The organism is Methylobacterium sp. 391_Methyba4 (assembly GCF_029691625.1).
GTDB lineage: Bacteria > Pseudomonadota > Alphaproteobacteria > Rhizobiales > Beijerinckiaceae > Methylobacterium > Methylobacterium fujisawaense.
Genome location: NZ_CP121475.1, coordinates 2,534,630 through 2,589,767, shown reverse-complemented (window position 1 = coordinate 2,589,767; position 55,138 = coordinate 2,534,630). Strand labels below are relative to the sequence as shown.

General features: G+C 72.0%; 53 protein-coding genes and 1 pseudogene (2 of these 54 cut by a window edge). 27 read left to right on the top strand and 27 right to left on the bottom strand.

Annotated features, from left to right (window positions below):
• Positions 1-3,087: the 3' portion of a DNA polymerase III subunit alpha gene (gene dnaE, locus P9K36_RS12005; protein WP_043757240.1), read on the top strand. 432 nt of this gene lie to the left of the window's left edge; 3,087 of the gene's 3,519 nt are visible here — the last part of the coding sequence; the start codon falls outside the window, past its left edge; the stop codon is at positions 3,085-3,087.
• On the opposite strand, the gene P9K36_RS12000 is transcribed toward dnaE, so the two are convergent.
• A complete protein-coding gene (locus P9K36_RS12000) occupies positions 3,084-3,707 on the bottom strand; it encodes a hypothetical protein (RefSeq protein WP_043761129.1) in 624 nt (207 codons plus the stop codon). The genes dnaE and P9K36_RS12000 overlap by 4 nt on opposite strands.
• Before the next feature lie 175 nt (positions 3,708-3,882).
• On the opposite strand from P9K36_RS12000, the gene P9K36_RS11995 reads away from it, so the two are divergent.
• Positions 3,883-4,026 carry a hypothetical protein gene (locus P9K36_RS11995; protein WP_164706385.1) on the top strand — a complete coding sequence of 48 codons (144 nt, stop codon included), beginning with the start codon at positions 3,883-3,885 and terminating at the stop codon, positions 4,024-4,026.
• A 3-nt stretch (positions 4,027-4,029) separates the two neighbouring features.
• On the opposite strand, the gene P9K36_RS11990 is transcribed toward P9K36_RS11995, so the two are convergent.
• Together P9K36_RS11990 and P9K36_RS11985 are read right to left on the bottom strand one after the other, a co-directional pair.
• Positions 4,030-4,725 (bottom strand): gamma-glutamylcyclotransferase, encoded by a 696-nt coding sequence (locus P9K36_RS11990; RefSeq protein ID WP_043757238.1) that lies wholly within the window; start codon positions 4,723-4,725, stop codon positions 4,030-4,032.
• A 19-nt stretch (positions 4,726-4,744) separates the two neighbouring features.
• Positions 4,745-5,146 (bottom strand): hypothetical protein, encoded by a 402-nt coding sequence (locus tag P9K36_RS11985; RefSeq protein WP_043757237.1) that lies wholly within the window; start codon positions 5,144-5,146, stop codon positions 4,745-4,747.
• Positions 5,147-5,277: 131 nt separating this feature from the next.
• Between P9K36_RS11985 and recO the strand changes: the two genes are divergently transcribed.
• Both recO and parC read left to right on the top strand, forming a co-directional pair.
• On the top strand, positions 5,278-5,997 hold the full coding sequence (recO, locus tag P9K36_RS11980; protein WP_278307112.1) for a DNA repair protein RecO: 720 nt from the start codon (positions 5,278-5,280) through the stop codon (positions 5,995-5,997).
• Between the two features lie 248 nt (positions 5,998-6,245).
• Complete coding sequence (gene parC, locus P9K36_RS11975) at positions 6,246-8,492, top strand: DNA topoisomerase IV subunit A (RefSeq protein ID WP_043381925.1); 2,247 nt, start codon at positions 6,246-6,248, stop codon at positions 8,490-8,492.
• Between the two features lie 415 nt (positions 8,493-8,907).
• On the opposite strand, the gene P9K36_RS11970 is transcribed toward parC, so the two are convergent.
• The 3 genes from P9K36_RS11970 to gltX form a co-directional block, all read right to left on the bottom strand.
• The gene (locus P9K36_RS11970; RefSeq protein ID WP_043757231.1) at positions 8,908-9,801 is read right to left on the bottom strand and encodes an AlkA N-terminal domain-containing protein; all 894 of its coding nucleotides are present in this window, start codon (positions 9,799-9,801) and stop codon (positions 8,908-8,910) included.
• A gap of 56 nt (positions 9,802-9,857) precedes the next feature.
• Positions 9,858-11,147, bottom strand: a complete 1,290-nt coding sequence (gene gltA / locus P9K36_RS11965) for a citrate synthase (RefSeq protein ID WP_012319002.1) — start codon at positions 11,145-11,147, stop codon at positions 9,858-9,860.
• 230 nt (positions 11,148-11,377) lie between these two features.
• Complete coding sequence (gltX, locus tag P9K36_RS11960) at positions 11,378-12,805, bottom strand: glutamate--tRNA ligase (RefSeq protein WP_043757228.1); 1,428 nt, start codon at positions 12,803-12,805, stop codon at positions 11,378-11,380.
• A gap of 192 nt (positions 12,806-12,997) precedes the next feature.
• Here gltX and P9K36_RS11955 point away from each other — a divergent pair, with 192 nt between their 5' ends.
• Positions 12,998-15,289: a ComEC/Rec2 family competence protein gene (locus P9K36_RS11955; RefSeq protein ID WP_043757225.1), complete on the top strand. Its 2,292-nt coding sequence runs from the start codon at positions 12,998-13,000 to the stop codon at positions 15,287-15,289.
• Here P9K36_RS11955 and lexA read toward each other — a convergent pair.
• Positions 15,283-16,020, bottom strand: a complete 738-nt coding sequence (gene lexA / locus P9K36_RS11950; protein WP_043757222.1) for a transcriptional repressor LexA — start codon at positions 16,018-16,020, stop codon at positions 15,283-15,285. The two genes, P9K36_RS11955 and lexA, sit on opposite strands and share 7 nt — an antisense overlap.
• A gap of 250 nt (positions 16,021-16,270) precedes the next feature.
• Here lexA and P9K36_RS11945 point away from each other — a divergent pair, with 250 nt between their 5' ends.
• Entirely contained in the window at positions 16,271-16,717 is a 447-nt protein-coding gene (locus P9K36_RS11945; protein WP_043757221.1) for a hypothetical protein, read from the top strand.
• Positions 16,718-16,735: 18 nt separating this feature from the next.
• On the opposite strand, the gene P9K36_RS11940 is transcribed toward P9K36_RS11945, so the two are convergent.
• Positions 16,736-16,951: a hypothetical protein gene (locus P9K36_RS11940; protein WP_043349581.1), complete on the bottom strand. Its 216-nt coding sequence runs from the start codon at positions 16,949-16,951 to the stop codon at positions 16,736-16,738.
• Between the two features lie 80 nt (positions 16,952-17,031).
• Between P9K36_RS11940 and P9K36_RS11935 the strand changes: the two genes are divergently transcribed.
• Both P9K36_RS11935 and fae read left to right on the top strand, forming a co-directional pair.
• Positions 17,032-18,273: a divalent metal cation transporter gene (locus tag P9K36_RS11935; RefSeq protein WP_043757220.1), complete on the top strand. Its 1,242-nt coding sequence runs from the start codon at positions 17,032-17,034 to the stop codon at positions 18,271-18,273.
• A gap of 62 nt (positions 18,274-18,335) precedes the next feature.
• The gene (gene fae, locus P9K36_RS11930; RefSeq protein ID WP_020092273.1) at positions 18,336-18,875 is read left to right on the top strand and encodes a formaldehyde-activating enzyme; all 540 of its coding nucleotides are present in this window, start codon (positions 18,336-18,338) and stop codon (positions 18,873-18,875) included.
• A 40-nt stretch (positions 18,876-18,915) separates the two neighbouring features.
• Here fae and P9K36_RS11925 read toward each other — a convergent pair whose 3' ends face one another.
• From P9K36_RS11925 to P9K36_RS11910, 4 genes are read right to left on the bottom strand one after another with little or no spacing between them, the layout of a single operon-like run.
• Complete coding sequence (locus P9K36_RS11925; RefSeq protein WP_043757218.1) at positions 18,916-19,380, bottom strand: hypothetical protein; 465 nt, start codon at positions 19,378-19,380, stop codon at positions 18,916-18,918.
• Positions 19,381-19,424: 44 nt separating this feature from the next.
• The gene (locus P9K36_RS11920; protein WP_278307111.1) at positions 19,425-22,715 is read right to left on the bottom strand and encodes an error-prone DNA polymerase; all 3,291 of its coding nucleotides are present in this window, start codon (positions 22,713-22,715) and stop codon (positions 19,425-19,427) included.
• Positions 22,712-24,505 carry a DNA polymerase Y family protein gene (locus P9K36_RS11915; RefSeq protein ID WP_043757213.1) on the bottom strand — a complete coding sequence of 598 codons (1,794 nt, stop codon included), beginning with the start codon at positions 24,503-24,505 and terminating at the stop codon, positions 22,712-22,714. Before P9K36_RS11915 ends, P9K36_RS11920 begins: the two co-directional genes overlap by 4 nt.
• Complete coding sequence (locus tag P9K36_RS11910; protein WP_051976036.1) at positions 24,432-25,223, bottom strand: ImuA protein; 792 nt, start codon at positions 25,221-25,223, stop codon at positions 24,432-24,434. The genes P9K36_RS11915 and P9K36_RS11910 overlap by 74 nt, the downstream gene beginning before the upstream one ends.
• Before the next feature lie 231 nt (positions 25,224-25,454).
• Between P9K36_RS11910 and P9K36_RS11905 the strand changes: the two genes are divergently transcribed.
• A complete protein-coding gene (locus P9K36_RS11905; RefSeq protein ID WP_043357140.1) occupies positions 25,455-26,345 on the top strand; it encodes a collagen-like protein in 891 nt (296 codons plus the stop codon).
• A 10-nt stretch (positions 26,346-26,355) separates the two neighbouring features.
• On the opposite strand, the gene P9K36_RS11900 is transcribed toward P9K36_RS11905, so the two are convergent.
• Positions 26,356-27,573, bottom strand: a complete 1,218-nt coding sequence (locus tag P9K36_RS11900) for a TIGR03862 family flavoprotein (RefSeq protein WP_043382052.1) — start codon at positions 27,571-27,573, stop codon at positions 26,356-26,358.
• Between the two features lie 251 nt (positions 27,574-27,824).
• Here P9K36_RS11900 and P9K36_RS11895 point away from each other — a divergent pair, with 251 nt between their 5' ends.
• Positions 27,825-29,372, top strand: coding sequence for an MDR family MFS transporter (locus P9K36_RS11895; protein WP_043757209.1), 1,548 nt, complete (start codon positions 27,825-27,827; stop codon positions 29,370-29,372).
• A 173-nt stretch (positions 29,373-29,545) separates the two neighbouring features.
• Here the strand turns inward: P9K36_RS11895 and P9K36_RS11890 are convergent.
• Positions 29,546-29,659: pseudogene (locus P9K36_RS11890) on the bottom strand (methyl-accepting chemotaxis protein); the annotation flags it as partial.
• Positions 29,660-29,927: 268 nt separating this feature from the next.
• On the opposite strand from P9K36_RS11890, the gene P9K36_RS11885 reads away from it, so the two are divergent.
• Positions 29,928-30,962, top strand: a complete 1,035-nt coding sequence (locus tag P9K36_RS11885) for a TerC family protein (RefSeq protein WP_043761125.1) — start codon at positions 29,928-29,930, stop codon at positions 30,960-30,962.
• A 17-nt stretch (positions 30,963-30,979) separates the two neighbouring features.
• On the opposite strand, the gene P9K36_RS11880 is transcribed toward P9K36_RS11885, so the two are convergent.
• The 3 genes from P9K36_RS11880 to P9K36_RS11870 form a co-directional block, all read right to left on the bottom strand.
• Positions 30,980-31,735, bottom strand: a complete 756-nt coding sequence (locus P9K36_RS11880) for an N-acetylmuramoyl-L-alanine amidase (protein ID WP_043757206.1) — start codon at positions 31,733-31,735, stop codon at positions 30,980-30,982.
• Entirely contained in the window at positions 31,732-32,472 is a 741-nt protein-coding gene (locus P9K36_RS11875; RefSeq protein ID WP_043757203.1) for a TerB family tellurite resistance protein, read from the bottom strand. The genes P9K36_RS11880 and P9K36_RS11875 overlap by 4 nt, the downstream gene beginning before the upstream one ends.
• Positions 32,473-32,628: 156 nt before the next feature.
• The gene (locus P9K36_RS11870; RefSeq protein WP_043347377.1) at positions 32,629-32,898 is read right to left on the bottom strand and encodes a hypothetical protein; all 270 of its coding nucleotides are present in this window, start codon (positions 32,896-32,898) and stop codon (positions 32,629-32,631) included.
• Positions 32,899-33,142: 244 nt separating this feature from the next.
• Between P9K36_RS11870 and P9K36_RS11865 the strand changes: the two genes are divergently transcribed.
• Positions 33,143-33,808: an urease accessory protein UreE gene (locus P9K36_RS11865; protein ID WP_278307110.1), complete on the top strand. Its 666-nt coding sequence runs from the start codon at positions 33,143-33,145 to the stop codon at positions 33,806-33,808.
• A gap of 106 nt (positions 33,809-33,914) precedes the next feature.
• On the opposite strand, the gene P9K36_RS11860 is transcribed toward P9K36_RS11865, so the two are convergent.
• The 3 genes from P9K36_RS11860 to P9K36_RS11850 all read right to left on the bottom strand — a co-directional run bounded on the left by P9K36_RS11860 (position 33,915) and on the right by P9K36_RS11850 (position 34,904).
• The gene (locus P9K36_RS11860) at positions 33,915-34,340 is read right to left on the bottom strand and encodes a GFA family protein (protein WP_043757197.1); all 426 of its coding nucleotides are present in this window, start codon (positions 34,338-34,340) and stop codon (positions 33,915-33,917) included.
• 164 nt (positions 34,341-34,504) lie between these two features.
• Positions 34,505-34,720 carry a hypothetical protein gene (locus tag P9K36_RS11855; protein WP_043757194.1) on the bottom strand — a complete coding sequence of 72 codons (216 nt, stop codon included), beginning with the start codon at positions 34,718-34,720 and terminating at the stop codon, positions 34,505-34,507.
• A gap of 13 nt (positions 34,721-34,733) precedes the next feature.
• Positions 34,734-34,904 (bottom strand): hypothetical protein, encoded by a 171-nt coding sequence (locus P9K36_RS11850; RefSeq protein ID WP_278307109.1) that lies wholly within the window; start codon positions 34,902-34,904, stop codon positions 34,734-34,736.
• 295 nt (positions 34,905-35,199) lie between these two features.
• Here P9K36_RS11850 and P9K36_RS11845 point away from each other — a divergent pair, with 295 nt between their 5' ends.
• Positions 35,200-36,075 (top strand): SDR family oxidoreductase, encoded by an 876-nt coding sequence (locus tag P9K36_RS11845; RefSeq protein ID WP_043757189.1) that lies wholly within the window; start codon positions 35,200-35,202, stop codon positions 36,073-36,075.
• A 57-nt stretch (positions 36,076-36,132) separates the two neighbouring features.
• On the opposite strand, the gene P9K36_RS11840 is transcribed toward P9K36_RS11845, so the two are convergent.
• The gene (locus P9K36_RS11840) at positions 36,133-37,764 is read right to left on the bottom strand and encodes a cache domain-containing protein (RefSeq protein WP_083683417.1); all 1,632 of its coding nucleotides are present in this window, start codon (positions 37,762-37,764) and stop codon (positions 36,133-36,135) included.
• 499 nt (positions 37,765-38,263) lie between these two features.
• On the opposite strand from P9K36_RS11840, the gene dusA reads away from it, so the two are divergent.
• Complete coding sequence (gene dusA, locus P9K36_RS11835) at positions 38,264-39,226, top strand: tRNA dihydrouridine(20/20a) synthase DusA (RefSeq protein ID WP_043381972.1); 963 nt, start codon at positions 38,264-38,266, stop codon at positions 39,224-39,226.
• A 12-nt stretch (positions 39,227-39,238) separates the two neighbouring features.
• Here the strand turns inward: dusA and P9K36_RS11830 are convergent, their stop codons facing one another.
• Genes P9K36_RS11830 through cobS form a run of 3 tightly spaced genes read right to left on the bottom strand, consistent with a single transcriptional unit; the run spans position 39,239 to position 41,016 of the window.
• Entirely contained in the window at positions 39,239-39,931 is a 693-nt protein-coding gene (locus tag P9K36_RS11830; protein ID WP_043355874.1) for a TIGR02281 family clan AA aspartic protease, read from the bottom strand.
• Positions 39,928-40,140: a DUF1289 domain-containing protein gene (locus P9K36_RS11825; RefSeq protein WP_043381978.1), complete on the bottom strand. Its 213-nt coding sequence runs from the start codon at positions 40,138-40,140 to the stop codon at positions 39,928-39,930. Before P9K36_RS11825 ends, P9K36_RS11830 begins: the two co-directional genes overlap by 4 nt.
• Before the next feature lie 51 nt (positions 40,141-40,191).
• Entirely contained in the window at positions 40,192-41,016 is an 825-nt protein-coding gene (gene cobS, locus P9K36_RS11820; RefSeq protein WP_043757185.1) for an adenosylcobinamide-GDP ribazoletransferase, read from the bottom strand.
• An 86-nt stretch (positions 41,017-41,102) separates the two neighbouring features.
• Between cobS and cobT the strand changes: the two genes are divergently transcribed.
• On the top strand, positions 41,103-42,143 hold the full coding sequence (gene cobT, locus P9K36_RS11815) for a nicotinate-nucleotide--dimethylbenzimidazole phosphoribosyltransferase (RefSeq protein ID WP_170861808.1): 1,041 nt from the start codon (positions 41,103-41,105) through the stop codon (positions 42,141-42,143).
• 32 nt (positions 42,144-42,175) lie between these two features.
• Here cobT and P9K36_RS11810 read toward each other — a convergent pair whose 3' ends face one another.
• Entirely contained in the window at positions 42,176-43,768 is a 1,593-nt protein-coding gene (locus P9K36_RS11810) for an ABC transporter substrate-binding protein (RefSeq protein WP_043757181.1), read from the bottom strand.
• A gap of 117 nt (positions 43,769-43,885) precedes the next feature.
• Here P9K36_RS11810 and P9K36_RS11805 point away from each other — a divergent pair, with 117 nt between their 5' ends.
• From P9K36_RS11805 to queC, 4 genes are all read left to right on the top strand, one after another.
• A complete protein-coding gene (locus P9K36_RS11805) occupies positions 43,886-44,563 on the top strand; it encodes a GntR family transcriptional regulator (RefSeq protein ID WP_043381987.1) in 678 nt (225 codons plus the stop codon).
• 103 nt (positions 44,564-44,666) lie between these two features.
• The gene (locus tag P9K36_RS11800; RefSeq protein ID WP_043355863.1) at positions 44,667-45,632 is read left to right on the top strand and encodes a dihydrodipicolinate synthase family protein; all 966 of its coding nucleotides are present in this window, start codon (positions 44,667-44,669) and stop codon (positions 45,630-45,632) included.
• Positions 45,633-45,768: 136 nt separating this feature from the next.
• Entirely contained in the window at positions 45,769-46,125 is a 357-nt protein-coding gene (gene queD, locus P9K36_RS11795) for a 6-carboxytetrahydropterin synthase QueD (protein WP_278307108.1), read from the top strand.
• Entirely contained in the window at positions 46,115-46,834 is a 720-nt protein-coding gene (gene queC / locus P9K36_RS11790) for a 7-cyano-7-deazaguanine synthase QueC (RefSeq protein WP_043355856.1), read from the top strand. The genes queD and queC overlap by 11 nt, the downstream gene beginning before the upstream one ends.
• Here queC and P9K36_RS11785 read toward each other — a convergent pair.
• Complete coding sequence (locus P9K36_RS11785; protein WP_043381993.1) at positions 46,821-47,387, bottom strand: TetR/AcrR family transcriptional regulator; 567 nt, start codon at positions 47,385-47,387, stop codon at positions 46,821-46,823. The two genes, queC and P9K36_RS11785, sit on opposite strands and share 14 nt — an antisense overlap.
• Positions 47,388-47,513: 126 nt before the next feature.
• Here P9K36_RS11785 and P9K36_RS11780 point away from each other — a divergent pair, with 126 nt between their 5' ends.
• From P9K36_RS11780 to P9K36_RS11760, 5 genes are all read left to right on the top strand, one after another.
• A complete protein-coding gene (locus P9K36_RS11780; RefSeq protein ID WP_051976037.1) occupies positions 47,514-48,482 on the top strand; it encodes a quinoprotein relay system zinc metallohydrolase 2 in 969 nt (322 codons plus the stop codon).
• A 42-nt stretch (positions 48,483-48,524) separates the two neighbouring features.
• Positions 48,525-49,364 (top strand): quinoprotein dehydrogenase-associated SoxYZ-like carrier, encoded by an 840-nt coding sequence (locus tag P9K36_RS11775; RefSeq protein WP_051976038.1) that lies wholly within the window; start codon positions 48,525-48,527, stop codon positions 49,362-49,364.
• 2 nt (positions 49,365-49,366) lie between these two features.
• On the top strand, positions 49,367-49,963 hold the full coding sequence (locus P9K36_RS11770) for a rhodanese-like domain-containing protein (protein ID WP_043355854.1): 597 nt from the start codon (positions 49,367-49,369) through the stop codon (positions 49,961-49,963).
• Positions 49,964-50,143: 180 nt separating this feature from the next.
• Complete coding sequence (panB, locus tag P9K36_RS11765) at positions 50,144-50,962, top strand: 3-methyl-2-oxobutanoate hydroxymethyltransferase (RefSeq protein WP_043355852.1); 819 nt, start codon at positions 50,144-50,146, stop codon at positions 50,960-50,962.
• Between the two features lie 14 nt (positions 50,963-50,976).
• Positions 50,977-51,258, top strand: coding sequence for a DUF333 domain-containing protein (locus P9K36_RS11760; RefSeq protein ID WP_051976039.1), 282 nt, complete (start codon positions 50,977-50,979; stop codon positions 51,256-51,258).
• 424 nt (positions 51,259-51,682) lie between these two features.
• On the opposite strand, the gene P9K36_RS11755 is transcribed toward P9K36_RS11760, so the two are convergent.
• The gene (locus tag P9K36_RS11755; protein WP_043757173.1) at positions 51,683-52,678 is read right to left on the bottom strand and encodes a membrane protein; all 996 of its coding nucleotides are present in this window, start codon (positions 52,676-52,678) and stop codon (positions 51,683-51,685) included.
• 199 nt (positions 52,679-52,877) lie between these two features.
• Here P9K36_RS11755 and P9K36_RS11750 point away from each other — a divergent pair, with 199 nt between their 5' ends.
• The 3 genes from P9K36_RS11750 to P9K36_RS11740 all read left to right on the top strand — a co-directional run.
• Positions 52,878-53,588, top strand: a complete 711-nt coding sequence (locus P9K36_RS11750; RefSeq protein WP_278307107.1) for a thiamine phosphate synthase — start codon at positions 52,878-52,880, stop codon at positions 53,586-53,588.
• Complete coding sequence (thiD, locus tag P9K36_RS11745) at positions 53,585-54,400, top strand: bifunctional hydroxymethylpyrimidine kinase/phosphomethylpyrimidine kinase (protein ID WP_043757169.1); 816 nt, start codon at positions 53,585-53,587, stop codon at positions 54,398-54,400. The genes P9K36_RS11750 and thiD overlap by 4 nt, the downstream gene beginning before the upstream one ends.
• 124 nt (positions 54,401-54,524) lie before the next feature.
• A protein-coding gene (locus tag P9K36_RS11740; RefSeq protein ID WP_043355842.1) for an XRE family transcriptional regulator crosses the window boundary here: on the top strand, positions 54,525-55,138 show its 5' portion. Its footprint extends 13 nt past the window's final position; only the first 614 of its 627 coding nucleotides appear in the window; the start codon lies at positions 54,525-54,527; its stop codon lies off the right edge, out of view.

Genomic DNA, 55,138 nt, shown 5'->3' with positions numbered 1-55,138 from the left:
CTGTCGGGGCCCCTCGATGCCGCCTTCCGGGCCGGGCGGCCGGAACTGGCCCTCGGCCGCCTGCAGCGGCTCAAGGAGGCATTCGGCGAGGACCGGCTCTACGTCGAGTTGCAGCGCCACGGCCTGCCCGAAGAGGGACGGGTCGAGACCGCACTTCTCGACCTTGCCGGCCGCCACGGCCTCGGGATCGTCGCCACCAACGAGCCCTACTTCGCCAAGCCCGACGATTACGACGCCCACGATGCCCTGCTGGCCATCGCGGAGGGTCGCGTCGTCTCCGACGAGCGCCGCCGCCGGCTGACGCCGAGCCACGCCTTCAAGACCCGCGCCGAGATGGCCGCGCTGTTCCGCGACCTGCCGGACGCGCTCCAGGCCACCGTCGAGATCGCCATGCGCTGCGCCGTGCGGGCGCGCACCCGCAAGCCGATCCTGCCGAATTTCGGCGCCGTGGCGGCGGGCGAGACGCCCCCCATGGCGGAGGCCCTGGCGGAGGCGGCGGACACGGGCGTCCAGGCGGTCTCGGCCGACGAGCCGACCGAGCTGCGCCGGCAGGCCGAGGCCGGGCTGGAGCTGCGCCTGAAGCAGCACGGCACGGCGCCGGGCTTCTCGGAGGAGGATTACCGCAAGCGCCTCGCCTTCGAACTCGACGTCATCGTGTCGATGAAGTTCCCGGGCTACTTCCTGATCGTCTCGGACTTCATCAAGTGGGCCAAGGACCACGACATCCCCGTCGGTCCGGGCCGCGGCTCCGGCGCCGGCTCGCTGGTGGCGTGGTCGCTGCTGATCACCGACCTCGACCCGCTGCGCTTCGGCCTGCTGTTCGAGCGCTTCCTCAACCCCGAGCGCGTCTCGATGCCGGATTTCGACATCGACTTCTGCGTCGAGGGCCGCGAGCGGGTGATCCGCTACGTGCAGCAGCGCTACGGCGAGGGGCAGGTCGGGCAGATCATCACCTTCGGCACCCTGCTCGCCCGCGGCGTGCTGCGCGATGTCGGCCGCGTGCTGGAGATGCCCTACGGGCAGGTCGACAAGCTGACCAAGCTGGTGCCCCAGAACCCGGCCAACCCCGTGACGCTCGCCCAGGCGATCGAGGGCGAGCCGAAGCTCCAGCAGGCCATGGAGGAGGAGCCCATCGTCGGCCGGCTCATCGACATCGCCAAGAAGCTGGAGGGCCTGCACCGGCACGCCTCGACCCACGCGGCCGGCGTGGTGATCGGCGACCGGCCGCTGGAGGAGCTGGTCCCGCTCTACCGCGACCCGAAGACCGGCATGCGGGTGACCCAGTTCAACATGAAGTGGGTCGAGCAGGCCGGGCTGGTGAAGTTCGACTTCCTGGGCCTCAAAACCCTGACCATGCTGCGCTGCTGCACCGATCTCCTGAAGCAGCGCGGCATCGAGATCGACCTCGCGTCGCTGCCGCTCGACGATCCGAACACCTACGGGCCGATGGGCCGGGGTGAGACGGTCGGCGTGTTCCAGGTGGAATCGGCTGGCATGCGCAAGGCGCTCTGCGAAATGCAGGCCGACCGGCTGGAGGACATCATCGCGCTGGTGGCCCTCTACCGCCCGGGCCCAATGGCCAACATCCCGGTCTATTGCGAGCGCAAGCTCGGCCGCGACGCCGGAAACGAGGCGTCCTGGTACCCGGATCCGAAGCTGGAGCCGATGCTGAAGGAGACCTTCGGCATCATCGTCTACCAGGAACAGGTGATGGAGATCGCCAAGGTCCTGGCAGGCTACTCGCTCGGCGAGGCCGACATGCTCCGGCGCGCCATGGGCAAGAAGATCCGCGCCGAGATGGACGCGCAGCGCGACCGGTTCCTGAAGGGCTGCACCGAGCGCGGGCTGACCAAGGCCAAGGCCAACGAGATCTTCGACCTTCTGGCGAAGTTCGCCGATTACGGCTTCAACAAGAGCCACGCGGCGGCCTACGCGCTGCTGACCTACCAGACCGCCTATCTCAAGGCGAACTTCCCGGTCGAGTTCCTGGCCGCCGCCATGACCCTCGACATCGACAACACCGACAAGCTCGCTGAATTCCGCCAGGACGCCCAGCGCCTCAAGATCACGGTGGAGCCGCCCTCGATCAACACCTCCGGCGAGGTGTTCGAGGTGCGCGACGGCAAGATCTTCTACGCGCTCGCCGCCATCAAGGGCGTCGGCCGGGAGGCGGTGCGGGCGCTGGTGGAGGCCCGCGGCGACCGGCCGTTCAAGGACCTGGCCTGCCTCGCCCGCCGCCTCAACCCGCGGCAGATCAACAAGCGCACCCTGGAGAGCCTCGTCCAGGCCGGGGCGCTCGACTGCATCGAGCCGGACCGGGCGCGCGCCTTCGCGGCGGTGGAGCCGATGATGAAGCTCGCCGCCAGCGCGGCGGAGGCGGAATCGGCCGGCGTCACCGACATGTTCGGCGGCGTGGTGGCGGACGACGTGTCCCTGCGAATCCCGCCCCACGAGATCTGGCCGATGGCCGACACGTTGAAGCGGGAATACGCGGCGATCGGGTTCTTCATCTCCGGTCATCCGCTGGATGAGTACGGCGACCTGCTCGACAAGCTGCGGGTGCAGAGCTGGACCGATTTCTGCCGCGCGGTGCGGGCTGGGACCTCCAGCGTCGGCCGGGTGGCGGCCTCCGTGCTCGACCGGGCGGAGCGGCGCACCAAGACCGGCAACAAGATGGGCATCGTCACGCTCTCGGACCGGACCGCGCATTTCGAGGCGATCATCTTCTCCGAGGGGCTCGGCCAGTACCGCGACATCCTGGAGCCGGGCCGCCCGCTGGTGCTGCAGCTCCAGGCGAATTTGGAGGGCGAGGATGTCCGCGCCCGGATCCTCACCGCGGAGCCCCTCGACCAGGCGGTGGCCCGCCACCAGAAGGGGATCCGCATCCACCTGAGCGACCCGCGCGGCGTCGCCCCCGTGCAGCAGCGCCTGTCGATGCGCGGCGAGAGCGAGGTGTCGCTGATCCTCAAGCTCGATGGCGGCAGCCGCGAGGTGGAGATCCGGCTGCCCGGCAAATTCCAGGCGACGCCGACGCTCGCTGGCCAGCTCCGGACCGTGCCGGGGGTGGTGCAGGTGGAGGTGAGCTAGAACGGGGCCGCCAGGCAGCCGGTGAGGGCGCCCTTCAGCGCGGTGGCGTCGCTCTCCGCCACCGTGAACACCGCCGTCAGGGCCGGATCGCCGGAGCGCGGGCTCGCCTGCGTCCAGGTGAGCTTGGTGCCGGGCTGGGTGAGCGCCACGGCGAGGCCGCGCAGCGGATCCTCGCCGCGGCGGGCGCCCGTCACCGTCAGGGTGAAGCCCGAATCCGCCCCGGTCGCCGCGCCCTGCACGGGCATCCGCATGGAGCGCACGCTGCCGGCACTGGAGACGAGGATGCCGGTGAGCGGCGTCGCGCTGCCGGAGCCTTCGAGCCCGGCGAAGTCGAAGCGCGGCGCCAGCTCGGCGAAGCGCGGCACCGTCAGCGCCGCCGACAGGCCGGTCCCCCCCGGATCGCAGGCGAGGTAAAGGGTCGCCGGACGCTGATCCGTCCCCAGGTCGGCGGTGCCGGTGAGGTTCGCGCCGCCACCGGGCGCCCGGGTGCCGCCGGCGAGCAGCGGCGTCCGCCCGGTGAGGATGTCGGACAGCCTGTCGCCGCGGCTCAGCGGCCCCGCCAGGAGAGCCACGGCGGCGATGCCGACGACCGCCAGGGCTACGCCGATCCGGAGCCGCATCTCATCCTCCACCTGTGGACATCCCGGGCCGGCGGCATAGACGATCGCGGCCGGCCCGCAACCCTTCCTTCACCACGTCCGCAGGAACCGGGCCGCGATCCCGTCCGTGTGCACCGCAGCAACTCCTTAAAAAGCGATCGATCCTATGCACCGGCGCTCAAGCTTGAGCGTCGCCATGCGCACGAAGATCCTGCTCGCCCTCACCCTGCTGGTCTACGTCACCACCGGCCGCGCCCCCGGGATCCGGGAGCCGCGCAACCCGGATGCCGAGCATGCGGGCGGACGTGTCGCCGTGGTGATGAAGCGGGCCTGGACCTGAACCTCACGCCCCCGGAGCGCAGGCCCTCAGCCGCGCGGCCACGAGGGCCTGGAGATTCCAGAGATGGCGGTCGCGGATGCCGAGGCGCTCGCAGGCGTCCACGGTCCGGAACAGGTATTCGGCGCTCGGTCCCTTGTGCCCGCAGGCGGCGGCGATCTTTTCCGCGATTTCGGCGTCCGAGAGGCGGCCGGCGTAGCGGTCGCTGGCGCGGTTGGCCAGGAAGGTCAGCGCCGACACGGTCCCGGTCTCGGTGGCGACCGGCAGCCAGCGGGCGACGTAGCCGCGGCCCCGCATCTCCCGGCGCCAGACCGGCATCAGCGCCTCGCGGATCTCCATCCCGGGCAGGCGGAACACGACGCCCCGGCAGAGGCCGCCGCGGTCCAGCGCCAGGACGAAGCCCGGCCGCTCCGGCGTGCCGCGGAACCGGCGCTGCAGCAGGCAGAACCGGCGGTGGAAGCCGCGCACCGTCCCGATCCGGCGCTCGGCGACCTCGAATTCCGGATTCCACATCAGCGAGCCGTAGGCGAAGACCCAGAGATCGCAGCCCTCGCGCCCGGCGACGATCGCCTCCAGGCCCGGGCGCAACTCCGAATCCGACAGCACGTCGAGGGCGCTCGGGTCGTCGGGGACCGGGACGGAATGCGCGCGGGCGATCAGGTCGAGGCTGAGGTCGAGGGTGCGGGCGGGCGCGCAGGGCATGGCCCTCAACGCAGCGGCCTCACGGCTTGTTGCCCAGCGCGTCGAGTTCGGGGAAGGGCCGGGTGCGATGGCCGGTGCAGACCTCGTCGTCGTCGAGCACCGTGAGCCGGTCGGCCTCGTAGAGCAACGTCACCTTCGGGCGCTCGGGCTTGCCGAAGGTCCGGCCGTACATCCGGCCCGACACGCAGTAGATCACCCGGCCGCCATCCGCGATCGGCCCGGCGATCCGGCTGCCCTCGAACCGCACCGGCAGCAGCGAGACCGAACCGAAGGCGACCTGCTTCAGCGCCAGGGCGGCGATCCGCTGGAGGATGGCCGGGGAGGGCACGTCCTCGACCACGGGCTTCGGTTTGCGCGGCCCGGCCTGCGCGCCGGCGGAGGCGAGGGCGAAGATGATGGCAAGAGTGGCGCGGGGCGGCATCGGCCCTCGCTATCCGGCCAAGGCTGCCTGAGGCTGGACAGCGCCGAAGGCTGCGGGTCCCTATATGAGGAGAACGAGCGGCACGCGCCCGTCGCGCGCCGCGCCCCTTTCACCTCACGACGCGACGTTCGATGCAATGGACCGACGACGCCCTGGTGCTCGGCCTGCGCCGGCACGGGGAGACCGGCGTCATCCTGGAGGCGATGACCGAGGCCCATGGACGCCATCTCGGCCTCGTCCATGGCGGACGCTCGCGGCGGATGCAGCCGGTGCTCCAGCCCGGCAACCGGGTCCGGCTGACCTGGCGGGCGCGCCTCGACGAGGGCCTCGGCGCCTACGCGGTGGAGCCCCTCGAGTCGCAGGTCTCCCGGCTGATCGGATCGAGCCTGGCCCTATACGGCATCGGACACCTCGCGGCGCTGCTGCGGCTCCTCCCCGAGCGCGACCCGCATCCGGCGCTCTACGCGGCGGCGGGGATCCTCATCGAGCACCTCGACGACCCCGCCATCGCGCCGCCCCTGATGGTGCGGTTCGAGTTGGCCATCCTGTCGGAGCTCGGTTTCGGCCTGGACCTGACAGCCTGCGCCGCCACCGGCGGCAACGACGCCCTCGCCTACGTCTCGCCGAAGAGCGGCCGAGCGGTCAGCGCCTCGGCGGGCGAGCCCTATCGGGACCGTCTTCTCGCGCTTCCAACCTTCCTGCTCGCCGGCGGATCCCCGGGTCCGGACGGCGTTGCCCAAGGGTTTACCTTGACGGGGTACTTCCTCGACCGGCACGTCTGGGGCCGTCGGGGCCTCGCGCCGTCCGAGGAGCGGGCGCGATTCGTTGCGCTCGGCCGAGAGGCCGGGTAATGTTCGCGCTATGTTCTAATCGAGCCCGGGTCTGAGCGCGGCTCAACCCAGGCTGTGTCATCCCGTCGTTTCGGGGCCGCGAAGCGGGGCCCGGAATCCAGAATCGCACGGCCCGCAAGGTTCGTCCGCCTCCTCGGACAGGGTCGGTGGTTCTGGATTCCGGGCTCGCCTTCGGTGCCCCGGACTGACGAACCATCCGGAAAGGCGGCGCTGCCGGTCGGCGGCCCCGCCCTGAGACAGGAGCCGTCATGGGCCAGCCCTTCGAGCCGCCGTCCGGCGACGGGATCGAGAGCGTCGAGCTGAAATCCGCGCTGGAAGAGCGCTACCTCGCCTATGCGCTGTCCACGATCATGCACCGGGCGCTGCCGGATGCCCGCGACGGGCTGAAGCCCGTGCATCGGCGCATCCTCTACGGGATGCGGCTGCTGCGCCTCGACCCCAACACCGCGCACAAGAAATGCGCCAAGATCGTCGGCGACGTGATGGGCGACTTCCACCCGCACGGCGACCAGGCGATCTACGACGCCCTGGTGCGGCTTTCCCAGGACTTCGCCCAGCGCTACCCGCTGGTCGACGGGCAGGGCAATTTCGGCAACATCGACGGCGACGGTCCGGCCGCCTACCGCTACACCGAGGCGCGGCTCACCGAGGTCGCCCGCCTCCTGCTCGACGGGATCGACGAGGACACCGTCGATTTCCGGCCGTCCTACAACGGCGAGAAGGAGGAGCCGATCGTCCTGCCGGCGGCCTTCCCGAACCTGCTCGCCAACGGCAGCCAGGGCATCGCGGTCGGCATGGCGACCTCGATCCCGCCGCACAACGCCGCCGAGCTGTGCGACGCGGCGCTCTACCTGATCAACCATCCCGAGGCGACGTCCGGGCAGCTCGCGAAGTTCGTGCAGGGGCCGGACTTCCCGACCGGCGGCATCCTGGTGGATTCGGCCGAGTCGATCGCCGAGGCCTACCGCACCGGCCGCGGTGCCTTCCGGGTCCGCGCCCGCTGGACCAAGGAGGATCTCGGCCGCGGCACCTGGAACATCGTCGTCACCGAGATCCCCTACGGCATCCCGAAGGGCCGGCTGATCGAGAAGATGGCCGAGCTGCTGCAGGAGAAGAAGCTGCCGCTGCTCGCCGACGTGCGGGATGAATCCGCCGAGGACGTGCGTGTCGTGCTGGAGCCGCGCTCGCGCACGGTGGATCCGGTGATCCTGATGGAATCGCTGTTCCGGCTCACCGAGCTGGAGGCGCGGATCCCGCTCAACCTCAACGTCCTGGTCGGCGGCCTCGTGCCGAAGGTGATCGGGCTCGCCGAGTGCCTGCGGGAATGGGTCGACCACCGCCGCGTCGTCCTGCAGCGCCGCTCGCGCTACCGCCTCGGCCAGATCGACCGCCGCCTGGAGATCCTGGGCGGGTTGCTCATCGTCTATCTCGACCTCGACGAGGTGATCCGCATCATCCGCGAGGAGGACGAGCCGAAGGCCGCCCTGATGGCCCGTTTCGAGCTGACCGAGATCCAGGCCAACGCCATCCTCGACACCCGCCTGCGCAGCTTGCGCAAGCTGGAGGAGATGGAGTTGAAGCGCGAGTTCGACGCGCTCACCGCCGAGAAGGCCGAGATCGACGCCCTGCTCGCCTCCGAGCCGGCGCAGTGGAAGACGATCCAGGCGCAGATCCGCGCCGTGAAGAAGACCTTCGGGCCCGAGACCAAGCTCGGCAAGCGCCGCACGACGCTGGCGAGCCCCCCGGATGTCGGCGGCATCGACTTCACCGCGGCCCTGGTCGAGCGCGAGCCGATCACCGTGATCGTCTCCACCAAGGGCTGGATCCGGGCGCTCAAAGGCCACGTCGCCGACCTCTCGGGCGTTGCGTTCAAGGGCGACGACACCCTGAAGATCGCCTTCCCCACCGAGACCACCCAGAAGATCCTGCTGCTCGCCACGAACGGCAAGGTGTTCACGCTGGAAGCCTCGAAGCTACCGGGCGGGCGCGGCTTCGGCGACCCGGTGCGGCTGATGGCCGACCTCGACGACGGCACCGAGATCGTGGCGGCGCTGCCCTACCGGCCCGAGACCAAGCTGCTGATCGCGGGCTCGGACGGGCGCGGCTTCGTGGCGCCCGCCGACGCGCTGGTGGCCAACACCCGCAAGGGCAAGAACGTTCTGGGCCTCGACGGCGACGCCACCGCGGCGGTGCTGGTGCCGGCCGAGGGCGACCACGTCGCGGTGGTCAATACGGAAAAACTGCTGCTGATCTTCCCGATCTCCGAGGTGGCCGAACTCGCCCGCGGCAAGGGCGTGCGCCTCCAGCGCTGCCGCAGCGGCGGGCTGCTCGACGCGCACGTGTTCAAGCTGGCGGACGGCCTGCCCTGGCAGGACGGCTCACCGGAGGGCCGGCTCGCCAACGCGTCGGTGCTGGAGAAGTGGCTCGGCCACCGCGCCGAGGTCGGGCTGATGATGGCGCGCAGCTTCCCGAAATTCGAGCGGTTCGGGCGCTGAAGCGGGGCCGACTGAAAGAGGACGGCCATACGCACGTCCGTTCATGTAGGCGCGACAGGCTCCCTCTCCCGTTCGGGAGAGGGGACCCGCACCTCGTTCGGAGACGGTCTGAGCGCGAACGCTGATCGAGCCAGAGCGCGCCAGGGGCCACCACGCCGCCGATCGGAACCGCCAGAAGAAAGAGCTGGGCTGTCGTCACGGGCAAAGGGTCCGTGGTGCGTGCCACCCGCCCCCTGTAGGGCGCCATCCATGGCCCCACAACGACCATGGGGGCACCGGGTCGACCAGCCCCTCCGTCATCGCGAGCACAGCGAAGTGACTCAGGGCCAGCGGCATACGTTAGCGTGGTGCCGACTGGATTGCTTCGCTCCGCTCGCAAGGACGGCGGCGCCGAAGCGACGGGTTAGCACCCCTATCACCGCGCCTTCACAGCCGCCTCGTCCGCCGCCCAGAGGTGCTGCGCCGCGTAGGCCCGGAACGGGCGCCACGCCTCAGCCCGGGCCAGGAGCGCCGCCGGGCTTGGACGCCCGGTGCGGCTCTCCAGCGCCCGCAGCAGGCCGACATCGCCCACCGGCAGGGCGTCGGGCAGCTTGAGCGCCCGCATGGCGATGTACTGCGCCGTCCAGGGACCGATCCCGCGGATCGCCGTGAAGCGGAGCACCGCGGCCTCCAACGACTCCGCCGGGGCGAACAGGTCCGGATCGGCCAAAGCCGCCGCGGCCAGCGCCCGGATCGCCGCGCCGCGGGCCCGCGGCATGTTGAGCGCCAGGGCGATATCCGCCTCGGCCAGATCCGCCGGCGTGGGAAAGACGTGGGTCAGCCCGTCCATCGGCTCCGCGAGGGGCGTCCCGAACGCCGCCACCAGCTTGCCCGCGAGCCCGATCGCGGCCGCCACAGAGACCTGCTGACCGAGGATCGCCCGGCAGCCGGTCTCGAACGGGTCCCAGGCCCCGGGGAGGCGCAACCCCGGCCGCGCGGCGACGAGCGGGGCCAGGACCGGATCGCCGACAAGGCAGGCCGCGATGGCGCCGGGATCGGCGTCGCAGTCGAAGAGGCGGCGCAGGCGCCCCGCGACCGCCTCGGCGTGCCCGGCCTCGACACCGCGCAGCGCGACGTGCAGGCAATCCGCGCCGGGCGCCACCGTCAGGAGCCCGTGCCGCCCCGCGATGCTGATCGTGCGGGCGTAGGCCGCCGCGGGATCGGCCGCCTCGACGCCCGGGATCGCCCGCTTGGCGAGGAACGCGCGGATCGCCGCCCAGTCGTAGGGCGGCCGGACGGGCAGGCGACGTTCGATCGCCCCCGCAAACACGAAGGGCGGCCTCTCGGCCGCCCCGTCGCTCGCGTCACAGGACAGGTGGTCCTGCCTCAGCCGCGCTGGTCGACCGGCACGTAGTCGCGCTGGGTCGGACCGACGTAGAGCTGGCGGGGACGGCCGATCTTCTGCGACGGATCCTCGATCATCTCGGCCCACTGGGCGATCCAGCCGACCGTGCGGGCCACGGCGAACAGCACCGTGAACATGTCGGTCGGGAAGCCCATCGCCTTGAGGGTGATGCCCGAGTAGAAATCGATGTTCGGGTAGAGCTTCTTCTCGATGAAGTACTCGTCCTTGAGGGCGATCTGCTCCAGCTCCATGGCGACGTGGAGCAGCGGATCGTCGGTCTTGCCGAGCTCCTTCAGCACCTGATGGGTGGTGCTCTGCATGATCCGGGCGCGCGGGTCGTAGTTCTTGTAGACCCGGTGGCCGAAGCCCATCAGGCGGAACGGGTCGTTCTTGTCCTTGGCCTTGGCGACGTACTTGCCGACGTTCTCCGGGGTGCCGATCTCCATCAGCATCTTGAGCGCCGCCTCGTTGGCGCCGCCATGGGCCGGGCCCCACAGGCAGGCGATGCCGGCCGCGATGCAGGCGAAGGGGTTGGCGCCCGAGGAGCCGGCGAGCCGCACGGTCGAGGTCGAGGCGTTCTGCTCGTGGTCGGCGTGCAGGATGAAGATCTTGTCGAGCGCCCGGGCGAAGACCGGGTTCACCTCGTATTCCTCGCACGGCACCGCGTAGCACATGCGCAGGAAGTTCGAGGTATAGTCGAGGTCGTTCTTCGGGTACACGAACGGCTGGCCGATCGAGTACTTGTAGGCCATCGCGGCGAGCGTCGGCATCTTGGCGATCATGCGGATCGACGCGATCAGCCGCTGGCTCTCGTCCGTGATGTCGGTCGAGTCGTGGTAGAAGGCCGAGAGGGCGCCCACCGAGGCGACCATCACGGCCATCGGGTGCGCGTCGCGGCGGAAGCCGGTGAAGAACCGGTTCATCTGGTCGTGCACCATGGTGTGGCGCGTGACCCGATACTCGAAATCGGCCCGCTGGGCGGCGGTCGGCAGGGCGCCGAACAGCATCAGGTAGCAGGTCTCGAGGAAGTCGCCCTTCTCGGCGAGCTGCTCGATCGGGTAGCCGCGATAGAGCAGCACGCCCTCGTCGCCGTCGATATAGGTGATCTTCGATTCGCAGGACGCCGTCGAGGTGAAGCCCGGGTCGAAGGTGAAGGCGCCGGTCTGGGCGTAGAGCTTGCCGATATCGATCACGTCCGGCCCGATCGTGCCGGATTTCACCGGCAGCTCGATCGACTTGCCGTCCACGGTGATGGTGCTGGGTGCGCTCATGGATCGTGGACCCTTCTCTGGCGACGTGGCGGATGCCGGGCTCGGGCTGCCCGAGTCGGTCCCGGGGGCCTGAGCACACGCATTATGCTGCGGGTGCTCACAGGCATGGGTTACCCAAACGGCACTGCAGCAGCAACGGGGTCGGTGACAACCCGACCCCGACGCCAAGCAAATTCCACCAAGCGCAATTCGAGCCGGGGCCGGCAGTTCCCCGGCTACGCCCGGTGGCTTCAGACCTGCGGCACCTGATCGCCCAGGCGGGCAAGGGTTTCCGCCCGGCCGAGCACCGCCATCACGTCGAACAGGGGCGGGGAGGTGGTGCGGCCGGTCAGCGCCGCGCGCAGGGGCTGGGCCACCTGCCCGAGCTTGCAGCCGGCGTCCTCCGCGTACTGGCGAACCGCACCCTCGGTCGAGGCCGCATTCCAGTCCGGCAGCGCCTCGAGCACCGGCCGCACCCCGGCGAGGCGGGCGCGGCCCTCGTCGGAGAGGAGGGCGCGGGCCTTGTCGTCCAGCGCCAGCGGCCGCTGGGCGTAGAGGTAATAGGCGCTGTCGAGGAGCTCGATCAGCGTCTTGGCCCGCTCCTTCAGGCCCGGCATGGCCTGGGTGAGCTTGTCCTTGAGGTCGGGCTGCAGCGGCGCCGACAGGCCGCGCCCGGGACCGACATTTGGCAGGATCGTCTCGATCGCCGCGACGAGATCGGCATCGGCGCTGGTGCGGATGTAGAGGCCGTTGAGGTTGGCGAGCTTGGCGAAGTCGAACCGCGCCGCGGAGCGCCCCACCGCGCCGAGGTCGAAGGCCGCGACCATCTCCTCGGTGGAGAAGACCTCCTGGTCGCCGTGGCTCCAGCCGAGCCGCACGAGGTAGTTGCGCAGGGCCGCCGGCAGGTAGCCGAGATCGCGATAGGCCTCGACGCCGAGCGCCCCGTGGCGCTTCGAGAGCTTGGCTCCGTCCGCCCCGTGGATCAGCGGGATATGGGCCATCCGGGGAATGTCCCAGCCCAAGGCGGAAAAGATCTGGCTCTGGCGCGCCGCGTTGGTGAGGTGGTCGTCGCCGCGGATGATCTGCGTGACGCCCATGTCGTGGTCGTCGACCACCACGGCCAGCATGTAGGTCGGCGTCCCGTCCGAACGCAGCAGGACGAGGTCGTCGAGGTCCTTGTTGGCCCAGGTCACGCGGCCCTGGACGGCGTCCTCGACGACGGTCTCGCCCTCGGTCGGCGCGCGCAGGCGGATCACCGGCTTGACCCCGGCGGGGGCCTCGGACGGGTCGCGGTCGCGCCAGCGGCCGTCGTAGCGGGGGGCACGGCCCTCGGCCCGGGCGGTCTCCCGCATCGAGGTCAGCTCCTCGGCGGTGGCATAGCAATGGTAGGCACGGCCGGCCGCCAGCAGCTCCTCGGCCACGGCCCGGTGGCGCTCGGCCCGGGCGAACTGGAACACCACGTCCCCGTCCCAGTCGAGGCCGAGCCAGGACAGGCCGTCGAGGATCGCGTCGATCGCGCCCTTGGTGGAGCGCTCCCGGTCGGTATCCTCGATGCGCAGCAGCATCTTGCCGCCGGTGTGGCGGGCGTAGAGCCAGTTGAACAACGCCGTGCGGGCCCCGCCGATATGCAGGTAGCCGGTGGGCGAGGGGGCGAAGCGCGTGACGACGGCTGAGGACATCGGTCCGGTATGTTCCGGGGCTGGTCGCGGACGGAGCGCGACGGACGGCGAAGGGGCGGCGGAGCGGCGAGGGGCTCGACAGGGCGCCCGTAGCACGAAGCACCGGCTGTAGCACGAGCCGGAGGATGCGTTAAGAATCGCCCGCAGAATCGCCCGGCCCCGAGACAGGTCGCGCGGAACGGGGCGGCGGCGATGCGGCGGATCGGCGCGAGGCTGGCGGGCGGCGCGGTGGCGCTGGCCGGCCCCCGCGCGCCCGCCCTCCCGGTCATCCGCCACTGGGTGGCCGAAGGCCTCGCCCGGGACGCCGAGCAGCGCCGGCTGTTCCCCTGGCTGGCGGTGGCCTTCGGCGGGGGGATCCTGGTCTATTTCGCGGCGACCGACGGCGCGCCGAGCCTGGCCGCGCCCCTTGTCGCCGCCGCCCTTGCCCTGGCGCCGATCCCGCTCCTCGGCGCGCGCCCGGCGGCGCTGGCGGCGGTGCTCGCGGTGGCGGCCGCGTTCCTCGGCTTCGCGGCGGCAGCCTGGCGGGTCTCGGAGGTCGCCGCCCCGGTCCTCACCCGCACCACCATCGGCCCCCTCATCGGAACGGTCGAGGCCCTGGACGAGCGCGAGGTCGGCGCCCGGCTGCTGATCCGGGTGGAGAGCTTCGCCGGCCTTGCGCCGGAGGCGCGGCCCGCCCGGGTGCGGGTGTCATTCCGCAAGACGCCGACCCCGCTTCCCGGGGACGTCGTCGCCGCCACCGCCCGGTTGTTGCCTCCCCCGGAGGCGGCCCGGCCCGGAGGCTACGATTTTGCCCGAGACGCCTACTTCCAGGGGATCGGCGCGGTGGGCTCCCTGGTCGGGGCGGTCACGATCCGGGCGCCGACCGAGCCGCTGCCCCTCCGCCTGCGGCTCGCCGCCACGCTCGACGCGGCCCGGAACGGGCTCACCCGCCGGATCGCGGAGGCCGCCGGCGGCCAGGCGGGCGCGGTGGCGGCGGCCCTGGTGACCGGCAAGCGCGGCCTCATCGGCCCGGCGACCAACGATGCGCTGCGCGCCGCCGGAATCTACCACGTTGTGTCGATCTCGGGCCTCCACATGGTGCTGGCCGCCGGCGTGGTGTTCTGGCTGGTGCGGGCGCTCCTCGCGCTGGTCCCCCATTGCGCGCTCCTCTGGCCGATCAAGAAGATCGCGGCCGGCTTCGCCATGGTCGGCGTCACCGCCTACTGCGCCTTTTCGGGCTGGGACATCGCCGCCGAACGCTCGCTGATCATGACCCTGATCATGCTGGGCGCGATCCTGGTGGACCGGCCCGCCCTGTCGATGCGCAACCTCGCCCTCGCGGCGCTGATCGCCCTGGCCCGGGAGCCGGAGGGCCTGCTCGGCCCGAGCTTCCAGATGTCCTTCGGCGCCGTGGCCGGGCTGATCGCCTGCGCACGGCTGATCGACGGGCGGCTGTTCGTGCGCCCCGGGGCGGGCCGGCTCGGTCGGCTCGTCGGCAGCGGCCTCTCGGCGGTCACCGGGACCCTGGCCACGACCCTGGTGGCGCAGGTCGCGACCGCGCCCTTCGCCACCTACCATTTCCAGACGATCCAGCCCTTCGGCCTCGTCGGCAACGCCCTGACCCTGCCGCTCGTCTCCCTCGTGGTGATGCCCTCCGCGGTGATCGGGATCCTCGCCTATCCCTTCGCCCTCGACCGCCCGATCTGGTGGCTGATGGGTCAGGCGGTGGGGGGCATGCTCGCCGTCTCCCATTGGATCGCCGGGTTCGAGCGGGCCATCGTGGTCGTACCGGCCTTCGGCACCGCGGCGCTGTTCCTGCTGACCGCGGGCCTGCTGCTCGCGACGTTACCGGCCTCCCGCCTGCGCTGGCTCGCCGTGCCGCCGATCCTGCTCGGACTCGTCGTCGCGGCCCGACCCGACCGCTACGACCTCTATGTCGATCGGCAGGGTGCGGGGGCCGCGGTGCGGGGGCCGGACGGACGGCTCGCGGCCCTCGGCAGCCCGTCCGGCTTCGTCCTCGAACAATGGCTGAAGGCGGACGGCGACGGACGGGGAGCCGGGGCACTGATCGTCCGATCGGGCAGCGGCCGCTGTGATCGGCTCGGATGCACCGCGCGCCTGCCGGACGGACGGGCGGTCGCCCTGGTCCGGGACCGGCGGGCCTTCCCGGAGGATTGCGCCCGCGCCGCGGTGCTGATCACGGGCCTCGTGGCCCCACCGACCTGCACCGGCCCCCTGGTGATCGACCGGCGCGTCCTGGCCGCCCAGGGCGCCGTCGCCCTCAGGTCCGATGGCGAGAGCTTCGTCGCCCATCACGCCCGGGCCGATGGCCGCGCCGTGCCCTGGCGACCACGCTCGGGACACGGGCCGGGACCGCCACAATTGGTCACCGCGCCCTCCGCGGAGGCCCGCGCCTCTGACGACGGGGCGACAACGCCTCCGGAAACCGATGCGTCGGGCGGGGACTTCGCCCCCGGCGACGCGCCGGCCGAGCCGCTTCAGTAGCGGCGGACGAGGCTGACGAGGCGGCCCTGGATCCGGACCCGGTCGGGCCCGAGGACGCGCGTCTCGTAGGCCGGGTTGGCGGCCTCCAGGGCGATCGAGGAGCCGCGGCGGCGCAGACGCTTGAGCGTCGCCTCCTCGTCGTCGATCAGCGCCACGATGATGTCGCCGGTATTGGCCGTGTCCTGCTTGCGGATCACCACGAGGTCGCCGTCGAGGATGCCGGCCTCGACCATCGAGTCGCCGCGCACCTCCAGGGCGTAGTGCTCGCCGCCGGCCACGAAATCCGGCGACAGGGTGATGGCATGGCTTTGGTTCTGGATCGCCGAGACCGGCGTACCGGCGGCGATCCGGCCCATCACCGGGATCGAAATGGCACGACCGGCGTCATCGATCATCCGCGTGCTGGCCGGGGCCGGCGGCTGCTTGGACTTGCCGCCCTCGACCACGCTCGGGGTGAAACGGCGCGGCTCGGCCGGGGCCGAAGATGGGGCCGAAGATGGGACCGTCTGGCTCAGGCTCTCGGGAATGCGGATCACCTCGATGGCGCGCGCCCGATTCGGCAGGCGCCGGAGGAAGCCGCGCTCCTCCAGGGCCGTGATCAGCCGGTGGATGCCGGATTTCGACTTGAGGTCGAGGGCGTCCTTCATCTCGTCGAAGGACGGCGGGACGCCGCATTCCTGCATCCGGCTCTGGATGAAACGCAGGAGGTCCAGCTGCTTGCGCGTGAGCATCGAAGGGGGACTCGCGGCTTGGCAGACCGCCCCGTGACGGTCTCTGAAACAAATCACGAACAGGTTAAACGTTCCGCAAGTGTTCCGCAAGGGCGGCACCGCTACGCTTGGCGCGTCGCTCCGCGCTCGCGGGAGCAAGGTCGAGAAACGCATTGACGGCGCAAGCGGAGCCGTTTCAATGCACCGCGGCGCCCCGCCGGGAAGGCGGCGGATCCGGGCCGCGGGCTGGGACCCTCTTGGGATGACGAGGATGCGACGACCCGCAGCTCTGCTGCCCCTCGGCCTCGCCGCCCTCGGCCTCGCCGGCTGCACCACCGGGTTCTCCTACATCTCGCGGAACTACGTGGCGCTCACCCCCCAGGTGGTGACGATCGGCTGCAAGGAGCCCTACGAGGTCTACGACAACCGGCAGATGCGCCGGATGCTGATCGTCTCGAACGCCCTGCGCGAATATACCGGCTGCAACCTGAGCGAGGCCCGGATCGATCCGGAGCCGAACGCCACCCGGGTGAAGCGCTTCCGCACCGCCGCCCGGGCCTATCTCGACGAGACCGTGCGCGAGGATTGCCGGATCACCGGCGAGACCGTGTTCGATCCGCTGAAGACCGAGTTCGCCTACGCCTGCGACACGCCGATCGAGAAGCGCGGCACCGTGGTCCCCCGCCTGCCGGGCCGCAATCCCGGTCTCGCCCGCTGACCGACCGGCGGCGCGCCGTCAGGCGCCCGGCTTCGGGAAGGTCCGTTCCGCCGCGTCGCCGGCGGCGGCGAGCAGGGCGCGGGCGAAGGCCCGGGCTTCCGCCCGGTCGAGAACGATCGCGGCGGTGACCGGCGCGCCGCCGAGGTCGGCCAGGGCGAGTTCCAGGCGCACCCCGTCGGGCACGGCGGTCGCCTGCAGGCTCCAGCCGGAGCCCCGATCCGTGCTCTCCGCCATCACATGTCCCTCCCGCCTGCCCCGGGAAAACGCCGCAGGCGCCCGCCGGAACCGGCCGTGCGCGGGACTGTTCCCGAGCCGTGCCCAGCGCTTCCCTGCCTCGCCTGTCCGCTTACCTCAAGGCCGCAGGCCCCGGACTCGTGGTGATGCTGGCCGATACGGATGTCGGAAGCCTCATCACGGCGGCCCAGAGCGGGGCGCGCTGGGGCTATTCGCTCCTGCTCCTCCAGATCCTGCTGGTGCCAATCCTGTACGTCGTCCAGGAGCTGACGGTGCGACTCGGGACCGCCACCGGACGCGGCCACGGCGCGCTGATCCGGGAGCGCTACGGGCCGGCCTGGGCCTGGATCTCGTACGGCGGCCTCGTGGTCGCCGGCATCGGCGCCATCGTCACGGAATTCTCCGGCATCGCCGGCATCGGGGACCTGTTCGGGGTGCCGCGGCTCGTGAGCCTCGGCCTGCCGGCCTGCCTGCTCCTGGGGCTCGTCTTCACCGGGAGCTACCGGCGCGTCGAGGTCGTGGCGATCGTGGTCGGCCTGTTCGAGCTGGTCTTCGTCGGGCTCGCCGTCGCGGCGCGGCCGAACCTGCCCGAGATCGTCGCCTCCTTCGGGCACATGCCGCTGGGCGACGGCCAGTTCCGGGTGCTGATCGCGGCCAATATCGGCGCGGTGATCATGCCGTGGATGATCTTCTACCAGCAGTCGGCGATCGTCGATAAGGGCCTGGGCTGGGAGCACGCGCGGCGCTCGCGGCTCGACACACTCGTGGGTGCGGTGGTCTCGCAATGCGTGATGGGCGCGATCCTCGTCGCCGCCGCCGCCACGATCGGCAAGGCCGGGCAGGGCAGCGCGAAGGGGCTGGAGACCGTCGGCGATCTCGCGGGCGCCTTCACGCCGGCCCTGGGGCCGTGGCTCGGGCAGGTGGTGTTCGGGGTGGGCATCATCGCGGCGGCCTTCGTGGCGCTCAACGTCGTGGCCCTGGCGCTGGCCTGGGGGTTCGGCGACGTGACCGGCCGGCCGCACTCCCTGGAGCAGTCGCCCCGGGAGGCTCCGGCCTTCTACGGCGCCTTCGCGCTCGCGGTCGCGGCCGGCGCGGTCGCCGTGCAGCTCGTGCCGGATCTCGTGGCGCTCAACATCGCCGTGGAGGTGATGAACGCGCTGCTCCTGCCCCTGGCGCTCGGCCTGCTGATCCTCCTCGCCACCCGGGCCCTGCCAGAGGGGCAGCGCGTGGCGGGCGTCTACAAGGGGGTGGTCTACGCGGTGTCGGGGATCACGATCGCGTTCGCGATGGTCGGCGTCCTGGACGGGGTGGGCCTGCTCTGACGCGATTGACGCGGGGCCTCCGATGATGTCTCCCGCGGGCTCCGATCAGGTGGAGTTCGAACATGCAAGAGATCTGGTTCCGCACGGGCGAGGCCACGGTGCTGGCGGCCGAGGGCCAGTACACCGACGCCATGCCGGAGGTGCTGATCGGCTCGGTGCGCGGTCCGGTCGGCCAGGCCTTCGCGTCGATGATGGGGCAGGTCCAGGGCCACACGCGGATGTTCGTGGTCCGCGACCTCAACCAGCTCGTGCGCCCTGCCACGATGATGACCACCAAGGTCACGATCCACACGGCCGAGTATGCCGAGCTCCTCGGCGGCGTGGTCCAGGCCGCCACCGGCGACGCGATCGTGGACTGCATCATCGAGGGCATCCTGCCCAAGGACGGGCTCGACGAGCTGTGCATGATCATCATGATCTGGCTCGATCAGCGCTGCGCCGAGGACGACAACCTCGACCAGAAGGACCTCTACCGGACCAACTACGAGGCGACGAAGCTCGCCATCGCCCGCGCCCTCAAGGGCGAGCCGACGGTGGACGAGCTGATCGCCAACCGGAAGACCGTGAAGCACTACGCCCTGGACGGCGTGATCGAGTACTGATCGGCCCCTTCGCGCGCATCCTGCCGGGGTCGATATCGCATCACCCCGGCGGGATGCGCCCCACCGAGCACAGGGTCCGCATCGCGGTGCTGCCCGGGTCGGTGTAGCAGGAGGCCGACCAGCCGTTCTGCTGGATGAACGACTTGCGCCGCTCCGACAGCGCGGTCCGGTAGGCGCTGGCGATGATCGGCTCGACGGTCGCGGCCGGTTCGCCGACCAGGATCTCGGAGGCCACCGACAGGTCGCGGAAGAAGGTCGCCGAGGGGGCGGGCTCGGCCGAGGTCGCCTGCACGATCGGCTCGGCCCGGCAGGTCACGTCGAACTTGATCGGGCCGGCCATGCGGATGTCGATGCTGGGGCCCGCCCGCTTGCCGACCTTGCCGCCGATGGCGCCGGCGATCTGGCGGGTGAGGTCGTCGCAGCTGTCGGCCCGGGCGGCCTCCGCCCAGAGGGGGAGGGCCGCGCAGGCGGCGAGGAGGAGGCGCGGAACGGCGAAGCTCGACATGGCCGCACTCTACGCGCGGCGCGGGGCCTGTCGAGGGGCGTTCCTCAGTGGAAATCCCGGCTGCGATACACGCGCCGATCCGGGGGCACGCCGAAATCCGTGTTCTCGGGGGGCAGCTTCATCCCGGCCTCGCGCAGGTCGCGCAGGGACGCGGTGAGATCGCGAAACCCTTCGGCCACGAGATGGACCACCCCGTCCGCCCGCTGGATCCGGCCGCGCACGGCGAGGAACCGGGCCTGCATGGCGATCCGGCGGTTGGCCTCGAACACCGTCTTCCAGACGATCACGTTGGCGATACCGGTCTCGTCCTCCAGGGTCAGGAACACCACGCCCTTGGCGGTGCCGGGCCGCTGGCGGATCAGCACGAGGCCCGCCACCGTGACCCGCGCCCCCTGGGGCAGGGCGGGATCGAGATGCGCCCGGGCCGGGATCGCGCCGATCCGGGCGAGCCGCCCCCGGAAGAAGGCGACCGGGTGCCCCTGCAGCGACAGGCCGGTGGCGGCATAATCCTCGGCCACCGCCTCGGACGGGGCCAGGGACGGCAGGTCCACGGCCGGCTCGTGCCGGAACAGGCCGTCATCGGCGTGCCAGGCGAAGAGCGGCAGGGGCGCGTCGAGGAGATGGGCCCGGCGCGCGCTCGGGTCGGCCTTGGCGGCCTTGCGCGCCGAGGTCCCCTCCAGGGTGCGGACCATCCAGAGGGCGGCGCGCCGGTCGAGGCCCAGCGAGCGGAACGCGTCCGCCTCGGCCAGCCGCTCCAGGGTGTTGCGGGGCAGGGCGAGGGCGGCCTGCAGGCCCTCGATGCTGGCATAGCCGTTGGCCCGCAGCCGCACGAGCCGGCGCATGGCGGCCTCGGGCAGGCCGCGCACCACCCGCAGGCCGATCCGCACGGCGTGCAGCGCGGGATTTCCGGCCGGCTCCAGGGTGCAGTCCCAGTCGCTGGCGTTGACGCAGACGCCCCGCACCTCGACCCCGTGGGCGCGGGCGTCGCGCACCAGCTGGGCCGGCTGGTAGAAGCCCATGGGCTGGGCGTTGAGGATCGCGGCCAGGAAGACGTCGGGGTGCCGGCACTTCATCCAGACCGAGGCGTAGACGAGGAGCGCGAAGCTCGCCGCGTGGCTCTCCGGGAATCCGTAGGTGGAGAAGCCGCGGATCTGCGCGAAGCAGCGCTCGGCGAAGTCCTGCGGGTAGCCCCGGCGGGTCATGCCGCCCACGAACTTGTCCGCGAAGCCGCCGATCGAGCCGACATGGCGGAAGGTCGCCATCGCCCGGCGCAGGCCGTCGGCCTCGGCCGGGGTGAAGCCCGCCGCCGTGATGGCGATCTGCATGGCATGCTCCTGGAACAGCGGCACCCCGTAGGTCTTCTGCAGGACCTCCTTCAGTTCGTCCGCCGGCCCGTGGTCCGGGTGCGGGGCGGGGTACTCCACCGGGTCGATCCCGGAGCGGCGCCGCAGGTAGGGATGGACCATGTCGCCCTGGATGGGACCGGGGCGCACGATCGCCACCTGCACGACGAGGTCGTAGAATTCCTTGGGCTTCAGGCGCGGCAGCATCGACATCTGCGCCCGGCTCTCGACCTGGAACACGCCGACGGAATCGGCCTTCGCCAGCATCGCGTAGGTGGCGGGATCCTCCTGGGGCAGGTCGGCCAGCGTCTCGTAGAAGGTATTGTGGTCCTTCTCCAGAAACGCGAGGCCGCGCTTGAGGCAGGTCAGCATGCCGAGCGCCAGCACGTCGACCTTCATCAGGCCGATCGCGTCGATGTCGTCCTTGTCCCACTCGATGAAGGTGCGGTCCGCCATGGCGCCGTTGCCCACCGGCACGGTCTCGTCGAGGCGCCCGCGGGTCAGCACGAAGCCGCCGACATGCTGGGACAGGTGGCGGGGGAAACCGATCAACTGGTGGGCGAGGTCCAGCGCCTGCCGGATCGCCGGGTTCCCCGGATCGAGGCCGGCCTCGCGCACATGCTGGTCCGGCATCCCGGTGCCCCAGGAGCCCCAGACCGTGTCGGCGATCGCCGCGGTCACGTCCTCGGTGAGCCCGAGGACCTTGCCGACCTCGCGGATCGCCATGCGCGGACGGTAGTGGATCACCGTGGCGCAGAGGGCGGCCCGCTCCCGGCCGTAGCGGGCATAGAGGTGCTGGATCACCTCCTCGCGGCGCTCGTGCTCGAAATCGACGTCGATGTCGGGGGGCTCGCCCCGGTTCTCCGAGATGAAGCGGGCGAAGAGCAGCCGGTGCTTGGACGGGTCCACCGCGGTGATGCCCAGGCAGAAGCACACGGCGGAATTGGCCGCCGAGCCGCGGCCCTGGCAGAGGATCCCCTTGCCGCGGGCGAACTCGACCACGTCGAACAGGGTCAGGAAGTAACGGGCATAGTCCATCTTGGCGATGAGCCGCAGCTCCTCGCGGAGCGTCCCCGCGACGGCGGAGGGAATATCGCCGCCGTAGCGCCAGTGCGCCCGCTCGAAGGTCTTCTCCTCCAGGTATTCCTGCGGCGTGCGCCCGGGGGGCACCGGCTCGTCGGGATATTCGTAGCGCAGCTGGGACAGGCAGAAGCCGCAGGCCTCGGCGATCTCGACGGTGCGGGCCACCGCCTCCGGGTGGTCGGCGAACAGCCGCGCCATCTCGGCGGGGGGCTTCAGGTGGCGCTCGGCATTGGCCTCCAGCCGGTAGCCCGCCTCGCCGATCCGGCAGCCCGCGCGGATGCACGTCACCACGTCCTGGAGCGGGCGCCGCTCGGGATGGTGGTAGAGCGCGTCCGAGACCGCGACCATCGGCGCGCGGGCGGCCGCGCCCAGCTCGGCGAGCAGACCGAGGCGGCGCCGCTCGTCGCCCCGGCGCGTATGGCTCGCCCCGAGGAAGGTCCGGCCCGGGGCCGCGGCGGCGAGCGCCTCCAGACGCGACCGGAAGCCCTCCGGCAGGCGCCGGGCCGGCGGCATGGCGATGAACATCTGCCCCTTCGCGGCCTCCAGCATCTCGGCGAAGGCGAAGCGGCATTCCCCCTTGCGGACGCGCCGGTTGCCCAGGGTGAGCAGCCGGCAGAGGCGCCCCCAGGCCGCCCGGTCCATCGGGTAGGTGACGGCCTCGAACCCCTCCTCGGTGACGAGGCGCACGCCGGGCAGGATCCGGATCTTCGTGCCCTCCGCTTCGAGCGCCCGCGCCGCCGCATGCGCCCGGACCACGCCGGCCACGGTGTTGCGGTCGGCGATGCCGATCGCCGAGAGGCCGTAGGCCGCCGCCTGCACGACGTAGTCCTGCGGGTGCGCGGCGCCGTGGAGGAACGAGAAGTTCGTGGTGACGGCGAGTTCGGCGAAAGGGATCTCGGGGCGGCTCACGCGAACAGCCCGTGGACGTACCACGCGGCCGGCTGCCCGGGGGCGTGCGGCCCGTCGCGGTAGAGCCAGAGCCGGTGACCGGCCTCGCATTCGATGCGGTAATAGTCGCGCTCCGCGCCGGGCGCGCACCACCATTCCGCGGAAATCCGCTCCGGCCCCTCGGCATGGGCGACGCGGTGAACCTGCGCGCGCCAGCGGAAGCGCCGGGGCGGCCCCTCCGGGACGGCGGAGAGCACGTCGCAAGCGGCTTCGCCCCGGGGGAACAGCACCAGGGGGCGGGGCGGGAGGTGATCGGGCCAGGGGATGGAGCAGGGGACGGAGATGGGAAAGGCCCGCGCCCTCACGCCCCCCTCTGCGGGGGAGGTTGGCTCCTGCTTCAGAAGGGGCCGGGAGAAGGGAAAGCCGCTTCCGGAGGGATCGCGCGCTTCATGAAGGCCACGGCCGGACCCTGCACCCTCGCTCCCCCCGTGCGGGACTTCGTGCCGACTCGTCCCCCTTCGGGGGGCATCCTCCTCCGCAGAGGGGAGAGGGCGATGCGCGCGCGTCCGGCCGATGTCCTTGTCCGCTGACGATCCGTGCCCCTCTCCGGCAACCCAGGGACCGCTCCGATCAGCCCGTTCCGGCAGGTGACTCGCCCGTGGCTCCAGGCGCAGCAACGCCCGCCCGAGGCGCTGCGCCAGGGCATCGGCCAGGACGGCGACCCCATCGCCGGAGGCGTCCGCCCCGAGATCGGTCTGGCGGGCCGGCATGGCGCCGGTCACCGTCACGGCGAGCGCCACGGTCTCGAAGCCGAACCCGGCCTCGAGGGCGGAGCCCAACCGGTCGAGGCGCAGGGAAACCAGGGCCGCGACCCGCTCGGGGTAACGCTCGGGGCGCGACAGACCGAGATCGATGGCCCGCACCACCCCGTCGACCCGGTGCAGGGCGAGGCGCAGGGCACAGGCACCGAGCCCGTCCCGCTCCAGACGGGGGGCGATCTCGGCCATCAGGTCGCGGGCGGTCCGGACGATGTCCGACTGCCGCCCGATCGGGTCGAGGAAGCCGCGGGCGGCGGCGTATTCGGCGGCCTCCGACAGGGGCGCCAGCGGCTCGGGACGGCGTGCCAGGGCCTGATCGAGGCGCAACAGCAACGCCTCGCCGAAGCGACGGGCGAGGGGCCCCCGGGGGAGGGCATCGAGTTCGCCCATCCGGCGCAGGCCGAGCCGCTTCAGCCCCGAGACCGTGCCGGGATCCAGCCGCAGGGCCTCCACGGGCAGACCCCGCAGAGCCTCGGCCGCCCCGCCCGGCGGCACGACGATCCGGTCGACCCCGCCGTGGCTGGCCAGCGCGAAGGCGGCCCCGGGTGTGTCGGCAAGGGCGATCCGGGCGGGGATATGTCCCCGCGCGAGACGGTCTGTCAGATCGTCGACGAGACTCGCCTCGCCGCCGCGCAGGTGACTGGCCCCGGCGACGTCGATGTAGAGCCCGTCCCCCGCCTCGGCCGGCCCGAACGGCGCCACGAGGGGCGCGTAGCCGCCCGCCCAGCGGCAGAGCCGCAGCAGAGCGTCCCGGTCGGCGGTCGGGTCGGCGGGATAGACCTGGAGCGGCACGCCGATCCGCGCCCGGACCCGGCCCAGGGGCTCGCCGGGCTGGAGGCCCAGGGCGCGGGCCTCCGGGTCGAGGGCCACGAGCCGCAGGCCGCCGGGGCCCTCGGCGGCCACCGCGAGGGGGCCGCGCTCAGGCGCGAGACCGGCCCGCCGCAGCCGCGTCACCGGCCAGTGGCTCAGGCAGATGCAGACGATGCGCGGCATGGTCCCACTCCAGAAGCCAGTCGCCGCCCCGCCCGTTGCGACAGCGTTCGAGCCGCGCCCGCCAGCGCGGCCTGTCGAGGGTGCCGAACCGGTCCCGCGCCGCGGGCGCCGCGGCGATCCGCCAGCGGGTGGCGGCCCCGTTGGGCAGGCCGGCAGGCGCCGGCCGCAGGATCAGCAGCAGCGGCGGAGCAGACCCTTCCGCGGCGAGCTGCAGGCGCCGGCCCGGCTTCAGCGGCAGGCCGTCCCGGACGAGGCCGACGAGGGCCGTGAGCGCCCGGGCGTGCAGGGCCGCCTCCAGCGCGCGGAACACCTCCGCATCGCTGCCGGCCTCCAGCAGCAGCAGCCGGGCGGGATCGAGGCCGAGTCCCGCGAGGCCATGGCCGTAGGGCAGGGGCTGCCCCGGCGCGGCGGCGATCAGCGCCGGACCAGGCCGGCCAGCGAGGTGGCGGGCGCAGAGCGCCAGGGCGAAGCCGAGGGCCGCGACCCCGTCCACGGGCTCGGCCGGCGCGATCTCGTGGGGCGGCCCGAGGACGAGGCCGCCGCCCGGCAGATGCCCGTCGAGCTCCGGTACGCCCAGCGGCAGGACCGGCGGCAGGACCGGCGGCAGGTCCCGCTCGCCGGCCGGCGGCGCGAGGCGCATCCGCAGGGCCGCAAGCCGGGCCCGGGGATCGCCCCGCGCGATCGCCCCCTCGGTCTCGTCCGCAGGGTCCAGCCCCATCTCCGTCGGCTCCGGTCATGCCGGACGATAGGAACATAACAGGAACGCACACAAACGGTTTCCACGGCGTCCCGGAATCGCGCACGGAAGCAGCGGCTTGGCCTGTGGATGGCTGTGGACGCCTGTGGAATCGACCGCCACCGCCGGTTCCGCCGCCCCGGTTGACCTCCCTCGCAGGGCGAGACCAATGTCGGGCCGCCGCGTGCGTGACGCGGCCGAACCGGACCGCGCATGCGCTCAGCCCTCACTCTGACGATCCTGCTCGCCCTGTCGGGGGCGGCGCTCGGCCAGCAGGCGGATCCGCCGGGTGGCGCAGGTCCGGATCCGGCCGCGGCCGCCGCAGGGCGATCGCGCCCGGCCCGCCCGCGGGTCCGGCACGCGCAGACCCCGAGCCAGCCGATCATGGTCTACGACGCGCGCATCGAGGCCGGCGACCTCCGGATCTCGGGCTCGGTGCGCAAGCCCGGGGCGATCGTGGTGCTGGACGACGACATCTCGATCCAGGCCGACCGGCGCGGACGGTTCACCTTCCGGCTGCCCTACCGGCCTTCGACCTGCGTGGTGACGCTGAAGGCGGAGCCGGACGAGCGGGAGGCGGTTGTGGCGAACTGCGCGCCGGAGGGTCCGCCCGGACCGCCCGGCCCTCAGGGTGTCGCAGGACCGCCCGGGGAGACGGGGGCCAAGGGCGAGGCCGGTCTCAAGGGCGATCAGGGGGCCAAGGGAGACCAAGGAGCCAAGGGCGAGCAGGGTCTCAAGGGCGATACGGGTCCTCAGGGCGAGACCGGTCCGAAAGGGGAGACCGGCCCCCAGGGCGCGGTCGGCCCGCAGGGCGCACCGGGCCCGAAGGGCGATGCCGGGGCCGCGGGCCTGCAGGGTCCTCCGGGCCCGCGGGGTCCGGTCGGACCGCAGGGCGGCCCGGGCCCGAAGGGCGAGGCCACAGCCGCCAGCTTGCGACCCGTGCGCAAATCCGATTGCCCGGGGGGCTGCACGATCACCTGCGGGACCGGCGAGATGCTGGTCACGGCCCATTGCCTCAAGGGTGGCGTGGCGGTCTATGACGGGGAGGGCGCCAGCTGCCCCGCGGACGCGTCCGGCATCGTCGGGTTCTGCACGCGGCCGTGAGGCGGGCGCGTCAGCCGCCGGTCTCGCGCAGCCAGTCGAGCATACCGGCAGCGGCCGCCCTTCCGCCCGCGAGGGCGCCCTGGAGCAGGTAGCCGCCGGTCGGCGCCTCCCAGTCGAGCATCTCCCCGGCCAGGAACAGGCCGGGATGGGCCCGCAGCATCGACCGTTCGTCGAGGGCGTCGAGCCGGACGCCGCCCGCCGTCGAGATCGCCCGCTCGATCGGCGCGGAGGCGGTGAGGGTGATGGGCGCGGCCTTGATCAACCCGGCCAGCGCCCCGGGATCCGCCGGGAGGGCGGCGCCGGTCGCCTCGCGCAGCAATCCCGCCGCAACGGGCGCGAGGCCCGCGGCTTTGCGCAGCCGGGTCGCGGCCGAGTCGCCCGGCCGGGCGCCGGACAGACGGCGGGCGAGGGCTTCCCGGGTGAGGTCGGGGCGGAGATCCACGACGAGCCGCGCGCTGCCCCCGGCCGCGATCGCTTCGCGTAAGAGGCGCGAGAGGGCGTAGATCGCTCCGCCCTCGATGCCGGTCTGCGTGATCACGGCCTCGCCCCGCACCACGGTGCCTTCGCAGGCGAGCGCCACCCGCTTCAGCGGTGCTCCGGAGAACCGCTCCCGGAACAGGTCGGACCACGCCACCGCGAAGCCGGCATTGGCCGGACGCAGGGGCGCCACCGCCACCCCGAGCCCTTCGAGGAGGGGCACCCAGCGCCCGTCCGAGCCGAGGCGCGGCCAGCTCGCACCGCCGAGCGCCAGCAGGGTGGCGCGGGGCCGGATCGCGCGCGGCCCGTCCGGGGTGTCGAAATGCAGCGTCCCGCCCAGGGCCGTGAGCCGGTGGCGGGTGTGGATCCGGACCCCGAGGCGGTCGAGCCGCGCCAGCCATGCCCGGAGCAGGGGCGAGGCCTTGAAGCTGCGCGGGAAGACGCGCCCGCTCGACCCGACGAAGGTCGGCTCGCCGAGTTCCGCGCACCACGCCCGCAGCGCGTCGGGCGGGAAGGCCGCGATGGCGGCATCGAGACAGCCATGCGGATGGTAGCGGGCGAGGAAGTCCGCCCGCGCCTCGCTGTGGGTGATGTTGAGGCCGCCGCGCCCGGCGATCAGCAGCTTGCGGGCGACCGAGGGCATGCGCTCGTAGACCGCGACCGCGCGGCCTGCGCCTCCCAGCACCTCGGCGGCGGCGAGCCCGGCCGGCCCGCCGCCCACGATGGCGATTGCATCCCTGTCATCCGGCATCCGCCGGGAGAGCGACAGGCCGCCAGTCCTGTCAAGGGCGAAGACCGGATCGGTGCCGGACGGCATGGGCTGCCCTCCGGCGCTGCGCTAAGGATCGATACGGCCGAGCGGAAGCTCTTCTTGGTCCCGGGCCTCGCGGATAGCGGCGGCCCGAGCCGCGGCCGCGGGCCGTCCGCCATCCCCTTTCGCCGCCCTGTCCCCATTCGCACCGGATGGTCGGCCGGCACGGCTCGGATCAGAGGCTCAGACACGTGGCCAGCCCCGCTGCCGTCACCGGAACCCCGGCGCAGACACAGGCGCAGACCGGCGCCCCTCAAGATCGCCTCAACCAGAGCGAGATCCGCGCGATCGTCTACGGCCTGATGACCGCGATGCTGCTCGCGGCCCTCGACCAGACCATCGTGGCGACCGCCATGCCGACCATCGGGCTCGACCTCGGGGACGCCGCCAACCTCCCCTGGATCGTCACCGCCTACCTGCTGGCCTCCACGGCGGTGACCCCGCTCTATGGCAAGCTCAGCGACATCCACGGCCGGCGGATCATGCTGCTGATCGCCATCGCGACCTTCGGGCTCGGGTCGCTGGCCTGCGCGCTCGCCCCCACGATGGTGACGCTGGCGCTGGCCCGGGGCCTCCAGGGGATCGGCGGCGGCGGGCTGATCGCGCTTTCCCAGACCATCCTGGCCGACATCATGTCGCCCAAGGAGCGCGCCCGCTATCAGGTGGTGATCGCGGGCGTGTTCGTGGCCGCCTCGGTGGCGGGGCCGCTGCTCGGGGGCCTCTTCGCCCAGCACCTGCACTGGTCGCTGATCTTCTGGATCAACCTGCCGATCGGCATCCTCGCCTTCGCGCTGACCAACGCCAACCTGAAGCGCCTGCCGCGCCACGACCGCCAGCACCGGCTGGACTGGCCCGGGGCCGCCCTGATGGTCGCGGGGTCTGTCACCCTCCTGCTGGCCCTGAGCTGGGGCGGCGTGCGCTATCCCTGGGGCTCGCCCACGATCCTCGCCCTCCTCGCCGGGGCGGCCGTACTGGCCGGCGGTTTCGCGGCGCGGCTCGCCACGGCGTCAGAGCCGCTGATCCCCACGGAGGTGCTCAAGGACCGGGTGGTCTACAGCGCGACGCTGGCCGCCTGCTTCGCCATGGGCACCTTCATCGGCCTCACCATCTATGTGCCGATCTTCCTCGAAGGGGTGATCGGGCTCTCGGCGAGCGAGTCCGGCGTGGCGCTGGTGCCGCTGATGATCGGCACCGTCACGGGCGCGACGCTGTCGGGCCGATCGATGCTGCATTTCCGGCACTACAAGCGCGTGCCCCTGGCGATGATGAGCCTCAGCCTCGCCTGCTGCGCCACCATCGCCTGGGAAGGCCGGGCGCTGCCCTTCTGGCTCATGGAGGTGCTGTTCGCGCTGCTCTCCATGGGCATCGGGACAATCCTGCCCCTCTCCACCATCGCCATCCAGAACGCGGTGGAACCGCACCAGCTCGGGATCGCCACCGCCGCGATGAACTTCTTCCGGTCGCTCGGCGGGGCGCTGATCGTGGCGGCTTTCGGCACGATCGTACTCGGCGGCGTCGCAGGCGGGGCAGGGAGCGGGACAGGAGGCCACGACGTGGAGAGCCTGATCCGCGGCGCGGACCCGGCGCAGCTCGCCCTGACCTTCCGTTTCGTCTTCCTGGCCGCCTGCCTCGGCCTGCTGGGCGCCTTCACGTTCCTGGCGCTGATGGAGGAGCGACCCCTGCGCGAACGCGCATCGCCGCGGATGGGCGGGGAACCGGCTACCGGCGACCCGGGCTGAGGGTTCGGAACCTCGGCTGCGGCGTCGCTCGGCCGGTGTGCTTGGCCGGTGCGGAGCGAAGACCGTCTCGGGGCACGTGGCGCTGCGATCGACGACGCTCTCGCAGATCCGGACCGTGCCGCCCGGCAAACGGATCCCTCGTCCACCCCGTCAACACACCGCACGCGCGGCTTTTCGATGGGGGCGTTGAGCGCCAGCAGATTGGTCTGTCCGGCGATCCCCTGGATCAGGGTTACGACCTCGCCGATCTGCGCGGCTTGTCCGCTCAACCCCTCCAGTACGGGTGCACGCCGTCCCGAACGCACCGCGAGAGCGGCCGAGCCGACTGAGCCGGCCCGGCCGGGCCGCACATCCGATCCAGGCGCCGCCCACCGGCACATTCCCGATGGAACCATCCGGGGGATGCAGGCCCGCATCCCCAGCCCTGCCCTTGATTCGCCCCGATCACCGCTTACCTCGCCCCTATCGGCTGCGGGCCCCTCTGGCGGGCGCTTCCCAGCGCCCGTGATGTCGGAGCCGATGCTTTCCTTCCGGAATCAGCATCAGGTCCCGCGCATGATGGACGTCCTCACCATCGAATGGCTCGGCAAGCCATTGTGGATGTGGCTCGGGTTCCACCTCCTGATCGCCGGCCTGCTCGCCTTCGACCTCGGACTCCTCCACCGCGACAAGGAGCACGAGATCGGCGTCCGGGAGAGCTTGGCTCTCACCGGCTTCTACCTCGCGCTGGGCCTGGCCTTCGGCGGCTGGATCTGGTGGTATCTGGGTCCCCAGTCCGGCGAGGAATACGTCACCGGACTCGTGGTCGAGAAGTCGCTGTCGATGGACAACGTCTTCGTCATCGCCATGATCCTCACGGCGCTCGGCGTCCCCCGGGCTGCCCAGCACCGGGTCCTCCTCTGGGGTATCCTGGCGGCGGTGCTGCTGCGCGGTCTGATGATCGGACTGGGCGCCGCGCTGGTGCACGAGGTGCACTGGGTTCTGTCCCTGTTCGCCGCCTTCCTGATCTATGCCGGCCTGAAGATCCTCGTCTCGGGCGACGAGGAGGAGGGCGACTTCCAGAACAGCGCCGTCGTGCGCTGGTTCAAGACCACCTTCCGGGTGACGCCGGAGCTGCACGGCCAGCGTTTCACGGTCCGCAAGACCGATCCGAAGACCGGCCGGGTCGCCCTGTACTTCACGCCGCTGGCCCTCGCCCTGGTGCTGGTGAACGGCGCCGACGTGATCTTCGCGGTCGACAGCGTGCCGGCGATCTTCGCAATCACCACCGACACGTTCGTGGTCTACACCTCCAACATCTTCGCGATCCTGGGCCTGCGCGCCCTCTACTTCGCCCTGGCCGCGATGGTCGACCGGTTCGCTTATCTCAAGACCGCGCTCGCCTTCATCCTGATCTTCATCGGCGCCAAGATCGTGGTGGCCGACACGTTCGGGCTCGTGACGGTTCCGCCATGGGTCTCGCTGGTGGTCACCCTGACGCTGCTGGCGGCCGGCGTCGCCTACAGCCTCTGGCGGACCCGGACCGACGCGCCGGATCAAGCGGACGCGGATCCCGTCCCTCCGCACGAGGCCCGGGCCCACCGCGCCTGAGGCGGGACCGGCGGTCCTCAGGCCGCCGGCAGGGCCGCGATCAGGTCGCGCAGGGTGGTGATGGTGGAGGCGTCGGCTACGCCATCCACCCGCGCCGGACGGAAATGACGCTGGAACGCGGTGATCACCGCCTGGGTGCGCGCGTCGAACAGGCCGGTCACCGGCTGGTCGTAGCCGTAGAGTGCGACCATCGCCTGCAGCGCCTCGACGGGCTGGCCGGCATCGCCCCGCGCGAAGAACCGGCCGTCCTGGAGGCGGGCCGGGGGCACGTAATGGCCCACCCCCGCCGCCGCGAGCCGGCTCCAGGGGAAGGTCTCGCCCGGATCCTCCTTGCGTTCGGGTGCGATGTCGGAATGGCCGAGCACCCGCTCCGGCGGGATCGGCCAGCGGCCGATGATGTCCCGGGCCAGGGCGATCACCGCTTCGATCTGCGCGTCCGGGTAGGACGGCAGGCCGCCGGCATGGCCCGGATGGACGATCTCGATCCCGATGGAGCGGGAATTGATATCGGTCTCGCCCTTCCAGGCCCCGGCGCCGGCATGCCAGGCCCGGCGGGCCTCCGGCACCATCTGGACGATGCCGCCATCTTCGAACACGAGATAGTGGGCCGAGACCTCGCTCAGCGGGTCGCGCAGCCGCGCCAGCGCGGCGGCCCCGCTGTCCATGCCGGTGTAATGCAGGACCAGCATGTCGAGCGGCCCCGCGCGCCGGGCTCCGTGGTTCGGCGAGGGCGCGACGCGGCGGGCGAGGGGCGTATCGGGGATGAGGCTCACCGCAGCCCGCGCTCCTGCGCGATCCGGTCGTAGGCCGCGTTGATCGCGGCGAGGCGCCGCGTGGCGATGGCCACCGCCTCCGTCGGCAGGCCGCGGGCGAGCGCCCGATCCGGGTGGTGCTCGGCGACCAGCGCGCGGTGGCGCGCCTTCACGGCGGCATCGTCCGCCTCCCGGTCGAGCCCGAGGACGCCGTAGGGATCGTCCGGGAGCCGCACGTGCCGGGCGGCGATGCGCCGGAACGCCACCTCATCGAAGCCGAAGATCCCCGATACCGCGCGCAGGTAGCGCTCCTCGGCCTCGTGGAGGGCCCCGTCGGCGCCGGCGATCTGGAACAGGCCGTCGAGCACGTCCTCCAGCAGCGCCGGCTCGTCGCCGAAGGTGGTCGCCAGCTGGTGCGCGTAGGCCTCGAAGCCGTTCGTGGTCTTCTTGGCGAGATCGAACAGGCGCTCCACGCCCGCCCGCGCGGACGGTTCAACCTGAATCACCCGGCCGAAGGCTTCGACCTCAGACGGCAGCACGACGCCGTCGGATTTCGCCATCTTGGCGGCGAGCGCCACGAGTCCGGTGGTGAACACGACGTCGCGCGGCGTCCGCCCGAAGGGTGCGCCGAGCCGGTCCAGCAGGAAATGGCCCGCGACCCCTCCGATCAGGGCCCCGAGCGGACCGCCGATCGCGAGGCCGATGCCGGCACCGCCGAGCTTCCCCCAGACGCCCTGAGACTTGGTCGCCTGGCTCATGGGCGGCCCGGTCTCGGCGCTGATCCTCGGCTCGGCTCTGTCATCGGGGCGGCGGGGTTCCGGCACCGGGACAGGCCCGGCCGAGCGACGGGATAGACCCTCCGCACGCCGCGAGGAAGGGCCGGGACGCGCCCGGCCCGCCCAGCTCAGTCTCGCTTAGCGGCAGTAGACGTTGCCGTAGGCGTCGCGATAGGTGCCGTAGGGGCAGCGCGGCGCGGTCGAGGCGCCCACGATGGCACCGCCGGCGCCGCCGATCGCGGCACCCGCCAGGGCACCGCCCGCGCGGCCGGTGGCCGCCGCACCGATCGCCGCACCGGTCAGGGCGCCGAGGCCCGCACCGCCCAGAGCCCGGTCTTCCGGGGTGTTGCAGCCGGCGAGCGAGAGGGCGGCGATGGTGGCGAGGGCGGCTGCCGTCAGCTTCTTCATGGTCCCCAGAACTCCCTTGTGAATCCGGTCCGGCCGGTGGCCGTGATCGTTGCGGATCGCGTCGAGCTTAGCAGGAAAGGAATGCCGGCCATACGGCTAAGGTTCCATCGGCCGCGAGACGAGTTGCGTCGGGTTCCCGTCTCGCCCTATGCCACGGTTCCGAGGCGGTGCTCCGGCCGGGATGCCGTAGCCCCCTATCCGGCACCACGTCCGGCATCAGTCCGGCACCATGTCCGAGGGTCCCATGCCGACAGCCACCACGATCGTCCGCCGGGCCGCGGTGCGCGCCGACCGCGTCGCCGACACGGTGACCCTCGACCGCGCGGCCCGGGATGCCGTCACGGGACCCCTGGTCGCCGAGGGCGGTCTCGGCTTCGACGTCGCGCTCACCAAGGCGGCGGCGCTCGAGGACGGCGACGCCTTGCGCCTCGACGACGGCCGGCTCGTCGCGGTGCGGGCGGCCGCCGAGGATCTCTTGGAGGTGCGCGCCGAGAATCCGGCCCGCCTGCTGCGCCTGGCCTGGCAGCTCGGCGGCAGCCACGTGGATGCCGAGATCGGCGCGGACGTGCTCTACGTGCCGGCGACACCCGCTGCGGCCGAGCTGGTCCGCGGGCAGGGCTGCGTCGCGACCCCGGTCTCCCGCGCCTTCCGGCCCGAGCACGCCGCCCACGATCACAGCACCTGCGGGCACGATCACGGGCACGATCATCATGCCCACGCTCATCACGACCATGATCATCACGGTCACGGTCACGGTCACGGGCATGATCACGATCACGCGCACGACCATGGCCACAGCCACGATCACAGCCACGATCACGAGCACGGGCACCAGAAGCACGGCCATGATCATGCCCACGATCACGGCCACGTGCATGGTCCGGGCTGCGGCTGCGGCCACGATCACTAGCGTTTGAGCCCGGCCCGGCCCGGAGCGGCGCTCGGGGACCGGGGCGGTCAGGCAGGACCGGTCAGGAATCCTGCGCCGGCGCCGGAACGCGGACGGCCCGCCGCCGTCACTCCGCCGGGACGAAGCGCAGCGTGCCGGCGCGCCGCGTGGGCTGGCCGGTGTCGTTCGTGTGATTGACGCCGTCCATCACCGGGACCTCCGGAAAGTCGAAGGGGCTGACCCCGTCCAGGCAGGCCACGTTGACCGCGTGGACGTTCGGGTCCGACCGCCGCTGATGATGCGTGCAGACGCCGCAGCGGGAACAGAAGAAATGCTGCGCCGCCCCGGTATGGAACCGGTAGGTCGTCAGCGCCTCCGCACCCTGCAGGATCCTCACCCCGCCCGGCCGCGCCATGGCGACGACGGCGCCGCGCATGCGGCAGTAGGAGCAGGTGCACCGGCGGATCGACGCGAGATCGTCGCCGAGGGCCGCCTCGAAGCGCACGGCCCCGCAATGGCAGCGGCCGGACCGGATCGTCGCATCGTCCGCCATGGTGCTGGGCCTTCCGTGCGATTTCCTGCGATCCGGCTCGGCGACAGATCCGGTCGGCGCCCCGAAGTCTAGGTTTCGGGCGCCATGCGAACAATCGCCAAGTCGTCACGCGGCGTATCAGGAAAACTCACGCTGTGCCTCCGGGAGGCCGGGAGCCCTGCCGGTCACAGGCGTTTCGGCACGGGCCTGCGGCAGTACAGGCGCGCCGCCTCGGCGGACAGGCCGTCCTGGGCGGCCACGCACTGGTCGAGGGTGAGGCCGATGCTGGCCGCATAGGACTCGTTGGGCGACAGCGCCGCGCGGGCGAGCGCCGCGAGGTACAGCAGGAAGGCCGCGACCGCGACGATCAGCGCCGCGACGACGGCGCGGTTCAGCAGCATCGCCGGCGTCCGCTCACGGGATCCCGACCAGAAGCAGCGCGAGCACGAGCACCGTCAGCCCCGCCCCGATCAGCGCCACGGCGGTGTAGTCGCGTCCGGACCGCCGCAGGGATTTGCGGCCGGGCCGGACCGTGATCCGCCCCTTGGATCCCTGTCCCGGGTCCCCATCCCGGGGCGGGCTCACTGCAGCAGGCCCCACAGGCCCGTGGCCAAGCCGAAGGTGAGCGAGAGCATCGCTGCGTAGAGCAGGACGCGATCGATCACGCGGGCGACCCGATCCTCCGGCTGAACCTCGATCATGGCGGGACCTCCTCGGAGCGAGATTGACGAACGCCTGTTGCTGACCTGTGTCGGCCCATCGCGGGCAGACGGACTCGTGTTGCACCGGCGGGGCGGGGCCGGACGGGGGCGCGGCGCCGCGGCGCCGGAACACCCGGGAGGCCGTGCGGTTGGACCGGCACCCCCACCGGAGACGACGCGTGACCACGAATCCGCTGCACAAGTATCCCCGCCCGCCCTTCGCGGCGCAGCCCCAGAGCTTCCCCGGCAAGACCGGGCGCATGGAGCCGGAACCCGACCATGGCGAGACGAGCTACAAGGGCTCGGGCAAGCTGACCGGCCAGGCGGCGCTGATCACCGGCGGCGATTCCGGCATCGGCCGCGCGGTCGCCATCGCCTTCGCCCGGGAGGGTGCGGACGTCGCCATCTCCTACCTGCCGGACGAGCAGGCCGACGCGGAGGCGGTCGCCCAGTGGATCGAGAAGGCGGGACGGCGCGCGCTGCTCCTGCCGGGCGACCTCAAGGACGCCGCCTACGGGCGCCAGATCGTCGCCCGCACGGTGGAGACGTTCGGGCGCCTCGACGTGCTGGTCAACAACGGCGCGTTCCAGCAGCCGAACGCGGACCTCGCCGGAATCGACGACGCCGTGTTCGAGGATCATTTCCGCACCAACGTGTTCGGGGCGTTCTACGTGACCAAGGCGGCCCTCGCCCATCTGAAACCCGGCGCCTCGGTGATCTTCACCTCCTCGGTGAATTCCAAGCATCCGATGCCGTCGCTCCTCGCCTACAGCGCCACCAAGGGTGCGCTGAGCAACATGGTGCTGAGCCTCGCCCAGCTGCTCGCCGAAACGGGCGTGCGCGTGAACGGCGTGCTGCCCGGGCCGATCTGGACGCCGTTCATTCCCTCCGGGATGAGCCAGGATTCGGTGAAATCCTTCGGCAGCCAAGTGCCGTTCGGCCGCCCCGGACAACCGGCCGAACTCGCCTCGGCCTACGTGATGCTGGCCTCGGAGGAGAGCAGCTACACGTCGGGTGCGCTCGTCACGGTGGCGGGAGCCATGCCGGTGCTCTGACGCGCCGCGTCGGACGGGCATCCGCCACGGTGGTGCCCATCCGACGCGACCGCGCACTCAGGCGGCCCGCATCTCGGCGAGGAAGCGCATGACCTCGGACCGCAGGGCCTCGGCGCTGCGGCAGACGTCGCCGGCCGCCGCGCCGACCTCCCCGGCCACGCGTTGCGTCGCCTCCGCGGCCGATGAGGCCGAGACCACGTTCTGGCTCACCGAATCGGTGCCCTGGGCGGCCTGGTCGATGTTCTGCGAGATGTGCCCCGTGGCGACCCGCTGCTGCTCGACCGCCGCCGCGATCGCGCTGGCGATGGCGTTCATCGTGTCGACCGTGCCGCCGATGGCGTGCACCGCGTTGACGGCCTCCATGGTCTCGCCCTGGATCGCGGCGATCTGCGCGGTGATCTCCTCGGTGGCCTTCGCGGTCTGTCCGGCCAGCCCCTTCACCTCGGCGGCGACCACCGCGAAACCCCGCCCCGACTCGCCGGCCCGCGCCGCCTCGATGGTCGCGTTGAGCGCCAGGAGGTTCGTCTGCTCGGCGATCGCCGAGATGATCCGCACGACCTCCCCGATCTTCTCCGCGGCCCCGGCGAGCCCGCGGATCTGCCGGTCGGTCCGCTCCGCCTCCGTCACCGCCTGACCGGCGATCTCGGCCGACTTGGCGACCTGGCCGCTGATCTCCCCGATCGAGGCGGACAGCTCCTCGGTGGCGGCCGCCACCGTCTGCACGTTGGCCGCCGCCTGCTGCGCAGACCCGGCCGCCGAGCCGGCCTGCTGCGCCGCCTCCGCGGCGGTCTCCGACATCGCCCGGCAGGCTTCCCGCATCCCGGCCGCCGCGGTGTCGACCCGCGCCAGCAACTGGCTCGCCTCGGCATCGAAGCTGCGGGTCACCGCCTCCACCCAGTGGGCGCGCTCCTGCCGCCGCTCCTGCTCGGCCCGCTGCTCGGCCGATAGAGTCTGGGCCTGGATCATGCTGTCCCGGAACACGCCGGCGGCCTCGGCCATCTGGCCGATCTCATCGCGCCGGCCGCGCCCCGGGATGGCGACATCCATCTCGCCGCCTGCGAGCCGCCGCAGGGCGGCCGTGAACGCGCTCAGGGGGCGCGTGATGCTGCGTGCCAGCAGAAACCCGACCACCCCGACCCCGATGGCGAGCGGGACCAGCCAGAGCAAGGTGGTGACGATCCGTGCCCGGTCCAAGGCGTGGATGTCGTCCACGTACAGGGCGGAGTTGATGACCCATTGCCAGGGCTCGTAGGCGAGCGAGTAGGCGACCTTCGGCGCGGGCTCGGTCTCACCGAGGCGGGCCCAACGGTACTCGGTGAAGCCGCCGCCCTCCTGAGCGTGCCGGATCATCGTCCAGACGAAGGTCTTCTTCATCGCCGCGTCGTCGCGGGACCGCGTGCCCTCGATCTTGGGATCGGGATGCACGACGTTGCGGCCGATATCGCCCGGGGTCGAGCTATAGACGAAGACGTAGTCGCCACCGTTGTAGCGCATCGCCCGCAGCGCGTCGGCAGCGCGCCGCCGCGCCTCGTCGGCCGTCATCGCGCCGGCCTCCGCCTGCTTGGCAAACGTCGCCACGATGCTGTGGGCCGACTCGACCTGGGCGCGGATGGCGGCCTTGCGGCCGTCCATCATCACTCCGCCGATGGAGGAGACCTGCACACCCACGATCGATATGAATGCCAACATTATCCCGCCTATAATATAGAAGACCTTTTTCCCGATAGTCATTTCTGTTAATTCCCAATATAAATTGGCAAAATACGCACCTGCGCGAGACAGAATCAAATGCTCCACGGCACCGCACCGGCCCATCATCTTCTTTACATTGGAATGATTCCATGCCGGCCGCACATGGGAGCCATGCTGCGGCCCGGTTTTCACCGACATGGTGCGATCGCCGAGGGATTTACTGGCCGGCCGGACCACGCGCCTGACCGAGCCCGCGCCTCACCGAGCCAAAGGCCAGCCGCGACGCCGGCGACGGACTGACCGGCACCGCACGGCGTTTCGCCGGGCGGCCTCCCGTGGTATCCGGCGCCCTCCCGCGCCATCGGCCGGACCCCGGACGCGCGGCCTCCGGCGGGACGCATGGCGGGCGGGATACGGGTCACAGCACGGATCAGGGAACGTGACGGCGGCTGACGAACGCGGCGCACTGGCGGGATGGCGGTTTTCCGTCGCCCCGATGATGGACTGGACGGACCGGCATTGCCGGGCCTTCCACCGGTCCCTCTCGGCGCGCGCCCGGCTCTACACCGAGATGGTGACCACCGGCGCAGTGCTGCACGGGCCGCGGGAGCGCCTGCTCGGCTTCGCGGATGTCGAGCACCCGGTGGCGGTCCAGCTCGGCGGCTCGGATCCGGCGGACTTGGCGCAGGCCGCGCGGATCGCCGCGGATTTCGGCTACGACGAGGTCAATCTCAATGTCGGCTGCCCCTCGGACCGGGTGCAGGAGGGCCGCTTCGGCGCCTGCCTGATGCGCGAGCCGGCCCTTGTGGGCGACTGCGTCGCCGCCCTGAAGGCGGCGGTCTCCGTGCCGGTCACGGTGAAGTGCCGGATCGGCGTCGACGACCAGGATCCCGAGGCCGCGCTCGACACCCTGGCCGACGCCGTGATGGCGGCGGGCGTCGACGGGCTGATCGTCCATGCGCGCAAGGCTTGGCTCCAGGGGCTCTCGCCCAAGGAGAACCGGGACGTGCCGCCTCTCGATTACGGACGCGCGGCCCGGCTGAAGCAGCGGCTGCCCGGCCTGCCGATCGCGGTCAATGGCGGCCTGCGCGACCTGGACGCCGCGCGGGCGCGGCTCGCCGAGGTCGACGGCGTGATGGTCGGCCGCGCCGCCTATACCGAGCCGGCGCTGCTGCTCGGTGTCGATCCCGACCTCTTCGGCGTGCCGGCACCGGCCCCCGACGCTTTCGCGGCGATCGCGACATTCGAGCCCTATATCGCAGCGACCCTGGCCCGGGGCGAGCGGCTGCACGCGGTGACGCGGCACATGCTCGGTCTGTTCAACGGCCGGCCGGGGGCGCGGGCCTACCGACGCCATCTCTCGACCCACGGCATGCGCCCGGAGGCGGACCTCGCGACCCTGCGGGAGGCGGTGGCGCTGGTCTCCCGCGCGGCGCCCGAAGAAGCCCGCGCGGCCTGAGCGGCGGCCCGGTCAGGGACGCCGCAGGATCAGGCGGTCGCCCCGCACCTCGTAGCCGGACAGCCGCGACAGGAAGGTCTGGCCGAGGAGGTTCGCGGAGAGCGCGCCGGGCTTGGCCACCATGGCGTTGACCCGCCGCTCGGTGATCGTGCCGACGCTGAGCGAGTCGAGCTGGGTCGGCGCCGCGTAGGTGATGCCGTTGGCGGTGGAGACGCGGGCGGTGAAATCGGCGGGCGCGGGGGTGAGGCCGAGGGCGGCGGCGTTCTCGGCGGTGAGCACGACGCTGCTCGCCCCGGTGTCGAACAGGAAGGGCTGCACCCGGCCGTTCACCTCGGCATCGACGCGGAAATCGCCGTCCGCCCGCCGGGTGACGGTGACGGACCCGTCGGCGCCCGGGGTCGCACTCCCCGGCCGGAGATCGCCGAGCACCCGGGCGCCGACATCCTGGATCCGGTCGCGGTAGCTGTAGCCGATCACGAGGGCGAGGCCGATCAGCCCCCAGGCCAGGAGCGCCTGCAGGTTCGCGCCGAGCCGCGCCGTGAATTGCCGCCAGAATCCGGCCACCACCAGGAGCAGGATCGTGCCGGTCCAGGCGAGGTTGGCGAGCTGATCGGGCCCGATCACGCCGCCGACGCTGTCGCTGCCGTCGCTGAGGACCAGGGCGACGGCCACCAGGGCGAGGGCGGCGAGGCCGAGATAGATCATGACGGCAGCGGCGCTTCCAGAGGCGTGAGGCCGGCGGCCCGCATCCGGGCTTCGAGCCCCGCCATGACGGTGCGGCGCTGCATCTCCGACAGCGCCCCCCAGGCGGCGATCTCGTCGCGGGTCCGCCCGCAGCCGCAGCACAATCCGGTCGGGGCGTCGAGCACGCAGACCTTGGTGCAGGGCGAGGAGGGTTTTGGCGCGGGCGGCATCGGGAAACCTTGGGCGGGGGATCGTGGCCGGGTCAAGACGCGTTGGCGTCCTCACTCCGCCCAAGCCGCCACCAGGGCCAGCAGCGCGGCGATCTCCGCGACCTGCTGGCAGGCGCCGATCACGTCCCCGGTCTGCCCCCCGATCCTGGCGCGGGCGAGCCGGGTCAGGGCCAAAGCCGCGAGGCCGGCGCACAGGATCATCGACACGACGCCGCCGAACGGCAGGCCGAGCGGCACGGCGCCGAGGGCCAGCATCGCACCGAGGCCGAGGGCGGTGGCGAGGCTCGCCCGGTCCGGGCGCCCCACTGCGGCGGCGAGCCCGCCGGGCCGGGCCGGCTCCAGCAGCACCATCGGGGCGAGGGCGGCGACCCGCGACAGGGCGGCGGCCAGGATCAGGCCGGTGACGGCGGCGTACCCGGTCCGGTCGAGGAGCGTGGCCAGGGCGCCGATCCGCAGGGCCAGGGCCAGGACCAGGGCCGCGCCCCCGTAGGCGCCGATCCGGCTGTCGCGCATGATCTCCAGGCGGCGCTCCCGGGTGGTGCCGCCGCCGAACCCGTCGGCGACGTCGGCGAGCCCGTCCTCGTGCAGGGCGCCCGTGGCCACCACCAGTATGGCGATGGCGAGCGTCGCGGCCAGGAACGGCCCGAGCCCGATCCACCAGCCGCCGGCCAGGACCAGGGCCGCGGGCAGGGCCAGGATCAGGCCGGCCAGCGGCAGCATCCGGGGCAGGGTGGTGAAGTCGGGGCTGCGATGCGGGTCCGGCTCGCCGGGCAGTTGCGGCACCGGCAGGCGGGAGTAGAAGCGCAGGCACCCGGCGAGGTCGTAGAGGGCGCCGCGCCCGGGCCAGTCGGCCTCCCCGCCGGTCTGCCTGTTCATCGCGGTCTCTCGCATCCGCCCGCCACCGCGCGCCGGTCCATTATAGTCTCCCCGTCCGGGGGCGCCCACAGGAAATCATCGCCGCCATGACCGACCCGATGACCGCTCCCGAACCCGGTCCCTTCGACGACATCCGCAACCTGCTGAAGGCGATGCCGGGCCCCGACGCGGAGGCGAAGGCCGCGGTCGCCGCCCGGGACGCGACCCTGACGAAGCCCGCGGGCTCGCTGGGGCGGCTGGAGAGCCTCGTGACGTGGCTGGCGGCATGGCAGGGTAAGGCGCCCCCGAGCTTCGACCGGCCGCTGGTCTGCGTCTTCGCCGGCAGCCACGGGGTCACGCGCCGCGGCGTCTCGGCCTTCCCGGACGCGGTCAACCGGCAGATGCTCGACAATTTCGCCGCCGGGGGCGGGGCGATCAACCAGATCTGCGCGGCCTACGGCCTCGGCTTCAAGGTGTTCGACCTCGCCCTCGACATGCCCACCGGCGACATCACGGAAGCGCCGGCCCTCGACGAGCGCGCCACAGTGGCCACCATGGCGTTCGGCATGGAGGCGGTGGCCGCCGGTACCGACTGCCTCGGCATCGGCGAGATGGGCATCGGCAACACCACCGTGGCGGCCGCCCTCTACGCCGCCCTGTTCGGCGGCGATCCCGCCCACTGGGTCGGGCGCGGCACCGGCGTCGACCGGGACGGCCTGTCCCGGAAGGTCGCGGCCGTGGAGGCGGCGCTCGCCCACCATGCCGGCCATCTCGACGACCCGCTCCAGGTCCTGGCGCGCCTCGGCGGCCGGGAGATCGCCGCCATGGCGGGGGCGATCCTGGCCGCCAGGCTCCAGCGCATCCCGGTGGTGATCGACGGCTACGTGGCCACCGCCGCCGCGGCCGTGCTCCACGCCGCCGATCCGAGCGCCCTCGACCATTGCCTCGCCGGCCACGTCTCGGCGGAGGGCGTCCACGCGGAGGTGCTGGAGCGGCTCGGTCTGGTGCCGCTGCTGGCGCTCGGCATGCGCCTCGGCGAGGCCTCGGGCGCCGGCATGGCGATGGGCCTGCTGAAGGGCGCGCTCGCCTGCCACACCGGCATGGCGACCTTCGCGCAGGCCGGTGTGTCCGAGAAAGGGGCGGGCTAGGACCGCCCCGCGGGCGCTTCGACCCTCCAGGCTCAGGCGGTCTTCTCGATGTTCCAGAAGAACTGCACGGGCGCCATCACCATGCCCTTGAGCTTCGAACTCACGGCCATCGGCTGCTGCACGAGGCCCGCAGGGGCGTAGGGCACGACCGCGAAGGCGCGCTCCTCGATGCGGGCGGCCAGCGCCTTCTGCTGCGCCTCGTCGCTCGTGGCGATCCACTCGCTGCGCAGGGTCTCGAGCGTCGGGTCGTCCGGCCAGCCGAACCACGCGGCCTGACCGTTGGCCCGGATCAGCGGGTGGAGCGCCGGGTTCAGGACGTCGGCCCCCGACCAGAGCGTGTGGAACAACGACCAGCCGCCGGTATCGACCGGCCCGCGGTTGCCGCGGCGGGCGATGAAGCTGCCCCAGTCGGTGGAGACCAGATCGACAGTCATCCCGAGCTGCTTGAGCAGATCCTGGGTCACGAGCGACTGGTTGTAGGCGATCGGCTGGTCGGCCGGGGCCAGCAGCACCACGCGCTCGCCCTTGTAGCCGGCCTTGGCCAGCATCGCCTTGGCCTTGGCGAGGTCCCCCTGCATGGCGGCGGCCCCGCCGGCACCGGTCGACATCGGCGAGCCCGGCGTGAAGAAGGTCTTGGCCTCCCGGTAGTATTCTGGGCTGCCGACCACCGCCTGCATGTAGTCGTCCTGCTGCATGGCCATCATCACGGCCCGGCGGATCTCGGGATTGTTGAACGGCGGCTGCGTGTGGTTGAACCGCATCAGCAGGATCAGCCCGAGCGGCACGTTGCGGATCTCGATCCCGGGCTTGCCCTTCAGGACGGGGATCAGATCGATCGCCGGCTGCTCGTACCAGTCCACCGCCCCCTGGATCATCGCGCCCACCGCCGCCGAGGCCTCGGTGATGGCCAGCCACTCGATCCGGTCGACCTTGGCGACCTTGCCGCCGGCCGCCCAGGAGGGCGCCTCCTCGCGGGGCCGGTAGCCGGCGTGGCGGGTGTAGATCGCGTTCTGGCCGGGAATCCATTCCCGCGCCTCGAACCGCCAGGGCCCGGACCCCATGGCGTCGGCGATCGGCTTGGACGCGTCCTGAAGGGCGATGCGCTCCGGCATGATGAAGGGCACGTTGGAGGACAGCTTGCCCAACGCCGCCGGGAGCAGGGGGAAGGGCTGCTTCAGGCTGATCGTGAAGGTCCGGGCGTCCTCCTGGCCGTATTCCGCCACGAATCCCGCCAGGGTCTGACCGAAGGCGTCGCGCTTGGACCAGCGCGCGATGGACGCGATGCAGTCCTTGGCCTCGACGGGGGAGCCGTCATGGAAGGTGAGACCGTCGCGGAGATGGAAGGTCCAGCGCAGGCCGTCGGGCGCGGTCTGCCACTCGCGGACCATCTGCGGCTGGATCCGGAAATTCTCGTCGGTGGCGAACAGCGTGTCGTAGACGAGATAGCCGTGGTTGCGGATGACGTAGCTCGTGGCGACGATCGGATCGAGGGACGGCAGGGGCGTCGACGGGATGAAGCGCAGCACGCTGCCGCCGCCGGGCTGGGCCCGGACCAGGTGCGGGAGGCCGAGGCCGGCGGCCGCGCCTGCGGTTCCGGCCAGAAGCTGGCGACGGGAGAGCTTCATCGCGGGCACCCTTGTCCTGATCGAGCCCGTTGCCCGATTGATTTTATACAATTTCAACACCGGAGCTCCGCCGTCAAGGGTCCTGCGGAGCTCCCGGGGGCGACCGGGAGCGAGACGATGAAGAACCGGACCATCGCGGGTTCGATCGGGACCGAGATCCGGCGACGCATCCTCGACGGGCGCTATCCGGCCGGCTCGCAGCTCCGCCAGGACGGGCTCGCGGCGGAGTTCGGGGCCAGCCGGATCCCGGTGCGGGAAGCCCTGTTCCAGCTCGAGGCCGAGGGCCTCGTGCGGATCCTGCCCCATCGCGGCGCCATGGTGGCGCCGCTCTCGCCGGCGGACGCGGCCGAGGCCCTGGAACTCCGGGGCGCCCTCGAGCCCCGCCTCCTGTCCCTGTCGGCGCCCAACCTGACCGCCGACGATTACGCCCGGGCCGACGCCCTGCTGGAGGATTACGCCGCGGCGTTGCGCGACGGCGCGACGGCGCTCTGGGGCGCCCTCAACACGGAGCTGCACCTCCTCCTCTACAGCCGGGCCGAGCGGCCCCGCGCCCTCGCTCTCGTCGGCTCCCTCCTGGCCGAGTGCGACCGCTACACGCGCCTGCAGCTCTCGACGGACAATGCCGAGCTGGAACGGGCCGACCGCGAGCACCGCGAGATCGTCCGGCTCTGCCGCAACGGCCACGTCTCGGCGGCCTGCGCCCTCCTGACCGACCATATCGACCACGTCGCGTCCGCGCTGATGGCCTTCCTGGGCGACGCCTCGGCGACCCCCACCAAGCGCGAGATTGTATAAAATCCTTGCCAGAATCGCGCGTCGCTGCCATGAAGAGGGGCGCCACCCCGCGAGGCCCGACAGGCCGGCCGGGGCGATTCTCCTCCCAGCAGACGAGCCGGCGATGGCCTTCGACCGACACATCTTCTCCGGCACGATCCCGGCCCTGATGACCCCCTGCCGGCCGGACCGGACACCCGATCTCGACGCCCTGGCGCGGAAGGGGAAGGACCTCGTCGCCGCGGGGATGTCGGCGGTGGTCTATTGCGGCTCGATGGGTGACTGGCCGCTGCTCACCGACGAGGAGCGGATGGCGGGCGTCGAGCGGCTGCTGGCGGCCGGCGTCCCGGTCATCGTCGGGACCGGGGCCCAGAACCCGAAGCGGGCGGCGGCGCTCGCCGCCCACGCCAAGGCGGCCGGCGCCCAGGGCCTGATGATCATCCCGCGGGTCCTGTCGCGGGGGAGCGCGGCCGCGGCGCAGGAAGCCCATTTCTCCGGCATCCTCGAGGCGGCGGTCGACCTGCCGTCGGTGATCTACAACAGCCCCTATTATGGGTTCGAGACCCGGGCGGACCTGTTCTTCCGCCTGCGCACCCGGTATCCGCACCTCGTCGGCTTCAAGGAGTTCGGCGGCGCGGCCTCGCTCACCTACGCGGCCGAGCACATCACCGGCCAGTCGCCCGACATCACCCTGATGGTCGGGGTGGATACGCAGGTGGTGCACGGCTACGTCAATTGCGGCGCCCGGGGCGCCATCACGGGCATCGGCAACGTCCTGCCGCGGGAGGTCCTCCACCTCGTCGCCCTGTGCGAGAAGGCCGCCGCGGGCGACGTCCAGGCCCGCCGCCGGGCGGAGGAGCTCGACGCCGCACTGGCGATCCTGTCGAGCTTCGACGAGGGGCCGGACCTCGTCCTGTACTACAAGCACCTCATGGTGCTGGAAGGAAACCCGGAATACGCCCTCCACTTCAACGCCACCGACGCGCTGAGCGCCGGCCAGCGCCACTACGCGGAGACGCAGCTGCGCCTGTTCAAGGCCTGGTACGCCCGGTGGTCGGAAGAGGCCGCGGAGGACCGCCCCCGGGCCTGACCCTGCACCGGGGCGGCCCTCCTCGGCCATCGGGGGGGGGGCGGGCGGCACGCCCCGGAACAGCCAGCCTTTGCGCGAAACGGTCCGTCGGCGCTATTGCGGGTGCGAGATCGGTCCCAGCCCGCGAACCCCGCCCATGAAGATCACCCAAGCCTTCACCTTCGAGGCGGCCCACCGGCTGCCGAACGTGCCCGAGACCCACCGCTGCCACAGGATGCACGGGCATTCCTACCGGGTCGAGCTGACGGTGGCCGGTCCGGTCGATGCCAACACCGGCTGGGTGATCGACTTCTACGACATCGAGTCGATCTTCGGGCCGCTGCTCGCCCGGCTCGACCACCATTGCCTCAACGAGATCGAGGGGCTGGAGAACCCGACCGCCGAGAACATCGCGGCCTGGATCTGGCAGCGCCTCCGGCCGGACCTGCCGGGCCTCGCGCTGGTGCGGGTCGCCGAGACCCCGATGTCCTGGGCCGAGTACGATGGCGAGTGAGGCCGCGCCTTCGGGGGACCGCGCCGCGCTGGTGCTGTTCTCCGGCGGCCAGGATTCGGCCACCTGCCTCGCCTGGGCGCTGGACCGGTTCGACCATGTCGAGACCCTCGGCTTCGATTACGGACAGCGCCACCGGGTCGAACTCGACCGCCGCGCCGCCCTGCGGGCGGGCACGACGGACCTCAATCCCGACTGGGCGCCCCGCCTCGGGGCGGACCACACGCTCGCCCTCGACGCCCTCGGGCAGGTGTCCGAGACGGCGCTCACCCGGGAGGCGGCGATCGGCTACGAGGCGTCGGGCCTGCCCAACACCTTCGTGCCCGGCCGCAACCTCGTCTTCCTGACCTTCGCGGCGGCGCTCGCCTACCGGCGGGGCCTCCGACACGTGGTCGGCGGGATGTGCGAGACCGACTATTCCGGCTACCCGGACTGCCGCGACGACACGATCAAGGCCCTGCAGGTGGCGCTCAATCTCGGCATGGAGCGGCGCTTCGTCCTGCACACGCCGCTGATGTGGCTCGACAAAGCGCAGACCTGGGAACTGGCCGAGACGTTGGGGGGCCGAGCGTTGGTCGACCTGATCGTCGAGGAGAGCCACACTTGCTACCTCGGCGAGCGCGGGCAGCGGCATCCCTGGGGCTACGGCTGCGGGACCTGCCCGGCCTGCCGCCTCCGGGCGGACGGCTACGCGCGGTTCACTGCGGCCTGAGCCCGTCCACCAGGACCGCCAGCGTCCCCCGGAAGGCCGCCGGGCTCGCGAACAGGCGCTCCATCAGGAGCGCCCCCTCCAGGGTGGCGACGACGTAGCGGGCGAGCGCCGCCGGATCCGCGCCGCCGCGGACGCTCCCGTCCGCCTGCCCCTCCCGCAGGATCGCCTCCAGCCACGCGAGGTGATCCGCAAAGAAGGCCGCGATGTCCCGGCGCAGGCGCTCGGGCAGGGCCTCGCCCTCGATGGCGAGCGCCGCGCACAGGCAGCCGAGCCCCTGCTCGACACCGCCGAGATAGAGCCGGCCATAGGCCTCGACCCGGCCCGGCCCGTCCGGGACGTCCCGGCGGATCGCCTCCAGGGCGGCGGCGTAGCGCGCCGCATAGGCCGCCACCAGGGCGGCGCCGAGATCGATCTTGGTGGGGAAGTGGTGGTGGATGCTCGCCTTGCGGATGCCCACCGCCGCCGCGAGGTCGGCGTAGCTGAAGCCGGCATAGCCGCGTCCCCGCACCAGGGTCTCGGCCTGCATCAGCAGCTCGGCGCGGGTATCCCTCATCGCGGCGATCGTCGCTCCGGCTCACGCGAATGTGGGGCCGGCCGCGATCCCGATCGCGGCGCACCCCTTGACGGAGGAGCAATCTACCTACTTAATGGTAGACAATCAAGATCGGGAGGTTTCGGCATGACGGCATCCGCCGTCCATCCGAGGACGTTCGCCGCCGGCGCCGGGCTGACGCGGCGGCACGCGCTCTTCGCGGGGCTCTGCCTGTGCTGCCTGCCGACGCTGGGCCGCGCCGCCGAGAGCTTCACGATGGAGGAGGTCGGCCCGGGCGTGTTCGTGCGCAAGGGCCTGATCGCCGACGCAACCTCCGACAATGCGGACGCCATCGCCAATATCGGCTTCCTCATCGGCAAGAGCGGCGTGCTGGTGACGGAATCCGGCGGCAGCCTCGCGGACGGCCAGTGGCTGCGCGCCGAGATCGTCAAGCGCACGCAGAAGCCGATCACCCACGTCGTGCTGACCCATGTCCATCCCGACCACGTCTTCGGCGCGGGGGCGTTCGTCCAGGACAAGCCGGTCTTCATCGGCCACGCCAAGCTCACCGAGGCGCTCTCGGCCCGGGGCGAGTTCTACCGCAAGCGCCTGATCGATCTCCTGGGCGAGGACCGGACCGGGCCGGTGGTCTACCCGACGATGAGCGTGGCCGACACGGCCGAGATCGACCTCGGCGACCGGCGCCTGACCTTCACGGCGCACGGGCCGGCGCACACCACCTCGGACCTGTCGATGATCGATTCCGGCAGCGGCCTGCTGTTCCCCGCCGACCTGCTGTTCGTGAACCGGATCCCGTCCCTCGACGGCAGCCTCAAGGGCTGGCTGAGCGAGATCGAGCGCCTGAAGGCCATGGGCGCCTCACGGGCGGTGCCGGGCCACGGCCCCGTCGCGGTGGATCTCGCCCCGGCGCTGTCCGACCTTACCGGCTACCTGACCGCCCTCCGCGACGGGACCCGGGCTGCGATCGCCAAGGACGTTCCCATCGAGAAGGCGGTGACGCGCGTCGCCGCGGACCAGCGGGACCAGTGGGCGCTGTTCGAGACCTACAACGGCCGCAACGTCACCGTGGCCTATCAGGAACTCGAGTGGGAATAGGATTTTCGGTTCCCCATATCGGATGACAACGGGAGGCACGCCATGACCCACCGGATCGGAAAGACCCTCTCCACCCTCGCCCTCAGCGCCGCCCTGGCGGCGACCGCCCTGTCCGGCCCCCTCGTCCACGCTGCGCAGGCGGCGGGCGCCTCCGATACCGATCAGGAGCGGGCGGCCCGCTGGCAGGAGATCGCCAAGTCGATCTTCGGCGACCGCCAGATCGCCCAGACCGACAGCCTCGTGAAGATCGACGCCCCCGCCCGGGCGCTCGACGCCGCCCTGGTGCCGATCACCCTGACCATGCCCAACGACGGGCAGATCAAGGCGGTCTCGCTGATCATCGACGACAACCCGGCGCCCTACGCGGCCAAGTTCGAGTTCGGCCCGGCCGCCGACCCGGCCGAGTTGAAGCTGCGCGTGCGGGTCAACAACTACACCGACATGCACGCCGTGGTGGAGACGCAGGACGGCAAGCTCTACGAGGCCAAGCAGTTCGTGAAGGCGTCCGGCGGCTGTTCGGCCCCGATGGGCATGAGCGACGAGGAGGCCATGAAGGGCATGGGCGACATGCGCATGAAGTTCGCCGAGACCCAGCCCGGCAAGCCCGTGGAGGCGACGCTGATGATCCGCCACCCGAATTTCTCGGGCATGCAGATGAACCAGGTGACCCGCGACTACACGCCGGCGCGCTACATCGACAAGCTCACCGTCTCGGCGGGCGACCGGACGGTCTTCACCATGACGGGCGACATCTCCATCGCCTCGAACCCGGTGATCAACTTCGCCTTCAAGCCGGACGGCAAGCCGATCCAGGTGGCGGCTTCCGACAACCAGGGCGGGCGCTGGCAGCACAGCTTCACCCCGCCGGGCCCGACGAACTGACCATGCGGCGCCTCCTCCTGACCGGCCGGGCCGCGGCGGCCTGTGCCGCACTCCTCTGCCTCGCCGCCGCGCCGGCCGATTCGCCGGTCAACGTCCCCGAGCCGGAGGGGCTCTATGCCGGCCCGCCGAAGGGCTACACGCCACAGACCCTGAAAGGGGCGACGGTGGTCGATGCCGACGCCGTCGCGGCCCTGATGGCGGGCCCCGACAAGCCGGTGCTGATCGACGTGGCTGCCCCGGACCGCAAACCGTCGAACTTCCCGGAGGGACGGTTGTGGCTTCCGGTGCATCCCTCGATTCCGGGGGCCGTCTGGATGCCGGAGGCCGGCGCCGAGCCCCTGGCGCCCGCGCGCGAGGCGCTGTTCTACGACCGGGTCGCCGCGCTGACGGGCGGCGACAAGGCCCGCCCGGTGGTGGTGTTCTGCCACGTGGAGTGCTGGGGCAGCTGGAACGCCGCCAAGCGCCTCATCCTGAAGGGCTATACCGGCGTGCGCTGGTTCCCCCAGGGCGTCGAGGGCTGGCAGGAGACGCACGAGACCGCGAACCTGCAGGTCGATCCGGCCTGGAAGGCGGGCGCCGAGCCACAGGCGGGGCGCTGACCCGCGGCGCCGGGCGGTGTAAGAGGGACGCATGAAACGGGACGCGCCCCCTCTCCCGAGCGGGAGAGGGTTGGGGTGAGGGAACAGGTCTTTCCGGACGAGTCACCCCCTCATCCTGTCCCACTCCCGCACGGGAGAGGGGACCGGCGCTTGCCCTCGGTGCCGGAAGGGATCTGAATCATGTCGCAGGTCGTGCAGTCCCGACGGCTCCGGGCGATCGATATCGGCAAGCGCAAGGCCGAGGGGCGCAAGATCACCGCGCTGACCGCCTACCACGCCCACACGGCCGGCATCGTCGATCCCTATTGCGACTTCATCCTCGTGGGCGATTCCCTCGGCATGGTCATGCACGGGATGGAATCGACGATCCCCGTGACCCTGGAGATGATGATCCTCCAGGCCCAGGCGGTGATCCGCGGCACCGAGAAGGCGCTCGTCGTGGTCGACATGCCGTTCGGCTCCTACGAGGCCAGCCGGGAACAGGCGTTCCTCAACGCGTCCCGGGTGCTGAAAGAGACGGGCGCGGGCGCGATCAAGATGGAGGGCGGAGCCCATTTCGCCGAGACGGTGGCGTTCCTGGTCCAGCGCGGCGTACCGGTGATGGGGCATATCGGCCTCACCCCGCAGGCTGTGAACACGATGGGCGGCTTCAAGGTCCAGGGCCGGGGGCCCGACGACGAGCGCCGCCTTCTGGAGGATGCCCGCGCCATCTCCGAGGCCGGCGCCTTCGCGATCGTGCTGGAGGGCATCGTCGAGCCGGTGGCCCGCGCCATCGCGACCTCGCCCCGGGTGACGGCCGCCACGATCGGCATCGGCGCCTCCGCGGTCTGCGACGGCCAGATCCTCGTGCTGGAGGACATGCTCGGCCTGTCCGAGCGGACGCCGAAATTCGTGCGCCAGTTCGGCAGCCTGCGCAACCATATCGAGGAGGCCGTGAAAGCCTACGCGGAGGAGGTCCGGGCCGGGCGGTTCCCGGCCGACGACCACACCTACGGGTAGGGCAGGGGCGGCCGATGTCCCCTCCGATCCTGCCGTCGGGCGGTCGCGCCGAGAGGCTCGTCATCGCCTTCGCGCTGTGCGCCGCCATCGCCCGACCGGGACCGGCGCAGGCGCTGGAAAACCCGGCCTCCGCCTTCTGCGCAACGATGGGGGGACGGTCGATCATCGCGAAGCTGCCGGATGGGGGCGCGATCGGGCTCTGCTCCCTGCCGGGCAACAAGATCGTCGAGGAATGGACGCTCTACCGGATGCTCCATGGCGTGAAGCCCCCGGCCGACGACAACCCGTTCCGATAGCCCGGCCACGCGCGGGCGCATGCGAATCCCGAACGCGCCGCGCCCGTTCGAGGATGCCGTGACGGCCGGCGCGGGCGCGGTCTGTACCGGCCGACGACCACACCTGCGGTGAGAATCCGAGACGGGGCGACCAACGCTGGACCAGCGCGTACGGTCGCCACGGCCTCGCCTGGGGCCATGCCGGCGCCTTCAGCACTGGCGCGCAGATCCTCGTGTCGCTCTATCCGGAGGCCGGTTTCCACACCCTCGTCCTGACGAACGCCGTCCCGTCCGGCCTGCCGGAGGGGCGCGCCGACAGCTTCGCCGACCGCGTCTTCGACGGCCGGGCCGGCCAGGACAGGCTGAAGGCCTGGGGGGCGGCCTACGGCGCACCGCCGGCCTGGGCCTCGGCATCCTGGCGCGACGGTAGGATCGATCCCGTTCGTCAGCCCACCCGCCGCGACGGCAGCCGCAACCCCGGGGCGGGCCGCTCCAGCAGCACCTCCCGGCGGAAGCGCACGAGCCGCGCCGGCCGGCCGGCGGCGCCGCTGGTGACGCTCTCGGTCTCCTCCACCAGTCCCTGCTGCGCCACGAGACGGCGGAAATTCTGCTTGTGCAGCTGCGTCCCCGACAGGGCCTCCACGGTGCGCTGGAGCTGGAGCAGGGTGAATTCCGGCGGCATCAGCTCGAACACCACCGGGCGATACTTGATCTTGCCCCGGAGCCGGCCGATCGCGGTGGCGAGCACCCGCCGGTGGTCGAAGGCCATGGGCACGCCGGTCGGGTCGTTCGGGAGGGCCGGACCGGGATTGCCCTTCGCCTCCGGGATCAGACCGGCCTCGAACAGCAACTCGTAGCGCTCCAGGACACGCTCCTCGTTCCACGTGCCGCCGTTCATGCCGAAGGTCAGGCCGAGGCGGTCCAGGCGGCGGGTCCGGGTAGCGCAATCCTCGGGCTCGGACGCCCAGGCGGCGAGCCGCGCCTCGATGGCGTCGAGCTGGCGGGGGCGCCCCTGGCGGAAATCCTCGTAGGGCAGGTAGCGGTACCAGTTCTGCCACGCGGCCTCGGCCAAGCCGGCCGGCCGCTCCTCGCGAACGAGCGCCAGATAGGCCACCGAGAGCGAATGCACGCCGGACAGGTTCGCCGTGCCGGAGCGGTCCCGGTCGCCGAAGGTATAGAGCTGCTCCACGTAGCCCAGACGCTGGTGCGTCTGCCGCTCCACCCAGGCGCGCAGGCCCCGTTCCAGGGTCGCGTGCTCGGGGACCAGCGGGCCGGCCGGCAGGCCGTCGCCCCGGCCCGGTGCCTGGTCGGGCACGCGGATCGTCAGGGCGCGCGGCTCCCCCTTGGTCGCGGCGACGATCACCGCGACGAGGCCTACGGAGGAGCGCTCCGGCGAGGCCTGCGCCCCCCGCGCATCCGTCTGCGCCGCGGCACCCTTCATCGTTCCTCGACCGCCTCTCCCCCGGGACGCGCCGGAGCGGATCCCACCTATAGGGGGACAGGATCGCCGCGCGTCAACGCCGCTGTCGGACGGAGCGGCCCCGTGCGCTTGCCAACGCGCCGATGCCTGCCCAAACAGGGAGGGACCGGCGCGGACGCCGCCGGGGCGGTTCTGCCGGAACGAGGATACAGCGACAGCGATGCCAGCCAGCGCCAGCGCCGCATCGACCGGGAGACAGGCGGTCGACCTGCGACTCTACGGCCTCCTCGACGTCGGCGTCTGCGGCGCCGACGGGGCGTGGCTGGCTGAACTCGGCGCCGAAGCGGTGGCCGGGGGCTGCACCCTGCTCCAGTACCGCGAGAAGGACATCGCCGATGCCCGCGCCGCCCTGGGGCGGATCCGGGCGATCCTGGAAGCCGTGGGCGGCCGGGTCCCGGTCCTCGTCAACGACCGCGTCGACCTCGCCCTCGCCGCAGGCGCGGACGGGGTGCATCTCGGCCAGAGCGACCTCCATCCGGCGGATGCCCGCCGCCTCCTGGGGGAGGGCGCGATCATCGGTCTCACCCTCGAGAAGGCCGCCCAGGCGGACGAGCTGTACCGGCTTCCCGTCGACTACGCCTGCATCGGCGGCGTGTTCGCCACCACCAGCAAGGACAATCCCGACCCGCCCGTGGGCCTCGACGGCTTTGCCAGCATCGCCTTCCGCGCCCGCCTCGCCCGCGGGGCGGACCTGCCGCTCGGCGCCATCGCGGGGATCGGCCTGGACAACGCCGCCGCGGTGATCGCCGCGGGGGCGGACGGCGTCGCGGTGATCACCGCCCTGTTCGGCGCGGACTCGGTGCGCCAGCGCGCCCGCGACCTGCGCGCGCGGATCGACGCCGCCCTGGCGGAGCGGGCGGCCTCGCGATGAGCGACCCCGCGCCCATCGCGGTGACGATCGCGGGCTCGGATTCCGGCGGGGGCGCCGGCATCCAGGCGGACCTCAAGACCTTCTCGGCGCTCGGCGTCTACGGGGCCAGCGTGATCACGGCGCTGACCGCGCAGAACACGACGGGGGTCCAGGGCATCCACGACGTGCCGCCGGACTTCGTCACCCGGCAGATCGACAGCGTGTTCTCCGACCTCGCCGTGAAGGCCGTGAAGATCGGCATGCTGTCGCAGGTGGCCGTGATCGCCGCCGTGGCCGAGGGGCTGGCGCGCCACGCCGGGGCGATCCCGGTCGTCCTCGATCCCGTGATGGTCGCCACGAGCGGCGACCGGCTGATCGCGGACGCGGCCGTGGCGACGCTCCGCGAGCGGCTGCTGCCGCGGGCCGATCTGATCACCCCCAACCTGCCGGAGGCGGCGGTGCTCCTCGGCGAGGCCGTCGCCACGGACGCGGCGACGATCGTGGCCCAGGCCCGGCGGCTCGTGGGGCTGGGCGCCCGGGCGGTGCTGATCAAGGGCGGCCACGGCGTGGGGCGCGAGAGCATCGACCACCTCGTCACGGCGGACGGCACCCTGCGCACCCTCTCGGCGCCGCGGATCGCGACGGCCAACACCCACGGCACCGGCTGCACGCTCTCGGCCGCGGTGGCGGCGGGACTCGCCCAGGGCCTGGATCTGCCTGAGGCGGTGGCGGCCGCCAAGGCTTACCTCACGGCCGCCCTCGCCGCCGCCGACCAGCTCGCGGTCGGGACGGGCCACGGGCCGGTTCATCACTTCCACGCTCTCTGGTCGTAGGTCGCGCCCGAGCCGGCACTTTCCCGCGCCCCCGCCGCCCGCCGCCTTGCAACCGGGCGGCGATTGCGTTTGAAGAAGCGCACGATCGTTCGGATAACGGAACGGTACAGGCGGACCGGTGACGATGCAGGATCAGGCGGAACGGCCCGACCGGGGGCGCGGGCGCGACCTGCTGACCGGCGCGCAGGCGCTCTCCGGGCAGCTCGGCAAGACCATCCAGCGGCTGCGCAAGGCCTACAACCTGTCGCTCTCGGAACTCGCCGAGCAGTCCGGTGTGGCCAAATCGATCATCAGCCAGATCGAGCGCAACGAGACCAATCCGACCCTCGCGACCATCTGGCGCCTGTCGCAGGCGCTGGACGTGTCCATCGAGCGGGTGCTGGCGGCGGGCGACGAGGAGCCCTTCATCGAGAAGACCTCCCGGGCCGACACGCCGATCCTCGTCTCCGAGGACGGGAAGGTGCGGCTCGCGATCATCGGCTGGCTCAAGACGATCGAGTGGCTGCAATGGTACGAGGTCACGGCGGATCTCGGCGGCGTCCTCGACTCGGACCCGCACCAGCGCGGCTCGGTGGAATCGCTGTCGGTCGCCGAGGGCGCGTTCGAGGTCGAGATCGGCGGCAGCGTGCAGCGCGCGCGGGCCGGCGAGACCCTGCGCTACCGCTGCGACCGGCCCCACCTCATCCGCTGCACGGACGGCCCGGCCCGGGCCACCATGGTGGTGATCATGAAGGCCGC

Bases quoted from the DNA above. Each gene is read 5' to 3' on its own strand.
- P9K36_RS12000 (WP_043761129.1), bottom strand. From the start codon at position 3,707: ATGCGGCTCCGGATCGGCGTAGCCCTGGCGGTCGTCGGCATCGCCGCC.
- P9K36_RS11995 (WP_164706385.1), top strand. From the start codon at position 3,883: ATGCGCACGAAGATCCTGCTCGCCCTCACCCTGCTGGTCTACGTCACC.
- P9K36_RS11990 (WP_043757238.1), bottom strand. From the start codon at position 4,725: ATGCCCTGCGCGCCCGCCCGCACCCTCGACCTCAGCCTCGACCTGATC.
- P9K36_RS11985 (WP_043757237.1), bottom strand. From the start codon at position 5,146: ATGCCGCCCCGCGCCACTCTTGCCATCATCTTCGCCCTCGCCTCCGCC.
- recO (WP_278307112.1), top strand. From the start codon at position 5,278: ATGCAATGGACCGACGACGCCCTGGTGCTCGGCCTGCGCCGGCACGGG.
- parC (WP_043381925.1), top strand. From the start codon at position 6,246: ATGGGCCAGCCCTTCGAGCCGCCGTCCGGCGACGGGATCGAGAGCGTC.
- gltA (WP_012319002.1), bottom strand. From the start codon at position 11,147: ATGAGCGCACCCAGCACCATCACCGTGGACGGCAAGTCGATCGAGCTG.
- gltX (WP_043757228.1), bottom strand. From the start codon at position 12,805: ATGTCCTCAGCCGTCGTCACGCGCTTCGCCCCCTCGCCCACCGGCTAC.
- P9K36_RS11955 (WP_043757225.1), top strand. From the start codon at position 12,998: ATGCGGCGGATCGGCGCGAGGCTGGCGGGCGGCGCGGTGGCGCTGGCC.
- lexA (WP_043757222.1), bottom strand. From the start codon at position 16,020: ATGCTCACGCGCAAGCAGCTGGACCTCCTGCGTTTCATCCAGAGCCGG.
- P9K36_RS11945 (WP_043757221.1), top strand. From the start codon at position 16,271: ATGCGACGACCCGCAGCTCTGCTGCCCCTCGGCCTCGCCGCCCTCGGC.
- P9K36_RS11940 (WP_043349581.1), bottom strand. From the start codon at position 16,951: ATGGCGGAGAGCACGGATCGGGGCTCCGGCTGGAGCCTGCAGGCGACC.
- fae (WP_020092273.1), top strand. From the start codon at position 18,336: ATGCAAGAGATCTGGTTCCGCACGGGCGAGGCCACGGTGCTGGCGGCC.
- P9K36_RS11925 (WP_043757218.1), bottom strand. From the start codon at position 19,380: ATGTCGAGCTTCGCCGTTCCGCGCCTCCTCCTCGCCGCCTGCGCGGCC.
- P9K36_RS11915 (WP_043757213.1), bottom strand. From the start codon at position 24,505: ATGCCGCGCATCGTCTGCATCTGCCTGAGCCACTGGCCGGTGACGCGG.
- P9K36_RS11910 (WP_051976036.1), bottom strand. From the start codon at position 25,223: ATGGGGCTGGACCCTGCGGACGAGACCGAGGGGGCGATCGCGCGGGGC.
- P9K36_RS11905 (WP_043357140.1), top strand. From the start codon at position 25,455: ATGCGCTCAGCCCTCACTCTGACGATCCTGCTCGCCCTGTCGGGGGCG.
- P9K36_RS11900 (WP_043382052.1), bottom strand. From the start codon at position 27,573: ATGCCGGATGACAGGGATGCAATCGCCATCGTGGGCGGCGGGCCGGCC.
- P9K36_RS11885 (WP_043761125.1), top strand. From the start codon at position 29,928: ATGATGGACGTCCTCACCATCGAATGGCTCGGCAAGCCATTGTGGATG.
- P9K36_RS11875 (WP_043757203.1), bottom strand. From the start codon at position 32,472: ATGAGCCAGGCGACCAAGTCTCAGGGCGTCTGGGGGAAGCTCGGCGGT.
- P9K36_RS11870 (WP_043347377.1), bottom strand. From the start codon at position 32,898: ATGAAGAAGCTGACGGCAGCCGCCCTCGCCACCATCGCCGCCCTCTCG.
- P9K36_RS11865 (WP_278307110.1), top strand. From the start codon at position 33,143: ATGCCGACAGCCACCACGATCGTCCGCCGGGCCGCGGTGCGCGCCGAC.
- P9K36_RS11860 (WP_043757197.1), bottom strand. From the start codon at position 34,340: ATGGCGGACGATGCGACGATCCGGTCCGGCCGCTGCCATTGCGGGGCC.
- P9K36_RS11855 (WP_043757194.1), bottom strand. From the start codon at position 34,720: ATGCTGCTGAACCGCGCCGTCGTCGCGGCGCTGATCGTCGCGGTCGCG.
- P9K36_RS11840 (WP_083683417.1), bottom strand. From the start codon at position 37,764: ATGTTGGCATTCATATCGATCGTGGGTGTGCAGGTCTCCTCCATCGGC.
- dusA (WP_043381972.1), top strand. From the start codon at position 38,264: ATGATGGACTGGACGGACCGGCATTGCCGGGCCTTCCACCGGTCCCTC.
- P9K36_RS11830 (WP_043355874.1), bottom strand. From the start codon at position 39,931: ATGATCTATCTCGGCCTCGCCGCCCTCGCCCTGGTGGCCGTCGCCCTG.
- P9K36_RS11825 (WP_043381978.1), bottom strand. From the start codon at position 40,140: ATGCCGCCCGCGCCAAAACCCTCCTCGCCCTGCACCAAGGTCTGCGTG.
- cobS (WP_043757185.1), bottom strand. From the start codon at position 41,016: ATGAACAGGCAGACCGGCGGGGAGGCCGACTGGCCCGGGCGCGGCGCC.
- cobT (WP_170861808.1), top strand. From the start codon at position 41,103: ATGACCGACCCGATGACCGCTCCCGAACCCGGTCCCTTCGACGACATC.
- P9K36_RS11810 (WP_043757181.1), bottom strand. From the start codon at position 43,768: ATGAAGCTCTCCCGTCGCCAGCTTCTGGCCGGAACCGCAGGCGCGGCC.
- P9K36_RS11805 (WP_043381987.1), top strand. From the start codon at position 43,886: ATGAAGAACCGGACCATCGCGGGTTCGATCGGGACCGAGATCCGGCGA.
- P9K36_RS11800 (WP_043355863.1), top strand. From the start codon at position 44,667: ATGGCCTTCGACCGACACATCTTCTCCGGCACGATCCCGGCCCTGATG.
- queD (WP_278307108.1), top strand. From the start codon at position 45,769: ATGAAGATCACCCAAGCCTTCACCTTCGAGGCGGCCCACCGGCTGCCG.
- queC (WP_043355856.1), top strand. From the start codon at position 46,115: ATGGCGAGTGAGGCCGCGCCTTCGGGGGACCGCGCCGCGCTGGTGCTG.
- P9K36_RS11785 (WP_043381993.1), bottom strand. From the start codon at position 47,387: ATGAGGGATACCCGCGCCGAGCTGCTGATGCAGGCCGAGACCCTGGTG.
- P9K36_RS11780 (WP_051976037.1), top strand. From the start codon at position 47,514: ATGACGGCATCCGCCGTCCATCCGAGGACGTTCGCCGCCGGCGCCGGG.
- P9K36_RS11775 (WP_051976038.1), top strand. From the start codon at position 48,525: ATGACCCACCGGATCGGAAAGACCCTCTCCACCCTCGCCCTCAGCGCC.
- P9K36_RS11770 (WP_043355854.1), top strand. From the start codon at position 49,367: ATGCGGCGCCTCCTCCTGACCGGCCGGGCCGCGGCGGCCTGTGCCGCA.
- panB (WP_043355852.1), top strand. From the start codon at position 50,144: ATGTCGCAGGTCGTGCAGTCCCGACGGCTCCGGGCGATCGATATCGGC.
- P9K36_RS11760 (WP_051976039.1), top strand. From the start codon at position 50,977: ATGTCCCCTCCGATCCTGCCGTCGGGCGGTCGCGCCGAGAGGCTCGTC.
- P9K36_RS11755 (WP_043757173.1), bottom strand. From the start codon at position 52,678: ATGAAGGGTGCCGCGGCGCAGACGGATGCGCGGGGGGCGCAGGCCTCG.
- P9K36_RS11750 (WP_278307107.1), top strand. From the start codon at position 52,878: ATGCCAGCCAGCGCCAGCGCCGCATCGACCGGGAGACAGGCGGTCGAC.
- thiD (WP_043757169.1), top strand. From the start codon at position 53,585: ATGAGCGACCCCGCGCCCATCGCGGTGACGATCGCGGGCTCGGATTCC.